The sequence below is a fragment of the Sediminibacterium roseum genome, assembly GCF_009939005.1.
GTDB classification, from domain to species: domain Bacteria; phylum Bacteroidota; class Bacteroidia; order Chitinophagales; family Chitinophagaceae; genus Sediminibacterium; species Sediminibacterium roseum.
On record NZ_JAACJS010000002.1, the window covers coordinates 607,361 to 665,031 of the forward strand.

Sequence of the window (57,671 nt, forward strand, 5' to 3'; positions counted from 1 at the left end):
AAGAATACAATTCTGCAAACTGTGAAGTGGCATCATAATCGTTCATCGAAAAAACAGGTGAACCATTCGATGCATTGTCGTCGTAATTGCGGTGCTGCTTTGTGTACTGGTAATTTCCGTTGATGGAAACACTGTTGCCTTTATATACAAAACCGAAACCGGAAGTATGGTTTTTGTTGTGTATGTCGTAGGCATTCTTGTCGGTAAAGCCACTCGCATCAACGGCCGCGGTGTACTGGCTGTATTGCGTAAAGGCTTTCAGCATTAAGTTACGGGTGGCCTGGTATTGTACCGCGGCATTGCCGCTATTGCCCAGGTAGCCATCGTTGTCGAAGTTCCTGTTGCCAACATTATCGTACGCTGCGGAAAAACCGTTGGTCTGCAGGCGCGCATACCGCGTGGTATACGTGAACTTGCCCGCTTTGCCATAAAACTGCAGGTTGGTTTTGTAGGTGCCGTAGTTGCCTGCTGTAAGGGTTGCCTTTGCATTAACGGGTTTGGTGATGTTGGCTTTTGTTGTGATGATGTTGATCACACCCGCAATGGCATCGCTTCCATAAAGGGTGGATTGGGCGCCTTTGCAAACCTCGATCCTTTCCACATCGTTAAGCGAAAAAAAGTTCAGGTCAAAATCGTTGCTGATCTGTGATGGGTCGTTCACCGGTATGCCATCCATCATTATCAGCGTGCGGCCCGCGCCGGCGCCTCTCATGAAAACAGTCTGCACACTGCCCGCATTGCTGAGTGCGCCGTTGATCACGATACCGGCCTGCTCGTTCAGGATCTGTGCAACGGTTTTGCCGGTACTTTTTTCAATCTGTTCTTTCGAGATAACGGTAATTACCTTACCCGTGGTGCTTTGTTTCTGCTCGGTTTTGTTGGCAGTAACAATTACTTCGTCCAGTACCGAGGTCCTGACCGTGTCTTTTTGTGCGAAGGCAACCGAACCTGAAAGCAGGGTTGCGAGGAGCGTTAATGTTTTGCTCATTGTTGGTTTGTTTTGATTGTTGAACAATGAGCTTCCAGGAAAATAAAAAAACGGAGAAAGATAAACTGCCGCTGCAGCAGGCATTTTATGTTCCATGCTTTTCACCCGAAAGCCGTGAATGACCAGTTTGTACGTGGCAGGTCTTCTGGCTCGCTCTCTGCAGGATACCTTCCCATTCCGCAGGCGGAACAGTGGTTTTGAAGATCCTTATCGTGAATATTGACTCACGAAGAGCTTACAGCTACGGGGATAGCGCCGGAATTACACCGGACTTCCCTTTTAATCCCGCAGGTGCGGGAACCAAATACGAAACGAAAGTAACGAATAATTAAGAATTAGGAATTAGGAATTAAGAATTTGGAATTGTTACCCAATATCTTTCACGCCCCACTCCCAATTCTTAATTCCTAATTCCTAATTCTCATGTCATTCTGTTTCCTATTATTCATTACATTTAGTCCATGCACGGAAAACAAAAATTAAATCTCTTCAGTTTTACCATGATCGTTGTTGGGCTCGTGATCGGGATGGGTATTTTCCGGTCGGCCGCAACCAGTGCGAAGGATGCGATCGACCCTTCGGTTTATTTTACGGCATGGCTGCTGGGTGGTTTTATCGCATTGTGCGGGGCACTGACCTACGCAGAGATCGGGAGCCGTTATCCTGTTACAGGCGGGTACTATAAAATATTTTCTTACGCCTATCACCCCAGCATCGCTTTCGCCATCAACAGCATCATACTGATCAGTAACGCGGCGAGCCTCAGCGCGGTTGCGCTGATTGGCAGCGGTTATGTTACGCGGTTGTTGCCGGGTACCTGGACAGACATCGACAAGGCACTGATCAGTTGCGCGGCCATCCTGATTTTTTACCTGATCAATCTCCGTGGACTGCGCATGAGTTCGCGTGCACAGAACATCCTGATGTTGCTGAAGATCGGTTTGATCGTTGTGCTCATAGGCGCATTGTTTTTCCCGCACGATGCGGCGGAGGCAACAACTGCCGCCGTTACAACAACAGCCACGCCTTCGATGAGCTGGATACAGAGCCTCGGCATCAGCCTCATCGCTGTTTCTTTTACGTATGGCGGGTACCAGCAAACCATCAATTTTGGAAACGAAGTAGACCGGCCCGCTAAAAACATACCGCGCGGGATCTTTATAGGGATCGCCATCATCATCGTACTGTACCTGCTGGTCAACCTAAGTTATTATACCATCGTTGGGTTCGACAACATGAAAGGCGAGCGCGAGATCGCTTATGTGGTCATCAACAAAACATTCGGAAAGAATGCGGCCGACCTGCTTTCGTTCTTTCTTTTCTTTGGCGTACTCGCCTATGTGAATGCATTGCTGATGAGTAACCCGCGCGTGATGTATGCCATGAGCACAGAGGGCGTTTTGCCAAAGGCATTTTCCAGGCAAAACCCAAAGAACGAAGTGCTCACGGTTTCCTTAACCGTTTTTGCCGCGCTTTGCATCGTGATACTGTTCTTCGCACAAACCTTTGAAAAGATCCTCAACTTTACCATCTTCCTCGATTGCTTTGGCATGGTTGCCTCCAGCGCCACCATTTTTGTATTGCGCAAACGAACCAAACACCTCGATGGAACGGGTATCTATAAAATGAAATTCTACCCCGTACTGCCCTTGATATTTATGGCGGCGTATATGTTTGTAGGCATCAGCATCACCATCCAGACACCCATGATCGCGGTAATCGGTTTGTCTGTGCTTGCTGGGTTCATGATCCTTTATTTTATGGTAAGGGGAAGAAATGCGGGCCCTGTTAATACAGATACGCTTTCGGGCGCAGAATAGCGGCCAGGGCGTTGAGTTTGCCGGTTTCTTGTTTTGCTTTCTGCTTTTAAGCGCTAATTTTAAAAAATGGATCTTTCTTACATCTTAAACGAATTCGCGGAGGACCGCGACCAGTACTACCGCGCCGTTGCACCGCCCATTGTGCAGGCGAGCAATTTTGCCTTTGCCAAAGTAGACGACCTGCGCAAGGCGTTTGAGAACGAATATTCAACCTGGTTGTACAGCCGGGGACTGAACCCTACGGTTGAGATACTGAGAAAAAAATTAGGTGCGCTCGACGGTGCCGAAGACTGTCTTGTTTTCAACAGCGGGGCCGCGGCCATTTTTGCGGCGGTGCTGGCAAATGTGAAAAGCGGCGATCACATCGTAAGCGTTAAGGAACCCTACAGCTGGGCGCAGCGGATGTTTGAAGTAATACTGCCACGGTTCAATGTTACCGTTACTTATGTTGATGGAACGGTTGTTGAAAATTTTGAGCAGGCCATCCGCCCCAATACAACAGTGATCTACCTCGAATCGCCCAACAGCTGGTTCTTCCAGCTGCAGGACCTGGAGGCCATCGCGGCCATCGCGAAGCGCAAAAATATTGTGACCATCTGCGACAACAGTTACTGTTCGCCTATTTACCAGAAACCGGTACAGATGGGCATTGATCTCGTGCTGCAATCGGCCACCAAGTACATCGGCGGGCACAGCGATACCGTAGCAGGCGTGCTGAGCGGGAGCAGGGCGATGATCGAAAGGATTTTCAACAGCGAGTACATGAACATCGGTTCGGGCATACAACCCTTCAACGCCTGGCTCCTGATACGCGGGCTGCGTACCCTGCCTGCCCGGCTTGAAAAGATCACAAAAACGACAGGGGAGGTGATCCGTTTCCTGCAGCAGCACCCGCGCGTAGAGAAGGTGATCTTTCCCCTCGACCCCTCTTTCCCGCAATATGAACTGGCAAAAAAACAAATGACGGGCGGCTGTGGCCTGGTAACATTCATGATCAGGGCAGCTGAAAGCGCCACCATCGAAACCTTTTGCGAATCGCTCAAACACATATTGATGGCAGTGAGCTGGGGCGGCCACGAATCGCTGATCCTCCCCAAATGCGCAGGCATGCGCCCCGATGCATTCGACCCGGCTAATGAGGGCCACCGTTCTCTAAGGCTATATATAGGATTGGAAGAGCCGGCTTATATCATCGGCGACCTGGAAGCAGGCTTTGCGGCCATTGAAGCACTCAGTTAACAGCTGGGGCCACATAAGAACGGATCAAGCGGGTTAAATGAATAAGGGTATGGACCGGTTCGGTTTTTCATTCTTTACCGGTTTAACTATTTAACCCGGTTTAACTTCCCAACTCCCCGGAAACCTTTATTTTTGTTAGTATGAGAAAGTTTTTAACCTTCCTGTGCTGTGCCCTTGTTTCGCAGGCATTTGCACAAAGGTCGTCTGATAACTGGGACCTGCGCCATTGCATCGAACATGCGATCGAGTTCAACATTACTGTGAAGCAGGCAGATATTCAGGCAAGGATCGCTGCATTGCAGGCCAAACAGGCCAAGTACAATGTATATCCTTACGCAGAAGGAAGCTCCTCAACAGGTGTGCGTTTCGGCCGTTCCATCGATCCTACCACCAATACATTCGCCACATCGCAGTTCCTGTACCAGAATTTTGGTGTGAACGCGGGTTTCCAGGTATACAATTACGGAAGGCTCAAAAATGCGCAACAGGTTGCCCAGTTCAATGCACAGGCCGCTTTGGCTGATGCGGCAAGGGCGGCCAACGATGTTTCTTTCAATGTGGCCACCTATTACCTGCAGGTGCTTGCGGCAAAGGAGCAGACCAAGATCGCAGAAGTACAGATCGCGCAAACACAGAACCAATACAACATTACACGCAAAAGAGTGGATGCGGGCGCATTGCCGGAACTGAACATCGCAGAAATGGAAGCGCAGCTCGCGGCAGACAGCAGCAACTACTATACCGCCAAAGGAAACTACGAACAGACCCTGCTCGCCCTGCGCGCTTTGCTGAACCTGGATGTAGACGTACTGTTTGGCATAGAAACACCAAAGATCGATTCTATACCCATAGAGCCGTTATCGGAACTTGAGCCGGCGCTTGTATACGACCTCGCTTTGCAGTTCCAGCCCTTGCAGAAAGCAAACGCATTCCGCATCAAGGCGGCAGAGAAAAACATCCTGGTTACAAAGGCGCAGATGTATCCAACCATTACATTGGGTGGCAACCTGTCGACCAACTTTTCCAATTCATTCAAGAAAGCAAGCGGTATACCTACCATCGTGGGTTACAGCCCCATTACGGGTTACGAACCCATTGTTGTAATGAACAACGTGAATTATTACATCCAGGACCCGGTTTATAAAATTTCACAACGCTCCAGAACTTTTGGTGAATTGTGGGAAGGGTATACCAACCAGCTCAGCAATAATTTCGGTCAGAACATCGGTATCAACATCAGCGTTCCTATTTTCAATGCATTTTCTGCAAAAACAAATTACGCGGTATCAAAACTGCAGCTCAAACTGGCCCAATTAACAAAAGACCAGGGTGATCTTACGCTTCGCCAGGACATCTACACCGCGTACAGCAATGCCGTTACCGCGCTGCAGAAATTCAACGCAGGTAAGAAAACCGTGGAGAGTGCAGAGAAAGCATACATGTACGCAACAAAAAGATTTGAAGTGGGGCTGTTGAGCTCGCTCGATCTCATCACCAACCAGAACAACCTGCTCAGGGCCAAGATCACACAACTGAATGCGCAATACGATTACGTATTCAAAATGAAATTGCTTGAGTTTTACAAAGGCCAGGGCCTGAAATATTAAAAGACAAAAATTAGTTTAGCATCCAAACTCCGCTTATATGAAGAAAAAACTGCTGTGGGTCATTATTATCCTGGTTGTGTTGATCATTGTTATGATCTTTTTGAAAAAAGGCGGCGTGATCGGCAAGGATGAAGGCACAAAAGTGACCTCTGAAAAAGTGGTTGCCAGAACGATCATCGAAACCGTAAACGCAAGCGGTAAAGTATACCCCGAGATAGAAGTGAAAGTGAGCCCGGATGTAAGCGGTGAGATCGTAGAACTCAATGTGGCAGAGGGCGACAGCGTAAGAAAAGGGCAGATCCTGGCACGCATCTATGCAGACATCTACCTCTCGCAACGCGACCAGGTGGTAGCGGGTGTGAACCAGAGCAAATCGCAGTTGTCGAATTCAACCGAAAGCCTGGCAGGATTGAAAGCGTTGCTCGACAATGCAAAAAGCACATTCGACCGCCAGAAAAAATTGCTCGACGACAAAGTGATCTCGCGTGCAGAATTTGAAGGCGCACAGCAGGCCTATTTAACGGCACAGGCAAATTACAACGCAGCAAAAGAGGGCATCAAGGGAAGCGAGGCCTCGATCGCAAGCGCACAGGCACAGTTACAGCGCGCCAACAAAGACCTTTCGCGTACAGTGATCACCTCGCCGATGGATGGCATGATCAGCCTGATGAACGTGAAAAAAGGAGAGCGCGTTGCAGGCAACAGCTTCAATGTGGGCACCGAGATGATGCGTGTGGCAGACATGCGCAGCATTGAAGTAAGGGTGGATGTGGGTGAGAACGATATTCCGAAAGTGAAGATCGGCGATACCACGATCGTAGAGGTAGATGCTTATACCAACAGGAAATTCAAAGGGCTCGTTTATAAGATCGCCAATCCCAATACAGGCGGGCTTACTACAGGAACGGCCAGTGCAGAAGTAACCAATTACAAAGTGCACATCCGCCTCCTGCCCGAAAGTTACCGGGACCTCGTGGGAACAGGCAAAGGATTTCCTTTCCGCCCGGGAATGAGCGCCAATGCAGACATACAGACCCGCACCAAGCAAAATGTGCTCTCCGTTGCATTGAACGCGGTAACCACGCGCGATAAGAACAGCGATAAATCGCCCAACGATAAAAGCGGCGATAAAAAACCCGAAACATCCGATGCGCCAAAATCAACCGGCTCAGACGACAGCATCGAGGAAGTGGTGTTTGTGTTGCAGGCAGACAAGAAAGTGAAAAAAGTAAAAGTAAAAACCGGTATACAGGACCTGAACAACATCGAGATCGTAGAGGGGCTGAAAGCCGGCGACGAAGTGATCACCGGCCCATACACAACGGTAAGCAAGGATCTGAAAGACGGAACGCTCGTGAATGTGGTTCCAAAGGATAAATTGTTTGACGACAAGAAAAAGGATTAAAAATAAACCAGGTTAAAAAAGCCGCAGGAAAAGACGCCTGCGGCTTTTTTTATTCATCCCGTTCCTGCAAACCGTTCCGGCGCCTAACTCCAAACTCTCCCCCTATCTTTGCAGATCATTAAAATCTGGCGAATGCAGTTTGGAATCATAGGGAGCGGGAGCTGGGCTACCGCGCTGGCGAAAATTCTTACAGACAACGGCAATACGATCTATTGGTGGGTGCGCAATGCAGAAACCATCACGCATATAGAAAAGAGAAGACACAACCCGCACTACCTAAGCAGCGCTTATTTTGACCCGGCGCAACTGCGGCTGAGCAGCGACATCAAAGAAGTGGTTTCCAAATCAGACGCATTGGTGATCGCGGTGCCTTCTGCATATGTAGAAAATGCATTTGCACAGATCCCGGCCGAAATGCTGAAAGGGAAGAAGATCATTTCTGCTGTTAAAGGCATCCTCCCTTCCGAAAACCAGTTGCTCAACCATTACCTCACCACACATTTTGAATTCCCGGTAACGGATTATTTTGCGGTGCTTGGCCCCTGCCATGCAGAGGAAGTGGCTTCCGAAAAATTATCGTACCTCACATTTTCCGGTATCGACGATGCGATGGTTTCCAACATAGCCTCCTATTTCAAAACAGAATACCTCAACACCGTTGTAAACAACGACGTCACCGGCGTACAATACGCCGCCGTTCTGAAAAACATTTATGCATTGGGAGCAGGTATTGCGCACGGACTGGAGTACGGCGACAATTTCCTGAGCGTATACATTGCCAACAGCGCCAACGAAATGGTTCATTTCCTGCGCATGCTGAACGACAATACCGAGCCGCACAATTATGCCGCCTCGGTTTACCTTGGCGACCTGCTGGTAACCTGTTACTCGCTTTACAGCCGCAACCGTACGTTTGGCAACATGATCGGTAAAGGTTATTCTGTAAAAGTGGCCCAGCTCGAGCTCAATATGGTGGCCGAGGGCTACAATGCCAGTAAATGTATTCACCTGATGAACGAAACCGTTAAGGCAGGCATCCCGATCGCTTCGGCCATCTATGAGATCCTCTGGGAGCACGTGCCGGCAGTACAGGGTTTTAAGAAAATTGAAACATTCCTTGTATAGAAAAAGGTGTAGCTTTAGGTATGCCTTTCTCTTTCACCATATTCGGTTCAGGAACCATTCTTCTTTTGCTGGGAGGGATTGTGGTGGTTAATGTCTTGAGGAAAGTGTTTGGTCACCATTCTCACTAGCTCCGTATTACTCTGGTTCACTACATATTCATCTATCGGTGGTTGGTATAATTTCTTCGCAGGAGCGAAGGATGCAGGTTTGGCAACACGATCATGTTTCTACAAACAGGTCGGCTGCGATCCCGTCTGCCAAAAATTTCCCTTCTTCTGTGAGCGTGAGCCGGTCGCCGGTAAGTACAAGATGCCCGCGTTGCATGTGTTTTGCTGCTGCGGCCATTACTTTTTCAACAAGGTTGCTTCCCGATTTTTCTGCCAGGGCGCTTACTGAAATGCCTTCCGAGGTTCGCAGGCCGATCATGATGTATTCGTTGAGGTGCTGCGTGTTTGTCAAGACCTCCTCCTCAAACGGAACGATTCCTTTTTCAATGGATGCCAGGTACAAACTATTGTTCGCAATGTTCCATTGCCTGTTTTTGCCGTTGAACGAATGGGCCGAAGGGCCGAGGCCCATATACGGCCTGCCCAGCCAGTAACTGCTGTTGTGCCGGCTGCGCATTCCGGGTTTTGCAAAATTCGAGATCTCGTAATGCTCAAAACCGGCCGACCGCAAACGTTCCGTGAGCAGGGAAAAATGACGGGCCTGTTTGTCTGCATCCACATCTTCCGCCTGGTGCGTGCTGATCATTTTCGCAAGTGCTGTTTTCGGTTCAACCGTCAACGCGTAGCAGGAGAGATGGGGAACGCCTAGCGCGAGCGCTGTCTCGATATTCTGCAACCACATGGCATCGGTAAGATAAGGGGTGCCGTAAATGAGGTCGATGGTGATGTTCCGGAAACCCAGCTGCTGCGCGGTGCGCACCGCGTTCAGGGCCTGTTGGGCATTGTGGGCCCGGTTCATCCAGCGGAGATCGTCTTCAAAAAAAGATTGTATGCCGATGCTGAGGCGGTTCACTCCCGCAGCCTTCCATGCCGCCGCGGTGGTTTCGGTAATATCGTCGGGATTGGCCTCGAGCGTGATCTCTGCATCGGCCGCTACCTCAAAAAGCATTTTTAACTGGCCGATGATCTGCCTGATGTCTTCTTCTTTCAACAACGAAGGCGTGCCACCGCCAAAGTAAATGGTAGCGATCTCTTCCGCCAGGTAGTTCCTGTTCAGCGCCGCTTCCTTTTTGATCGCCTCCACCATGGCAGGCATTTTTTCCTGAGAGGTGGAGAAATGAAAATTGCAATAGTGACAGGCTTTTTTGCAGAAAGGAATATGAATGTAGATGCCGGCCATTGGTACAAAAGTATTCAATATCGGGATTGATCAGGCTAGCGTAATTGCGGCGCGGTACGGATCAGCGGGTTTTGATCCGTTAAAACCAGTCGATCCTGCGTTCTTGTTTCACGCCCATATACCTTAATCTATTATTTTTGTAAGATGTGTGGCCCGAAGAAGTTTTTACTGAGTCTGATCCTGTCGGTATTCGCCTGCACCGCTTTTGCGCAAACAGACTCAACCCTTCAGCCGCGCCCGCAGCAAAACGATCCACAACCTGTACGGCGCCGTTCTGTTGATTCTTCGCAATACGCATATGCAGATTCCATCCTGGAGAAAGAAAAAGCGGCTGCGGCAAAGCTGGTGCACGACAGCCTTTATGCCGACTCGGTAAGAAAAGCGGCTAAGCCTGCAGCGCCGGTGGTGTTGATCGATACCTGTACTTACCGGAAATATGAACCGTCCGTTTTTGTGGCGCTTTCCAAAACGCCGGTGTACATGCTGCTCGATTACCGGGAGCAACCCTCTAAAGACGATCTTTTTTACCTGTTGGCGGGAATTGTTTTTGTGCTGGCCTTTATCCGCGCAGCGTTTTCAAAATATTTCAGGAACCTGTTCTTGCTGTTCCTTCAAACTTCGTTGCGCCAGAAACAAACGCGCGACCAGTTGCTGCAGGATAACCTGGCCTCATTGCTTACCAATTTCCTGTTCGTGATCAGCGCCGGCCTGTACATCACCCTTTTCATAAGGTACAAAGGCTGGAGCGACCTGCCCTTCTGGTGGCTGGCGGGGGGATCGGCGGCGGCTTTGTTGCTGATCTATCTTGTTAAATACCTCTTCCTTTTGTTCACGGGTTGGGTCTTTAATACAAAAGAGGCGGCGGGCTCATATGTGTTCGTGGTGTTTTTGGTGAACAAGGTATTGGGGGTGATACTGGTGCCTTTTCTCCTCATTTTCGCCTTTGCCGGTCCGGAGCTGGTGCAGATCGGGCTCACTTTATCGGCCGGCGTGGTGCTCCTGCTTCTCGGATACCGGTATTGGGTAAGCTTTATGGCCATCAGGGGCAAACTGAAAGTGAATGCCTTTCATTTTTTACTGTACCTTTGCGCCGTTGAATTGCTTCCGTTGGCTTTGATTTTTAAGGTTTTGATGAATTATTTTAACGGAAGTCTATAATTTCGCACCAACTCTTAGATAAGAAGCAGCATGGTAAAGAACGGGTCAAAAAACGCGACGGCCACAGCAACAAAGAAAAGGGTATTGATTTCCCAGCCGCGACCAGAGAGCGATAAATCTCCCTATTTCGATCTCGAAAGAAAGTACAATGTGGAATTGGTTTTCCAGCCCTTTATCCAGTTGGAAGGCATACCTGCCCGCGAGTTCCGTAAACAAAAGATCGACATCAGCTACTATACAGCCGTGATGTTTACCAGCCGCAATGCCATCGATCATTTCTTCCGCATGTGCGAGGAAATGAAGATCACCATCGGGCAGGATACCAAGTATTTCTGCATTACCGAAGCCGTGGCGCTTTACCTCCAGAAATTCATCCTCTACCGCAAACGAAAAGTTTTTTACGGCGCCGACGGTACCAACAAAAGCATGTTCGATGTGATCAACAAACACAAAGAGAACGAGAAATTCCTCTATGTGTGCAGCGAGAACCAGCAAGACAACGAGATCGTAAACTGGCTCAAAACCAATAAATGCGAGTACCAGCTCGGTTTCATGTACCGCACCATCAGCAGCGATATCAAGGAAGTGCTGAAAAATGAATACGACGTGATCTGCTTTTTTACCCCAAGCGGTGTAAAAAGCCTCTACGATAACTGCCCCAACTTCAAACAAAACGGCACCGTGATCGGCGCATTCGGCAACAATACCTCTAAAGCGGTAGAAGACGCCGGGCTCAATCTCGAGATCAAGGTTCCATCACCACAAAGGCCAAGCATGGTTTCGGCGCTCGACCAGTTTCTTTGCGCAAAAGAAGCAAAACCGGCGAAGAAGTAACCAATACCGGGCCTGTGCAACGGGTTTCACTTTTTTCCGCGATGCGGAAATGAGGCGGTCTCTATAATATTGATCCGTCACCCTTTCTCCTGCAACATTTCAAACTTTGGTGCGATATTCGTACTCCATTCATCATTGGGATCCGATCCGATACCTTATCCAATTACCCGCATCCATCACTCATTATTGTATAAATGCCAAACGCCCTCATCCACGAAACATCGCCTTACCTGCTTCAGCACGCCCATAACCCCGTAAACTGGTACCCCTGGGGCGAAGAGGCGCTGGCTAAGGCAAAGGCAGAAGACAAACCCATACTGGTGAGCATCGGCTATGCCGCCTGCCACTGGTGCCATGTGATGGAACGCGAGAGCTTTGAAGACGAAAGCACGGCGGCACTGATGAACGAATATTTCATCAACATAAAAATAGACCGCGAGGAGCGGCCCGACCTGGATCATATTTATATGGACGCCGTTCAGGCCATGAGCGGAAGCGGCGGATGGCCGCTGAATGTTTTTCTCACGCCCGATACCAAACCTTTTTTCGGCGGCACCTATTTCCCCCCGGTGCGCGCTTACAACCGCGCGAGCTGGAAGGAAGTGCTGGAAGGCATCCATAAAAGTTATGTTGAAAAGAAAAACGAGATCATCGCCCAGGCCGAAAACCTGACCGCTCACCTGCTTTCTTCCAACGGGTTCGGCATCGGCAAAGCCGGGGCAGATGTGCCGTTCTCCGAAGAAAACCTGCAGGTGATCGCCGAAGGCATTCTCCTGAATGCAGATACGGAATGGGGCGGTTTTGGCAAGGCGCCGAAATTTCCACAGAGTTTTTCCATACAATATTTATTGCGCCATTATCATTTTACAAAACAGGACGCCGCGTTGAAACAGGCGCTGCTCAGCCTTGATAAAATGGTCGACGGTGGCATTTACGACCAGCTTGGCGGCGGTTTTGCCAGGTACAGCACCGACAACGAATGGCTGGCCCCGCATTTTGAAAAAATGTTGTACGACAACGCACTGCTGGTTGGTGTTTTGGCAGAAGCGTACCAGGTTACAAAGAACCCGAAATACGCAGACACCATCCGCCAGACCCTCGCATTTACCGAACGCGAAATGCTGAGCGAAGAAGGGGGCTTTTATAGCGCGCTCGATGCCGACAGCGAAGGCGTAGAAGGAAAATTCTATGTGTGGGGCAAAGCGGAGATCGATGATCTATTGGGTGCGGACGCGCCGCTGTTCGAAAGTTTTTACGATGTTTCTGAACAGGGTAACTGGGAACACGTCAATATCCTGCGCATCCTCAAACCGATGGATGTTTTTGCGGCAGAACAGGGGCTGGAAACAGCGGCCGTTGCGCAGAAACTCGCCGCTGCGCGTGAGATCCTGTTTCAGCAACGCAGCAGGCGCATACGCCCGCAGCTGGATGATAAGATCCTCCTGGGCTGGAACGCACTCATGAACACGGCCTATGCAAAAGCCTGCGCCGCACTGGGCGATGAGGCATATAGAGAGATGGCGGTCCGCAACATGCAGTTCCTCGAATCGAAGTTTACATTGCCCAACGGCAGCTGGCACCATACCTATAAGAACGGAACGGCGCGCATTCCCGCTTTTCTGGATGATTATGCCTATCTCATACAATCTTATATAAACCTCCAGGAGATCACCGGCTCCGGCGAATACCTCACCAAGGCAGAAAAACTGGCCGCATGGGTGATTGAACATTTTGAAGAGGAAGAAACCGGTTTCTTTTTCTATACCAACAAGCACCAGCAGGATGTGATCGTTCGTAAAAAAGAAGTGTACGATGGGGCGGTGCCCAGCGGCAACGCGGTGATGTGCCATAACCTGCTTTACCTGTCCATCGTATTCGATCAACCATCCTGGGGCGAACACGCGCACAGGCTGCTCAATTTGCTCAACAACGCAGTAACCCGTTACCCCGGCTCATTTGGGGTATGGGCAATGGCCCGGCAACTGGTTACAAAAGGCATGGTGGAAATAGCCATCGCGGGCACGCACGCAAAAGATGCATTGCCTGCTTTGCTGGCCAAGTTCGTGCCCAACAAAATTGTTCAAACACAAGAAACTAATTCTGCGTTTTTCCCGTTATTAGCTGGGAAAACAGGTGTAGGTGAGAAGACAGCCTTTTACCTCTGTAAAAATTATGCCTGCCAGGCGCCTTTTTTAGAGTTGGAAACGCTTTTAGCAAATGTGTAACAATTGTTTGCCTTAATTTGCTCTATGACAGTGGTTCCGAGACGCCTTCCATATGATCGAAACCTTATTTGTAGTGCTCTGACTTTAATTTTGTAGTATCTGAACGAATTTTACTTAGCGAAGTAAATTTTATTGGAACAAATTCGCAAAATCGGCTTAACTGCCGATTGAAAACTTATATTTGTCACTGTCATAAAATCTGTTTCACAAGATGAGAGGGTATTTAAGTCTAACTGTATTAGTTGCGCTCTGTGTAAGTGTAGCATCATGCGGCAAAAAAGGGAAATCCTCCAGGTTACCCGACGATGGTCAGTTACATGGCGTGGCTCCAACCGCTAACAAAAGCATGAACCCGCCGCGCAACATGGTATATGTACCACCCGGAACCTTTCACATGGGGCCGAGCGATGAGGACATCAGCTACAATTATACCACCCGTAACCGCCAGGTCTCTATTCCCGGGTTCTGGATGGATGCAACCGAAATTACCAACAACGATTACCGCCAGTTCATCAACTGGACAAGAGACTCGCTTGCTTTCAAGATCCTTTACGGGCAGGGTATTACCAATTTCGACGATACTTCGGCGGTAGACTGGAAGAAAGTGGCGCAGATCAAATGGGACAGGAACACGGTTGAGAAACTGAATGAGCTGAACCTGGCGCCCGACAACCGTTTGTATGGCAAGCCGGATATCGATCCCGACAAGATCCAGTTCAAAGTAGAATATTTCGACCTTGCCGCTGCGGCGCGCAGGGACAATGCGGGGTTGCCAAGAAGCAACTTCATCCGCAAATACCCACAGAAAATTTACCCGGATACATTGGTTTGGATAAGAGATTTCTCTTATTCTTACAACGAGCCGATGACCAAACGCTATTTCTCGCACCCTTCTTTCGGAAACTACCCGGTGGTTGGGGTAAGCTGGAGGCAGGCGGTTGCTTTCTGCTACTGGAGAACGCATTACCAGAATTCATTTCTTGCGAAACATAAATTTGCGATCGATGGCGACTACCGTTTGCCAAGCGAGGCAGAATGGGAGTACGCCGCACGGGGAGGTCTCACCAACTCGATGTTCCCCTGGGGTAACCCTTACCTGAGAAACAAGAAAGGATGTTTGCTCGCCAACTTCAAACCGGGCCGTGGCAACTACGCCGAAGACGGAGGTTTCTATACGGTACCTGTGAATGCGTACTGGCCAAATCAATACGGGCTGTTTAACATGTCGGGTAATGTGGCAGAGTGGACAGGTTCTTATTTCTACGAAGGCGCCTATAATTTCATGGCGGATATGAGTCCTGATATCAGGTACGAAGCAAAAGACTCAGACCGCCCGAGAGAGAAAAGGAAAGTGGTGCGTGGCGGAAGCTGGAAGGATGTATCCTACTTCCTCCAGGTAGGAACGCGTAGCTACGAGTACCAGGACACAGCGAAATCGTATATCGGTTTCCGTTGTGTGATCGATCTCGCTCCTAAAATGAAAAAATAAATTATAGGCAAACAATCAATCAACTTTTATTGCTAAACTGATTCAAACCCTCCCCGCGAAGTAGCAGGGAGGGTTTTGGATAACCAATTCTATAAAAACTAAAAAACACACAAAAAAATGGCAGCTGCAATTCCACCTAAAGTCTCCAAAATGTTCGACATTTTCGTATCCATCGCGGCCGCAGTGGTTATCTACGGTGCCTTGCAGAAGATCCTGCATACGCCGATGGCCGATATTATGCTGAAAATTGGCTTGACTACCGAGGCTGTGATCTTCCTGGGATATGGTGTATTATATGTGATCTACCCCGCCATCGATGACCATGAGGTTCATCTTCCCGGCAAAACAGCGGCGCCTGCAGGAAACCCCGCACTGGCAAGCCTGGATAAAATGCTGGATGAGGCAAACATCAACCAGGACTCGCTTGCAAAACTGAGCGCCGGTTTCCAGAAACTCAATACAACAGTTACCCAGATCGCCGATATCAGCAACGTGGTAAAATCTACCAGCGATTTTTCTACCAAAGCAAGTGAAGCTTCTGCTGCGCTTGCAGGCATCAAAGATGCTGCTGCCCACGCAACACAATCCCTTTCCGGTTTTTCAGGCGTATCTGAAAGTGCAAAACAATTCCATGAGCAGATGCAGTCTATGAACAAAAACCTTTCTTCTCTCAATACAATTTATGAGCTGGAGATACAGGAAGGAAACAAGAACCTGAAATCATTTAACGAGTTCTACGGAAAATTATCACAGGCCTCAGCAGCCATGGCAAGCAGCGCAGACGATGCGGTGAAAGCAAAGGAACAAATGGGCGCACTTGCCACCAACCTGGGCAAGCTGAACAATTTGTACGGTAACATGATTACCGCAATGCAGGGAAGATAAGTGATGTTGAAAGTTGAATCCAATCATTTTATAAAAACGGATGTTTAAAAATATAAGCTAGAATGTCACTACCCAAGGAACCGCGGCAAAAGATGATCAACATCATGTACTTGGTGCTTACTGCGATATTAGCACTGAATATATCTGCTGAGATCTTGAACGCCTTTAAAACAGTAGACCGGAGCCTGATGACGGCAAGCGGAATTGCTGAACAAAAGAACCAGGAAATATTCAAATCACTCGAAGACAAGGTCAACGATCCAAAAACAAGGGAAAAAGCTTTGATCTGGCAGGCAAAGGCCCAACAGGTTAAAACATTGTCCGACGATATTTACAAATACATTGATGATCTGAAAACCGAATTGAAAAAAGAATCACAGTTCAAGATCGTTGATGGAAAAGAAACCTATAAAGAAGACGACCAGGAATCTACCACACGTTTGTTTGTAGAAGAGGCGCCGCATGGCAAGGGAAGGGGTAAAGAACTGTTCGACAGGCTCACCAAATACAAGGCAGCGCTGTTGGCGATCGACCCTGATATGGCAAAAGAGATCGGTGCAACATTGCCGCTCGACCTCACGCCCATGAAAAGCAACAACCAGGCTACCAACAACAGCGGATGGGCCTATGGATATTTTCATATGGCTCCGGCGGTTGCAGGTATTACCATCCTGAGTAAGTTTCAGAACGATGTTAAGAATTCAGAGGCGCAGGCCGTTGAATACTGCCACAAACAGGTAGGTGCGGTTAAGATCATTTACGATGAGTTCCAGGCTTTCGCCGGAACCAACTCGCAATACCTGATGCCTGGTGAAGAACTCGTGATCACAGCAGGTGTGGGCGCGTTCAGTAAAGCGGCGAAACCAACCATTTCGGTTGACGGCGTTAACGTAGCGCTGAAACCCGATGGAACCGCCGAGTACAAAGCAACGGTGGGTAACTCAGGCGCGGCCTCGAAAAGAGTGCATATCTCCTTTTACAAACCGGATGGCACCATCGCAACAAAAGATGTGGATGTAAAATATACAGTGGGTGTTCCTTCGGGATTGGTGGTATCAACCGATAAAACACGCGTATTCTACCAGAACCTCGAAAACGAACTGCGTGTAACCGGTGGAAGCGGTGATGAAAAAGTTACCGTTACCGTTGAAGGTGCGGGCGCTACGCTTACCAAAAAAGGTGCGGGTATCTACATCGTAAACTGCCCTAACCTGGGTTCAACAACGGTAACCGCTTCCGACGGAAAAGGAACACAGAAGATCACTATCCCTGTCAAACCCGTTCCATTGCCATTGGCGAAAGTGGGCGGTAAGGCAGGTGGTCCTTTTCTCGCCAACGCATTCCGTGTTCAGAAAGGGGTAGCGGCGGATCTGCAGGACTTTATTTTCGAAGGCGTTAAATACGATGTGGTTGCTTATACTTTGTACTGTACAGGTAAAGGTTTTGAAGACAACCCGGGTATTGCAGAAGTTACCGGCGCTTATTTTAATGCGGATGCACAGGCGATCATCAGGAAATGCCAGCCGGGAACAACGGTGGTGATCGATGAGATCAAAGTAAGAGGGCCGGGTGGATCATCAAGAACATTGGATCAGAACATTTCGTTTATCCTTCAATAATTGTGTGTATGAAAAAGATTTTTGCAGTTGGTGGTTTGTTGGCCGTTACAGTTTTGGCTGCAACGCAGGTTAACGCGCAATCGAGATTACGCCCTCAGACAAACAAGCCGGATACAACCAAACCGGCGGGCACTGCGCCTGCTACCAATACGCCGAACAACAACGGCCGTGGATTGGTTCCCAACCCTGCGGTAACACCAACCACAACACAAAACCCGAACGCAAGTGGCGCGGCAACGATCAGGTACGATACAAGCTCCAATAACGGGTTTGGCGGTAAACCGGAAGTTTCGCTGCGCAACAACTACGCAATCGACAGGAGCCAGGTACGCGACCGCAAACCACTGGAGTACGATAACATGCGCGACGACGATGTTGTTTGGAGCGAATTCATCTGGAGAGAGATCGACGCGCGCGAAAAAGCAAACCAGTCGTTCCTCTATGCAGGTAAAGACGATAACGGCGATCTGCGTTTCTTCAGCGTATTGCTGAATGCGATCAAGAACGACAGCGTTACCGCTTTCTCGGCAGAGAACGACCGTTTTACTACACCGCTTTCTATGGAGAAGATCATGAACCAGTCGGAAGGTGTGGTTGATACCGTAACTGTTGTAGACCCCATTTCGGGAACGGAAGAAAAAGTGATCACCAAAAGGCCAAAGTTCAGTCCCGATTCGGTTTATACGTTCCGTTTGAAAGAGCAGATCATGTTCGACAAAGAATCGAGCCGCCTGGTAACCCGCATCATCGGTATTGCGCCGGTTGCAAAACAGCAGATCGGGAATACGGGTAAAACCATGTCGGTTCTCCTGTTCTGGCTCTACTATCCGGACCTGCGCAGAACGTTTGCAAAAACAGATGTTTACAATCCAAAGAACTTCTCAAGCCGTATGACATGGGAAGAATTGTTTGAGAGCAGGTTCTTTACCAGCTATATCATCAAATCAAGCGCGAACAACCCGGGTGATAAATACCTGAACGCAATGATCAAGGACCCGCTCTTCCGTTTACTGGAGGGTGAAAACATCAAAACGAGGATCTTTAACTACGAGCAGGACCTGTGGCAATATTAAAATCACCTTTATATAAAATTAAAAAAGAGGCTTTTATGCCTCTTTTTTAGTTTTTATACTACAAACGTGTAAAATACCTGTAGTAAAAATTGGAGATATCATTACAATCTCTATCTTTGTTCTGGTTTTTCATAGGATATTGGATTTTAAACCGGGGCTGGATTTTTATCCTGGCCCCTTTTTTTTGCCTGGAGGCGTTGCTTCACCGACTAAAATCCTTGAATAACCGTTTTCGTAGAAAATTTTCCCAATTGAGAAAAAGGAAAACTTCCACCTACTGTTCGGTGGCCTTTGACTCAAAGTAAGCCTGTAATATTTTCGCCTTCGCATTTCCAATTACGGCCGCCAGTTCTTCCTGTGTTTTTTCTTTGATCCGCTTTACCGATTTGAATTCTTTCAGCAACTGGTTGATGGTTGTTTCGCCAATACCCTGCACATTTTCCAATTCATTTTTAAACGTTCCTTTCGATCTTTTGTTGCGGTGAAAAGTGATGCCGAAACGGTGCACCTCATCACGTATGCGGCGAACAAGTTTGAGGCTGTCGCTGTCCCATGGAAGTTTGAACGACTCCGTATCACCCGGGAAAAAAAGTTCTTCTTCGTTTTTGGCCAGTCCCACAACGGTGGTCTTGCCAACCAAACCAAGCTCACGAATGCTTTCCATTGCAGCGCTCAGTTGCCCCTTGCCTCCATCGATGATGATGAGCTTTGCCAGGGGAAGGTCTTCTGCCAGCACACGTTTGTAGCGGCGGTACACCACTTCTTTCATGGTTGCAAAATCGTTGATGCCCTGAACGGTTTTCACATTGTAATGGCGGTAATCGGCTTTGCTCGGCAACCCGTCTTTGAAACAAACCATTGCCGATACCGGGAAACTGCCCTGGAAATTCGAGTTGTCGAAACATTCGATGTGATCGGGCACTTCGGGTAATTTCAGGTATTGCTGCAGCTCGTACAATACTTTCTTCTTTTCCTTGTCTGTTTTTCCTTCCAGGTGAAGGGTTCTTTTTTTGTAAAGCTCTTCGCGGAAATAGGTAACGTTCTTCACAGAAAGATCGAGCAGTTTTTTCTTATCACCCGCTTTCGGTAGGGTGATCACAACGTTCTTGTCGGGATAATCGATTTCAAAAGGAACGATCACTTCATTGGCCAGGCTGTTGAACGAGCTGCGCAGCGTTCCTATCGCAAAGCGCAATACCTCTTCTTCCGTTTCTTCAAGCTTTGTTTCCAGCGGAACCGTATGCGTTTGAACGATGGTGCCGTTCTGAACCATGAGGTAATTCACGTACGCCCAATTGTCTTCTTTGAGGATGGAGAACACATCAATGTTTGATAAATGACTGCTCACGATCACAGAGCGCGAACGGTATCCTTCCAGGTGCTCGATCTTTTTGCGCGTGAGTTCGGCTTTTTCAAAATTGAGGTTGGCCGCATGCTCCTGCATCTCTGCCTTGAAATGATTGATCACAGAACCCAGGTTCCCTTTCAGGATGTTCTTTACCTGCGACAGGCCGTCTTTGTAATCTTCGGCCGATTGCAGTCCTTCGCATGGGCCCTTGCAGTTGCCGAGGTGGTACTCGAGACAAACCTTGAATTTTGCCTTTTGAATATTCTGTTCCGTAAGGTTGAGCTTACAGGTGCGCAGCGGAACAAATTGTTTGATGAAACTGATCAGGTCGCGCACTTTCCCCGCGGAAGTAAACGGGCCAAGGTATTCAGACCCGTCGTTTATTTTTTTCCTTGTTAAGAAGATCCGCGGAAAGTTCTCTTTCTTGATAACGATGTAGGGGTAACTTTTATCGTCTTTTAAATTGATGTTGTACCGCGGCTGGTATTCTTTGATGAGCGAATTCTCGAGCAAAAACGCATCCTGTTCCGAATCCACGATCGTAAACTCGATGCGGTGAATGCGCTGCACCAGCTCATGCGTTTTGTAGTTGGTAAATGTTTTTGAAAAATAGGATCCCACCCGCTTGCGCAACTCTTTTGCCTTGCCCACATACAACAGCGTTCCGCCCGCATCGTAATATTTATAGATGCCGGGTTGTACGGGAATGGTGTGTGCGATCTTTTGAAATTGCTCTGATGTCATGCGCGTTAGGGCCTATCGTTCCAGTTGATAAAATTAAGTTCGGTAGACGAATAATTTTTTGCTTCCAGCGAACGGTTCACCTGCAAGCTTTTGTTTGTTTTCCAGCTGTATTGTTCGGTAATGGTGGTATCGCCTTTCTGCTGTACGGCACGGATGAACACACGTTTCACGGCGCGCCCTTCCTGGTCCATTAATATGTCGATGTTTTGAACGATGGCGCTCTTATCTACCGGTTTGTAATTCAGGGTAAGGCTCGCCGTGCTCAGGTCCTCGAATGAGGTTTCGCGGTACAATGCTTTCACATCGGGCGCGGAGATGTCGTACCTGTGAAGGGTTTGCGCGATGGCGATAAACGCGTCGGTTGAAATGGCTGCTGAATCTTTCTTTCCATCTTTCACCATGATCCTGTATATGGGGAATCCATGCAGCGCCACGTAATCGGTCTGCTCCTTGAAATAGGCATCAAGCGGGTAAAAATGCGCGGTGTCCGAAGCCTGTGTGTCGCCTGTTTTTGGCTTCTCCGGGTTGCTGCCGCCGCAGGAAACAAGAACCAGGCAGGCAATCGAAAAAAACACAGGCAACAGGAACGGGATACGGAACACCTTCATTTCACAAAATTACGATCTCTGGCGGATATGTTTTTTTTATGATGGCGATGATGCGGCCAGGGTTGTATATTTTAACAACAGGTAAAGTATATAGCGGCGGTCATACTTCCATCACCCCTAAAAAATTGATGTGTGATGGGGGCGCTACCAGATCTGGCGCGTGTAACCGATCCTTACCCCGTAATCGAGCAGGTATTCCTTGATGGGGTAGAGATTTGAGTATGTAGGCAGGTGCTGGTAGCGAACCTGCGGTCCGAGCTGCCAGGAGCCTTTGCCCGATTGGTAGGTAAGGTTCACACCAACACTCGTATTGATGTTCCATTTGCGGATGAAATCGTTGCCGTTGGTGTAGTGTTTATAATCGGTAGAAAGAAGGTATGTGTTCTTGTTAAGCGTTAAGGTTGGCTGCACGGAAGCCTCCGTGTTGATGCCAAAATGCCTGCCCTGGATCAGCTCCCACTGGATGCCCAGCGGAACAGAGATCTGGTAGATCTTGTTATCAAGCTGTGTTTTTTTATAGCCTGCATTGTTGTTGTAAGGAGAATAAAAACTGATGGTTTCAACACCGCGCGTGTTGATAACGGCCAGGGAAGTGAGGTCGTTGGTTGACTGGAATGTTTCAATATAGTATTGCCTTACGTTCAACTGAACGCCTGTTTTGAATTTGAGTTTGCCGGTCATGTTATACAATACCGCGAAGCCTGCTTCAAAGCCGATGGCGGGTTTGTGCCTTACCACGTTGTTTACGTTGGCAGAAGTACTTGTACTCAGCGGTATGTTCTGAACCGCAGAAGTGCTGATGCCTGTTGCGGGCTGTATCACTTCTTTTACTTTTTCGTCAGACAATCTCCTGAAACTTGTAGAAGGCGTTATGTAAAACTGGATGCCGAATTTTGAATTGCGTGGTTTGGGTTTGTTGGTCACGTAATTAAAATCTTTCAGGAAATCATCGGCCGTGAGGTGAGCGTCTGCTTTTTTAGGATCCGCGTTCTCTGTTGCGGCATTTGTTTCTTTTTCTTTTGCGTTGGCAGGTGAAGCTGTTGTTGTATTGTTTTCTTCAACCATCATTTCTGCCGAAGGCAATGCCGGTGCGTTTACCGCAGGTAAAAATTCAGGCTCGTAGCTATTGAGCCTGCGGTTGATGGTTTTTGAGGAAGCGGTAAGGCGGTCGTTGCTGATCTTAACAGGAACGGCGGCATCGTCTATACGGGTGTTGCGTGCAACAAGGGGTTCTTCCTGCGGTGCAGCATCAGCAAGGGTATTGGCAAATGTTTCTGCGGTAACCTGTGCCGGTGCGATGCGCTGGAAATAATCCAGTTCAGTGGTAGCGGCACTGCTTTGAGCGGGCCGTCTTGTAACGGAAGCGGCCGGCGCCGGTGCGCTGGCGGCGAGTATTTTAGAAGCGGGCTGGTAAATTACCGGTACAGCGGGATGGTTGTTGAGTAAAGTAGAGATCGTTAATGCGGTAAGGATAAAAAGTGAGATGAAAGTAAGTGCGGGCCAGGCTTTGTATCCGTGTAACTCCGTGCGTATATTCTTCCAGATATGGTCGGAAGGATACATGCGGTGCTGTTTTACCTCATCCTGTAAAAACTGCTCTAAGTTATCGTCCTGGTAAAATTTGTTATCCATATAAAACGCAATCAAACACTACTTACTTGTTTTTCAGTGCTGCCAGCCAATTGAAATCTTCTTTTGGTTTTTCGATGATCTTCTTCCTGATGAGGATCATTTCCAGCATGGCTTTCGACCTGGTATACTGGCTGCGGCTCGTACTCTCTTCGATGTCGAGCATTTCACCAATTTCCTTATGGCTGTATCCTTCCAATGCATACAGGTTAAGAACCGTGCGGTAGCCGATCGGCAGCAACCTGATGCATTCAACGATCTGCCTGGCCTGCATGATGGAAGGAATGGTCTCTTCTTTTACATGCAGCGAGTTGGCATACGCGAGATCAACACTTTCATTGAACTTTTTGTGTTTCTTTAAAAAGTTGATGCAGGTATGAACAATGATCCTCCGGATCCACCCTTCGAAAGCCCCTTTGTTTTGAAACGTATGTATCTGGGTAAACACTTTGATAAAACCTTCCTGCAACATGTCTTCCGCATCTTCACGGCTCTGCCCGAAGCGGTAACACACACTCAGCATTTTGGGGCTGTAGCGGTTATACAGTTCGCGTTGCGCCGACGGATCGTTATGCAAACAGCCTGTAATGATGGCTTGTTCTGTCATGAAGGGGATGTTTACCCTAAATATATGACATTAATCCCTTTACAAAGCTGCATTTCCCCATCAAATTCTTTACCGGCGGGTGTTTCCACAGTTTTGAGGGGCGAAACGGTACGGGCATCCGGTATCGCCAATGCTTCGGCAGGAGATTAAATTTTTTTAATCCGTGGGCGCAAAACCAAACAAATGATTTGTTTTGTTACCGGGCAACACATTGTTCCTCAACTGTATCTCCTTAACACCTTAGTAACAGTTTATGGACAGAAGAGCCTTTTTTAGATCCGGCATCGCTTCTTCGCCCGTACCGCTCGCTGCTCCGGTTGTGCAGGCGCCGCCTCCCAATGGCGGGCTCGCGGCCTTCAGCGGTGCATGGACGGAAGCCGAAGTGATTCACCTGCTGAAGAGAACCCTGTTTGGCGCAACCAGGCAGGATGTCAATTATTTTTTAGCAAGAACATTCCAGCAGTCTGTCGACGAGATCCTCGCCGTGCCCCCGGCCCCTCCCGCACCGCCTGTAAAAGAGTACCCCATCACCGCGGCCGATACCAATATTGCCCAGGGCGCCACATGGGTGGACGATCCGAATACAGACGGCAGCGTGAACAGCCTGCGCATCGCTTCCTTTAAAAAATGGTGGATGGGGCTGATGATCAACCAGGAAAGAAGCGTACGCGAAAAAATGACGCTGTTCTGGCACAACCATTTCGCCACCGAAACCAATGTGATCGGCAACGCCCGGTTCATTTACAAACACCATGCGTTGCTTCGCGCCAATGCGCTGGGAAATTTCAAATCATTGGTGAAAGCCGTTACGCTGGACCCCGCCATGCTCGTTTACCTCAACGGCGAACGGAACACAAAGAATGCACCGGATGAGAACTATGGCCGTGAACTGCAGGAACTGTTTTGCTGCGGCAAAGGGCCCGACTCGCTCTATACCGAAGACGATGTACGCGCAGCGGCACAGGTTTTAACGGGCTGGAGAAACGATCCGGTCACACTTACTTCTTTTTTCGACATCAAACGACACGATACCGGCAACAAGAAATTCTCATCGTTCTACAACAATACGATTATTCAAGGGCGAAACTCACCCACCGCAGGCGATGAAGAGATCGACGACATGCTCACCATGATCTTTGCCACGCAGGAAGTGGCCAAATACATTTGCCGCAGGCTCTACCGGTGGTTTGTTTATTATGACATCGATGATACGGTTGAGGCCAATATCATCGTTCCGCTTGCCAACTTACTGCGCACAAACAATTACGAGATCCTTCCCGTACTGAACACCTTGCTGAAGAGCGAACATTTTTTTGATGCGCTTGCAAAAGGTTGCCTGATCAAAAGTCCCGTAGAGCTGATCGTTGGCGCATGCAGGGAATTCAATGTTGCCTTTCAGCCGGCCACTGATTATGTTTCGAATTATGGATTTTACAATTACCTCGCCAACTGGTCGGCCAACATGCAGCAGAGCATCGGCGACCCGCCCGATGTGAGCGGGTGGAAAGCGTATTACCAGGCGCCACAGTTTTACGAGACCTGGATCAATACCGATACGCTTCCCAAACGCAACCAGTTTACCGATGCGATGGTGAGCAATGGTTATACATTCAACGGGAAAAAGATCTCGATCGACGCAGCTGAATTTGCGAAAACACTTCCCAATCCCGGGGATCCCAACGCATTGATCAACGACATCACGAAGATCATTTACCGGCTGGATATTTCTGCAGCGTCAAAGGCACAATTGAAAACGGATATTTTGCTGGGCGGACAGGCCAGCGACTATTACTGGACGGATGCGTGGAACCTGTTCATCAGCAATCCCACCAACCTGTCTAATGCCACAACAGTAAAAAATCGCCTGCGCGACCTGTTGAAGTACCTCATGGATCTTTCCGAATACCAACTTGCTTAAACTGTTGACCGATGAAAAGAAGAGATTTTTTACGCAATACTTCTACCGGTGTTTTGTTGCCATCGCTGTTGAGTGGTTTTTCATTCAGGGCATACAGTGCGCAGACAGACATCATGAAATCGCTGGCATTGCCGGTAACGGAAACAGACCATGTGTTTGTGATCATTCAACTCAATGGAGGAAACGATGGATTGAACATGGTGGTGCCGATAGACAATTACAGCGGTTACGTAAATGCACGCGCCAACATTGCCATACCTGAAAAATCGTTGCTGGCGCTGAACGGGAAATCGGGATTGCACCCGGCCATGACGGGATTGAAATCGATGTACGACCAGGGATACCTGAAAGTGATACAGGCAGTGGGTTACCCGAAGCCCAGCTATTCGCATTTCCGCGCAACAGATATCTGGATGAGTGCGAGCGATGCGGATAAGGTGGTGAACACGGGATGGGCGGGGCGCTACCTTAACTATGAATACCCGAATTTCCCCAATGGTTATCCCAATGCAACTATGACGGACCCGCTGGCCATCCAGATCGGTTCGGCAACTTCGTTAACCCTGCAGGGCCCGGCGGTGGGCATGGGAATGAGTATTTCGAACACAACCAATTTTTACAACCTTATAGATGGCATTGAAGATCCCGCACCCAATACCCCGGCGGGAAAAGAATTGAAATACATACGCATGATCGCAGAGCAGACAACACAATATGCAACAGTGATCAAGCAAGCTGCAACAAAAACAGTGCAGCAGGTTGCGTACCCCGTTAAAAATTCATTGGGCGATCAATTGAAGATTGTGGCGAGGCTGATCAAAGGCGGGTTGAAGACAAGGATCTACATGGTTAGCTACGGCGGTTTTGATACGCATTCTGCGCAGGTAGATACGGCCGATAAAACAAAAGGTTACCACGCCACATTGCTCGGGCAGGTAAGCGATGCGATCAGGGCGTTCCAGGATGATTGCAAATTTTTAGAGATACAGGACCGTGTTGTAGGAATGACGTTCTCCGAATTTGGCCGCCGTATCAAAAGCAATGGCAGCGAAGGAACCGACCACGGCTCGGCCGCGCCTTTGTTTGTATTCGGGAAAAACGTGATCGGTGGCGTGTTGGGCGATTCACCCACCTTGCCCGCGAATGCTTCGGTTAACGACAACATTCCTTTTCAATACGATTTCAGGAGCATCTACTCAACCATACTTTCAAACTGGTTGTGTGTGAACGACCTTGACCTTGAACAGATCATGCTCAAAAATTTCCAGGTGCTGCCTATTGTAAATGGCGGAGGCTGTAAGAAGGCCGTTAACCTTTCGGGAGAGCAACTGATCAGCAATTATCCAAACCCGTTTGTAACATCAACCGTTATCACCTTTACAACAGCGGGTGGCCATACACTGATACAGATCATGGATACCACGGGAAGGGTGATCGCAAACCTTACAGACAAAGAATATACGGCAGGAACTTATACTGTTGTGTTCAACGGCGAATCTTTGCCTACGGGTGTTTATTATGCACGTTTGCAAAACCTTGCCACGCAGCAGGTGAGGGCCATGATCAAGGCGAGGTAGGTAAAACGGTAATGGAAACAGGAACGGAGGATGCGGTGTGTCCTTGTTTTTTCTTGTGTTCACCGCCTGCCAGCCGCCCTTCACCCAAAAATTCCCCAAAAATTCCGGAATCATTTTGCCGTTTGGCAAAACCTCCTACATTTGCAACAACGTAACAAAATATCGTTGGCAAAATCATTGATCATACGAAAACTACTGGCTGGCTTTTTCATGGCTGTATTTGCGTTTGGTATTACGCCGAAGATCACGTTGCACAACCTTGTTGCCACACACATCGACGGCAGGGTAAAAACTTCCGTTCCCGAACAGCAGGCGCCCACGCAATTGAGCACTGCTTCTTTCAACTGTCAATGCGATAACCTGATCAGCGAGTCGCCGTTCGTGGCTTCTTCAGAAGCCGCTTATACCACGGTTGAAACCTCTTTTGCGGCTTACAAACGGGTGTATGTTGAGGCCGTTTATTCTACCCAGCAGTTCTGCTCCTCCCTCCGCGGCCCGCCTGCGTGTTAATGAAATTTTATTGGTAAAACGGACCAGCCCGGTCCCATTCATTAACCTGCTTTATGCCCTGTGCATATGCGTTATCTGTTATTTATGAAATCTTTGTTTACACGCACACTTATTATGTTCTCTTTTCTTTTGGTGATCGCCCATCCGTCTTTTGCTTCGGGCGATCCTGCCAATGCGGTTTTGAGCGGAACGGTTACGGATGCCAAAACAGGCAAACCCCTTGCCGGCGCCGTGATCTATCTCCACGAAGCCAAAACAGGCACGGTTGCAGATGCAAACGGCGCCTACAAAACACCACCCGTTCCCGAAGGAAAATACCTGGTCGAGGTTTCTTTTGAAGGGTATGCTTCTGTTCTTGAAACGGTTACCCTTGCCGGGAACACCGTGAAGAATTATTCGCTCAAAGAAACATTCATAGAGAATGAAGCGGTTACCGTAACCGGTGTTGCCTCTGCAACCAAGGTGCGCCAGTCTGCACAGCCCGTTTCGATCGTTAAAAAAAGCGACCTGATGCAGACAAGCGCCACCAATGTGATCGATGCCATCAGTAAAATTGTGCCCGGTGTTTCGGGCTTATCAACGGGCCCTGCCATTTCCAAACCCGTGATCCGCGGCCTCGGCTACAACCGCGTGGTTACCGTTCACGATGGCGTTCGCCAGGAAGGGCAGCAATGGGGCGACGAACATGGAATCGAGATCGATGAATACAGCGTTCAGAAAATAGAAGTGCTCAAGGGCCCCGCATCGTTGTTCTATGGCAGCGATGCAATGGCGGGTGTTGTGCATCTTATTACCAATGTACCGGTTGAACAAGGCACCATCAAAGGAAATGTGATGGGCACATTCAACGGGAACAATGCAATGTATGGTGCAAGTGCAAACCTTGCGGGGCATCTCAACAACGGTTTCAACTGGAACATTTACGGAACATCAAAATCTGCGGGCGATTACCAGAACAAATACGATGGCAAAGTTCTCAACAGCCGTTTTTATGAAAAGAATTTTGGCGGTTATATCGGTATCAACAAATCATGGGGATACAGTCATTTGCTCGTAAGCAATTTTAACCAGCACATCGGTGTGGTGGAGGGAACAAGGGATTCGGTAAGCGGAAAGTTCATCACCTATCCTGAAACATCTTTTGCACACGAAGCCACACAGGCGGAGCTCGACAGCAGGGGTATGATGACGCCGTACCAGCACGTGCAGCATTTCAAGATCGCAAGCGATAATAATTTTTCGTTTGGAAGAGACAGGCTGGCGGTCAACATCGGCTACCAGCGCAACCAGCGAAGGGAATTCGGCGATCCTTCGGCGCCCAATACACCGGACCTGCATTTTGACCTGCAAACCGTGAACTACAATCTTCAATATTCATTTGCAGAAAAAGCGGGCTGGAAAACATCGATCGGCGTAACGGGTATGTACCAGCAAAACCGCAACCTCGCCGAAGAAGTATTGATACCGGAATACAACCAGTTCGACATCGGTGCATTTGTATACACAAAAAAATCGATCAACGATAACCTTACGTTGAGCGGCGGCCTGCGCGCCGATACAAGATCTGTAAACGGCAAAAGTTTTTCGGATGCGGGCATTGTAAAATTCACCGGCTTTGATAAATCGTTCGGCAACATCAGCGGAAGCATCGGGCTCGGCTACACGGTAAGCGATGCGGTAACGCTGAAACTCAACCTGGCCCGCGGTTTCAGGGCACCAAGCGTAAGCGAACTGGCAAGCAATGGCGCACACGAAGGAACCAACCGGTATGAGTTTGGCGACAACAACCTGAAAACCGAAACCTCTTTCCAGGCAGATGCAGGTTTGGAAGTGAATACACAACATTTCGGTTTGATGGTGAACGCGTTTTACAACAACATCCGCAACTATATTTTTTACGGCAAACTCGAGAGTGTAAATGGTGGTGACTCGCTGGTGAATGTAAATGGAGAAGACCTCAGCGCGTTTAAGTTCAGGCAGGCTGCTGCAACGCTGGTTGGGTTTGAAGTGAAGTTTGACCTGCACCCGCATCCCCTGGACTGGCTTCATTTTGAAAATACATTCTCAATGGTTGCCGGTCATTTCAACCAAAGCTTTGACGGATCAAACAAACTGCCTTTCGTTCCATCACCCAAACTCGAGACGGAACTGCGCGCCGATTTTAAAAAAGCCGGGAAGGACCTGCGCAATCTTTATTTCAAATTTGAAATGGACAATGTTGCCACGCAAAACCGCATCTTCACCGCATATGGTACCGAAACGCCAACAGAAGGGTACACCATTTTTAATTTCGGCGCAGGAACGGAAGTAATGAGTAAGGGCAAAGCATTGTTCGGTATCAATCTTTCATTGAACAATATTTTCGATGCGGCCTACCAGAATCACCTGAGTCGTTTGAAGTATACAGACGTAACTGTGATCACCGGGAGGATCGGCGTTTTCAATATGGGCAGGAACTTCAGCGTGAAGGTCAACGTGCCGCTTTCATGGAAGATCAAATAATTAAACTGCGAGCCACAGGTTCATTGTAGTATGCTTGTGGCTCGCAGCTTTGGCTTCACCGCTAAAAATAAGTGGAGATGCCGAAACTGAATCCTGCCGTTGTTGCCGGGGGATTGCTCAAAATATCCACCTGTTTCTGGAACCTGTAGTTCAGCCTGAAAACGGTTTGCGCCGTTGGGCGGAAACTGATTGCGGGCATGATGCTCCACAAATGATCGCCGATATTTTCGTTTGTCTGTTTAAAGGTGCCAACGTTCCAGTCAACATATTCCAAACGGCAGGCAAGGTTGAGCACAGCATCATCCCAGCCGAGCATTCTTTTTTTCACAAGGGGTTGAACGATGTCGGCAAAACCGCCTTTCTGTTTGCTGCCGAATTGTTGTGTAAATGTTCCGGGCACATCAACAAAGATCCAGGCCCATTCCCCGGTGATGAATGTGTTTGTTTTTTTGATCGTGGTGTTGAAGTCAATGGCAAACACATCCAGCCTGCGTTTCTGATCGATGATGATGCCATCGTCTTTGAATTTGTTGTAGGCGCCACCCATGTACGAAAGCCCGATCTCGCCGAGCTTTGTATTCTTTAAAGCAATCTTCGCGGTAACCAGTGGTTCGCCCGATGCACTTTCTTCAAAACGTTCGGTATTGTCTTTGGAAGCGGGCAGGTAGGTTTTATTCAGGTTGTTTTCGATGATGGAATTGTCAAAACCACTGGAGAGATAAAATTCGTAACCAAACATCCAGTCGTTTTTGTAATTTTTTCCATACACGCCAAAACCGGTATTGCTCCAGGTGGCCGGCAGTAGTTGGGTTGCAGAGATGGGCCTGTCGGTAAACTCCCATTTGGGCCCGTCGTGGTTCTGGTTAAAGGCGCCGATCGGGTTCACGATCATTCCGGCGCGGAGGTTGAACATCGGGTGGAACTCAACATCAACCGCTGCAAATTCAACGGCCACTTCCTTTTCGGCCGGTTCGAATTCGATTTCGGATAAAAATTTTATCCTTTTTGAAATGGTTGAAGAAACAAACAGGGTAACCCTTCTGAACTGGAATTGGTGTCCTTCCGAAATACCATCTGTTGCCATGTGCTGCCAGTTGCTCTCTACATAACCGCCTAACGATACCGGCAGTTTATCAAACTTAAGTGCGGGCCTGTTGTAGATCGCATCCATGTTCAACAAACGGGTGCTGGTGTCTTTGGGAACACGTTTTAAAAGCGTTGGATCGATCTGCGCTCCTGCGGAGACAGACAAAAAAATAAACAGTATGTACCAAAATCTTATCATGCGCGCAGGGAAATTTTTAATTCGTTGTTTTGGATGGTAACAGGCAGGCTCCTCAAAGGATTTGCCGCCGGGCCACCCGCTACGGTTCCATTGTTGTTGAATTCGCTGCCGTGCGCCGGGCATTGCAGTTTATCGCCAAACACCTGGAGCTCCGCGCCTTGGTGTGTGCATTTCATCAGCAGCGCGTGGTACGTGTTTTCATTGATGCGGTAGATGCAGATCGGGTATTGCAGTTTTTCGTTCTGAACAACCAGGTAGTTTTTGTAGCCGTTCTCTTTCCTGTTTGCAAAATGTTTCAAAGGAACGATCATGTCTGCATCAACAATGGATGCATTGATCATTTTGGATGTGCCGCAGCTTTCCAGCACCGATAACAACAAGCCGCCGCTCAAACAGCTGATACAGCCCGTTGATATGAATTTCCTCCTGTTCATTATAAACTTTTTAGAAAACGAATGAGTTTTTGTTTGTCTGCATCAGAAAGCGCATTGAAATTGTTCCTGGAACGTGTTGCTTCTCCTCCATGCAGTTGAATGGCTTCTTCAATGGATCTCGCGCGCCCATCGTGCATTAAAAAATATTGACCGCCCTGCGAGTTCGGCGAAAGGCCCAGTCCCCACAACGCGGGTGTTCGCCATTCGCTTGTTTTGGCCGTGCCCTCGGTGTAACCATCATCGAGCCCGGGCCCCATATCATGCAACAGGAGGTCGGTATAGGGAGAGAATATTTTGTTGGATAAGGCTGCGATCGGTGAGGTACCCGTTTTTAGTTCCGGCGTGTGGCAACCGGAACAATTGGCGCTGATGAAAAGTTGTTTGCCTGCGATCACGTCCGCATCGTTCGCATTGCGCTGGATGGGTACTTTTAATGTTCGAAGGTAAAAAACAACATCCTGTACCTTGTTCAGCGAGATCTCCGGTTCAATGTCAACACCCGAGTAAACATCCCTTGGTTCAAATGAAGAAGTAATACCCATGTCCTGGTTGTATGCATTCACCGTCTGTTGCAGCAGGTCGTACACGCTTCCTTTTTTTCCAAAGCGGCAGATGTATTTGCCATTGCGCGTGATGGCATTGGGCCGGATGTTGACGTACGCCGGAACATGGTTCCAATTCGGTACGCCTTTTATGCCGTCGCCGTTTGCATCATTCGGATCGCTCAGGGCAATGATGTCTGCATCTGACACCAGCTCTATAAAACCCAGGCCGGAATTAGCCGGCGGCAAAAACCTGGATGAGGTTGCGCCCGCAGGAATCTGCTCAGGTGTAAAGCCGGGTAATGCCCTGTCCTGCAGTTGTGGCCCACCCAGATGCATGAACTTGTTCCCCGTACTGTCTGTCTGGCCAAACCTGGTAAGTGTGGTAAATGGATGCCCTTTTCCTTCGCCCGCATGACAACTTCCGCAGCTTGTGGCAACGAATATGGGGCCGAGACCGGTTGTTCTGGTAAAAACCTCATCCGTAAAGGCAACATCGCCGCGCAGGTGTTGTGCGTTTTCTGCGTGGGTAAGTCCTTCTACGGGGCCATCCAATGTTTCATCGTCTGGCGGGAGCGCAGGCTGGAACTTACTGCACGATACCGCGAAACCGATCGCTGCAAGTAACACACCCAGTACCAAGATTTTCTTCATTGGTTTAAATAAAAATTTAGACAAATCTAAAATATTATTTTGATCGGCAAAATAAAAATTTTGATGATTTTTCCAAAATGCAGGTTTTCCGTGGTTCTTTAGTAAATTGGGGATATGGACATATCGATCAACACGCCTGCATTGTTGTTTCCCGCCATCAGCCTCATTATGCTGGCGTATACAAACCGTTTTCTTGCTTTGTCTAACAGGGTGAGGAGCCTGCACGACAAATACCAGAACCACGAACAGAAACACATCATCCATGGACAGATCAAAAACCTGCGTTACCGGCTCAAGCTGATCAAGAATATGCAGGCATTGGGCGTGGTTACTTTTTTGAGTTGTATTCTTTGCATGTATCTCATCTACATCGGATCCATGACGGCCGCGAACATTGTATTTGCCTTCAGCCTCATCAGTTTTTCGGGATCGCTTGGTTTGTCGTTACTTGAGATACAGCTCAGCACAAGGGCGCTTGAACTGGAGCTGAGTGATATGGAAGGATTGGAGGATCCTTCGGTGATCGATTATATCAAGCGGAAGTTTGAATAGCAGAACGGCGAACACATTCCTGCATTCGCCGTTCGTTATCCTTTATTCAATGTTGTGTTACATCTTTCTTTCACCAATCTGCTGCCTCCACATTGCATAGTACAGTCCTTTTTCTTCGAGCAGCTGTGCGTGGCTGCCGGTTTCCACGATCTGTCCTTTTTCAAGCACATGGATCCTGTCTGCATGCATGATGGTACTGAGGCGGTGCGCGATCATCACGGTGATCTGCTCTTTCTCGGCAGAGATGCGCTGGATCGTGTTGGTGATCTCTTCTTCTGTAATGCTGTCGAGCGATGAGGTTGCTTCGTCAAAGATCAGGAGGTGCGGGTGGCGCAGCAATGCGCGCGCGATGGAAAGGCGTTGTTTTTCTCCGCCGCTCAGTTTCAATCCCCCTTCGCCGATCATTGTGTCGAGACCTTTTTCGGCTTTGGCAAGCAGGTTGTCGCAACTCGCTTTGTGCAGGGCTTCCACCAGTTCTTCATCTGATGAATCCGGCGCCACGAACAATAAATTTTCGCGTATCGTTCCGGCAAACAGTTGCGTGTCCTGCGTTACAAAACCGATCTGTCCGCGCAGCTCATCAAACATGATGTCTTTGCTGTCGATGCCATTGTATAAAATGGTTCCCTGCTGTGTATGATACAATCCAACCAGCAATTTCATCAGCGTACTTTTTCCTGCGCCGCTTGGGCCAACAAAGGCGATGCTTTCGCCTTGTTTTACTTCGAAACTGATGTTATCCAGCGCCTTGAACTGCGCGGTCTGGTGTTTGAATGAAATGTTCTGGAAAGATAATTTTTCAATTGCCCCGATGTGGGCCGGGTGCACGGGTGTTGGCTCCGATGGCTTCTGCATAAGGTTGTGAAAATTATTGAGGGATGCCTCCGCCTCGCGGTAGGAGAGAATGATGTTGCCGATCTCCTGCAACGGCCCGAAAATAAAGAACGAATAAAAGGTCAGCGTCATCACCTCACCGGCAGTGATCTTTCCGCCCCATACGAGCCAAAGCAGCATGAACATGATCACCTGGCGCAGGAAGTTCACAAATGTGCCCTGGATAAAACTCAGGGTTCGGATGCTTTTTACTTTTCTCAATTCGAGCCCCAATATTTTATAGGTGTTTTTATTGAGCCGGTCGATCTCCTGCCCCGTTAACCCCAGGCTTTTTACCAGTTCTATGTTGCGGAGGCTCTCGGTGGTTGTACCGGCCAGCATGGTGGTTTCTTTCACAATGCTTTTCTGTATCACTTTGATCTTCTTACTGAGGAAACTGGTGAGCAGCGACAACAAAACAATGCCCACTACGTAGATTGGCATGATGGACCAATGCAGGTTGAACGAATAGATCGAAATAAAAACGATACCAACGATGATGCTGAACAATACATTGATGAACGAGATGATGAATTTCTCCGTATCTGTTCTCACTTTGGTGAGAATGGACAGTGTTTCGCCGCTTCGCTGGTCCTCAAACTCCTGGTAAGGCAGTTTCATCGAATGGCGCAGGCCATCGGTAAAAATTTTGGCGCCAAATTTTTGAACCACCACGTTGCTGAAATAATCCTGGAACGCCTTCGCGATCCTGGAAACCATGGCAACGCTGATGAGGATACCCAGGAAACCCAGTACGCCCCAGATAAATTCCGATTGCGTTCTGACGGCATCGGCCACGAATTTTTTATTAGCGTCAAAATGTCCTTTTTCAAAGGGGTGCATGGCATACTGATCCAGCAACCTTCCAAAGAAGAGCGGATCCAGCATGGAGAACGATTGGTTGATGGCCGCGAGCAGGAGCGCCAGCAACACGAGCCATTTATAGGGAGCGAGGTACCGTAACAATAATTTCATGAAGAGTAGTTTGTGAGGTCTAAGAGGAACAATTTCCGTACTATTTATCAAAAAGTGCCAAAGTTTCTGCTGTACCGCCGGCAAGATTGCTGAATCCGTTGCGGGAGGCTTACTTTTACCCCAAAATGGCCACATGCGTCACGTCCTGATTGATATGCACCGCTTGAAAAGCAACCCGTACAACGGTTTGTACAGTTTTTCCAAAAACCTTGGAAAAGCGCTCACCCGGGTGCCCCACGAAGGAATGCAGTGGAATTTTTACCTGCCCGAAAAAGACTTTGGTGTTTTTGGCGACCAGGAGAAGTATGTGGCGCATAAGTCGGTCGACAAGTTTTTCAAACCCAGCACCTCGCGTTTTGATCTCTGGCACATCACCACCCAGCTATCCTGGTACCGGCCGTTCAACCAGCGAACAAAAGTGGTGTATACGCTGCACGATTTCAGCTACCTCATCGAAGACGCGCAAAATGTGAAACGCAACCAACGCCTGCTCAAAGAAACACAGGCGCGGGTTAACCGCGCCGATCATGTAACGGCGATCTCGGCCTTTGTGCTGGATGAAGCAAAAAAATACCTGGATCTTTCCCGCGTATCTTCTTCGGTTGTTTACAACGGATGCAATGTGATCGAATACCCCGGTTTTGATTCGCCAAAATACAAACCAATGCGGCCTTTTTTGTTTTCCATAGGACTGATTCAGCCGCGGAAAAATTTTCATGTGCTCCCTGCACTGCTCGAAGGAAACGACCTGGAGCTGGTGATCGCAGGGATCGATGATTACGGTTACGGCGACGAGATCCGCGCAGCGGCAAAAAAAGCAGGTGTGGGCGATCGTTTAAAAATGACAGGCCCTGTTTCGGAACAGGAAAAATATTGGTACTACAGGAATTGTGAGGCCTTTGTTTTTCCTTCGTATGCGGAAGGATTTGGCCTGCCGGTGATCGAAGCCATGTATCATGGCAAACCCGTTTTTATCTCAGACAAAACAAGTCTGCCCGAAGTGGGCGGCGATGCAGCTTATTACTTCCGCAATTTTGAACCTTCGCATATGCAGGAGGTTTTTGCAAACGGCATGACGGATTTCGCAAACGATAACGGGCCCGGGAAAGTAAAACAACAGGCGGCACTGTTCAGTTGGGATAAAGCAGCCGGCGAATACATTGATGTTTATAAAAAATTACTGTGACCCAGGAATCACTTATATCCATAGTACTCTGCACCTACAACGGTGAGGCTTTTTTGCAGGAGCAGATCGGTTCGTTGCTGCAGCAAAGCTGGAAAAACATCGAGATCGTTGTTTCAGACGACCATTCAACCGATGGCACGCGGTCCATTCTGTCGAAGTATGAAAACGATCCAAGGTTCAGGATCACTTACCAGCAAAAAAACCTCGGCGCCGTTGCCAATTTCGAGTACGCTGCCGGCCAGGCGAACGGGGACTGTATTGCATTCAGCGACCAGGATGATGTCTGGCTCCCCGGGAAAATCGAGAAATTATACGGCGCCATTGGAGATTCTTTGCTGGTGTACAGCGACAGCGAACTGGTAAATGAGCAAGGCGCGAGCCTCCATAAAAAAATATCCGGCCTGCGCAAGCTGGGAAATACAAACGATACGCGTGGTTTTGTGTTCAGCAATGTTGTATGGGGTCATGCGATGCTGGTGAAAAGAGAATTGTTGCAGCATGTATTGCCCATCCCGCAACAAATACCGCACGATATATGGTTTGCAGCAAAAGCCACTGCGTTGTCGGGGATCGTTTATCTGGACGAAGTGCTCACACGCTATCGCCAGCATTCAAAAACAGTAACCACAACCATCGCCCAAAAAACAACCACAAGGCCTCACGAAAAAAGGTTCATCGATTTTGAAGAGAAATTAAACTGGATCAATATTCTCAAGCACAATTGCGGAGATGCGGAAAGGCCTTTTTACGAAAAACTATATGATCTTTTTTCATTAAAGGCAAATGGAAAATTTGTAATGCCCCTGTTTTTGTTTTTGTTGAAACACCAGGCGGCACTTTTTCAATTCACCAACAAAAGCCTGTTGAGCCGCGTGGTTGAGATCAGGAAACTGAGCCGTGGAGAACAACGATAAAATTATCAGGCGGGTTTGCGCAGGCAGATCACGGCGGTGTCGCCATTTCCTTTTTCATTTTCTGTCTTCATCAGTTCGCGGAAACGGTGGATGTCTTCTTTTGAAAACATACTGCTGTTGTCTTTGTTGAACATATGGCTTTTGGGATCATGCAGCGGCATGCCTTTCATGTATTGCTCACTGCTCCAGATAAGGTAGTCGCTGCTGTCGTAATAAAATTTTTCTATTGCAAAACCGGCATCCGTTGCAAGTTTGCGCAATTGATGGGCAGACGGGATGAAGATGTGCCTGGGCGCATCAATGCCGCACCAGAACACGCCATATTTCTGCCAGCCATAATTTCCCATCACCGGTATGCGGATCATCACACTGCCGCCGGGTTTGGTGATGTTCATGGCCTGTGCCAGTACTTTTTTGGGTTCGAACATGTGTTCGAGCGAGTGGTGCATCATTACCACATCGTATTGTTCGGATACTTCGTAAATGTCTTTTTTCAGAATCCTGATCGAGCCATAAGTATGGCTCTCATCGATAAAAGGATCGATGCCTGTTAAATTGGTGAAGCCGAATTGAAACAGGCGCAGCAGCAGGCTCCCGTTGCCTGTTCCGATATCAAGAATGGCATCGCCGAATTTTGCGCCAACGTCTTTCATCCATTGCAGTTGCTCGGGGAGTTTGTAGCCGATCGACAACCATCCACCCACCAGTTTGTTTTTGCCAAACAGCAGGTATTCTGTTTTGATCTTTCGCAACGCATCGGGTTTGCTGCGGTGCTGCATATCGAGTTTGAAAGAATAATAATCTTCGTTCGGATAGTATTTGCCCAGGTTGCCCGGTACATCCTGCAACTGCATACTGCCACACGCGCCGCAAAGCTGGTATTCGAAATATTCATCGAGCCCGAGCTGCAGCTCTTTTACCTGGAACAACTCATTGCCGTTGGTGTTGCCGCAAAGTATGCAGGGTGTGGTCATAGTAGATGCTTGAGCGTTAAAGATAGGGTTCAGCGCAGCAAAATGTAATTTTTGTAATCGAACGGCCTGATGCCCGTCCATTTTTCCATGATGTTTTTGAAATGATCTTTTAGTGTCAGGTTGTTGTAAGAAAGATCATAGTCGAATGTCCAGTTCATTTTCGCGATCCTTTCGCGCATCACCGCCGGGTGCGATTCCCTGAATTTTTCAAGCGCATCTATCTTTGAATAATCGAATGCTCCCGAGTTGGCGCGTGTGAATTCTTCGGTGATGTTGTCGCCACCCCAGTAATGGCCGAAGTTGCGGGTCTTGTCCATCATGGTAAGCGGCGGCCTCACCCAGCCATAATGATAGATGTAAGCATCGATGGCCCTTACTTTTAGTTTTTTGTCGTCTTCTTTCCTGAACCCCTGTGCATCGCGGTACGAATAGATCGATCGGTTCCTGCGCACGATCCGGATCTCGTTGCGGTACCATCTCGAAGAAGTGGCCACATAATCGTACGACCCATAAAAATGTTTGTATTTGAAAAGGAGCCCGTCTACTTCGGCATCGTCTTTCCAGCGCAGCATCGCTTCGCTGATGGTGTTGTAATATTTCTCGTGCAGTACCTCATCGCCCTGTATGTAAAAGCACCAATCGGCGTCGGTTGCCGTGCCCTGCAGCGCTTTGTTGGTCTCGTCGGCCAGTACGGCCCCGCCATGGCGCAGGTTTTTATCCCAAACGGTATCGATGATCTTTATTTTGGAAGAAGGAATGTTGCTGATGAGCTCACGCGTGCCATCGGTAGAATCGCCTACAGCCACCACCATTTCATCGCACAAAGGCAGTACCGACAGGATCGATTCCACTACGGGATAGCCAAATTCAACTGCGTTCTTGATAAAAGTAAAACCCGACACCTTCATCGTGCGAAGATAGGGAAGGCGGGTATAAGCTGCAAGCTGTGCGCAGGCGATCAGCCGGTTGGCACTAAGTTTTATGCCTGCGTTCGCAGTGGCTTTTCCACTTGTGTTAATAATAACATCACGCTAAAACCCTTGCTGGTGCTGTATTTCTCAGTAAATTAGGAAAACCTTAATCTATGCGCTGGAGAAAATTTAACGGCGAGCACATTCAGTTACCCATCAAGGATGCCGTTCGGGAGGCCATTGAAAGAGAGGCCGCCAATGGTGTAAAACTAAAAGTCTGCGTGGGCACCGATAGCCAGGTAAAAGGCGAAGACACCGAATTTGCGACGGTGATCGTTTTTTTGCGTGAGCACAACGGTGGCTTTATGTACATCCACAATGAAAAGACAAAGCAGAAATTCCACATCAAGGAAAGGATGCTGGTAGAAGTGGCCAAAAGCATTGAAATTGCTTACGAGCTCTGCGATCTTTTTATCGAACACCATGTTGATATGGAAGTGCATGCCGATATCAACACCAATCCCCAGTTCAAAAGCAACGATGCGCTGCGCGAAGCAATGGGTTATATTCTCGGGATGGGGTTTGCCTTCAAGGCAAAACCGGAGGCCTTTGCAAGCAGTTGCTGCGCAGATAAAGCAGTGAATTAAGGCGGCCCGCAGGTTGATGGTTTCTTTGGCGATGGCGCTCCCGTTGCCAACGGGCGCTTGTCCTTTCTAAATTCCTTCCTGTTCCTGGATGTTGGTTTTTACCCTGGTATTTCCTTGTTGCAGTTTTCGATGAATTGTAACAACTCGTCCCTGCCCAGCTTCTTTTCCGCGCTTGTTACAAAATGCCTTGGCAGGAATTGCCAGGTCTCTTTTAGTTTATCAAGAAACGCCTGGATGTTCCTGGCAACAACAGCGGGTTTTTCTTTATCGGTTTTGGTGAATACAAGGCTGAAGTTTACTTTCCAGTGATCGAGCTGGCTCACAAATTCAAGATCGTTTTTCTGGGGGGTGTGGCGACTGTCGATGAGCACAAATACCTGTACGAGGTTTTCTCTTTTGCGCAGGTACCCGTTGATCATCTCTTCCCAACGGGCACGTTCCGATTGGGAGCGTTTGGCATAACCGTATCCCGGCAGATCCACGAGGAACCACCTGCTTTTCGGGCCTTTTTCTGCAGACGAACTTTCTATTTCAAAATGATTGATGAGCTGCGTTTTGCCTGGTGTTGCCGATGTTTTCGCCAGCGCCTTCTGCCCGGTGATCATGTTGATGAGCGATGATTTCCCCACGTTGCTCCTCCCGATAAATGCATACTCCGGCCTGTCGGGCTTCGGGCATTGTTTGATCTGTGCGGAAGAAATAAGGTATTTGGCTGAATTGATCTTCATGATGGGGTGGCGTTAAACCGGCCAGGCCGGTTGATAAATGTTGAACCTGAACCGTTTTTACTTTCTCCTGGTTACGAGGCTATCCGGCGGATTGTTTTCCCTGATCGTTTCTCTTAACAGGTCGCACCATTTATACAGCGATTCTTTTTCTGCTGCCGTCAGCACCGCATCTTTGTGTGTAATGGTATAAGAGGGCAAGGGCATGCTTCCTTTCTTTACTTCTTCGATGCATTCTTCCAGTTTATGGTATTGGCGAGCGATGGTGTAGCCATCAAACTCATCAAAATTCAAATGGCGCTTTCCGTCTTTTACATGGTCTGCGAGCCACCAGCCTACGGGCTGGATCTCGGAATACCAGGGATAGCGTGTGCTGTTGCTGTGGCAATCGTTACAGGCTTTGGCAAGGATGGCCTGCACATCAAGCGGTACCACGTATGTTTTTGAAATGTTCTTCGATCTGTTGTTCGAAATGTTCTTTGCAGGGCGGAATGCCTGCAACACCAGGAACACGATAAACAGGGCAAGCAGTATTTTTTTTATTGGTTTCATGGTTCGGTCAGATTAAAACTTCACCCGTCATTTCCGGCGGGATCGGAAGGCCCATCATGGTTAAAATGGTTGGTGCGATATCGCCAAGTTTACCGTGTTTCAGTTCGCCTTTCCATTCTTTATCGATCACGAACAATGGCACAGGATTGAGTGTGTGCGCGGTATTGGGCGATCCGTCTTCGTTGATCATAAAATCAGAATTGCCATGGTCTGCTGTCAGGAAAACGGTATAGCCGTGTTCAAGCGCCGCAGTAACCACGCGCTTCACACAGGCATCCACCGTTTCTGCCGCTTTCACCGCTGCGCTGAAAACACCGGTGTGGCCCACCATGTCTGTGTTTGCGTAGTTCAGGCAAATAAAATCCGCTGTTTCTTTTTCAATTTCCGGAATGAGTTTATCGGTAATACCGTAAGCACTCATTTCGGGTTGAAGGTCGTAAGTGGCCACCTTTGGCGATGGAACCATGATGCGGCTCTCCCCTTCAAAGGGTTCTTCCCTTCCGCCGCTGAAGAAGAAGGTAACATGGGGGTATTTTTCTGTTTCCGCAATACGGATCTGTTTCTTGCCATTGTTGGCGAGGATTTCGCCCAGCGTATTGTTGAGGTTGTCTTTCTCAAATATCACGTGCACATTCTGAAAACTGTGGTCGTACATCGTCATGGTTGTATAATCGATGTTGAGCCTGTGCATACCGAAGTCTGGATGGTCTGCCTGCGTAAGCACCTCCGAAATTTCGCGGCAGCGGTCTGTTCTGAAATTGAAGCAAAGCGCCACGTCGCCATCTTTGATGGTTGCCAGCGGTTGCTGCGCCTCGTTCACAATAACGGTGGGTTTGATGAACTCGTCTGTGATGTTCTCCCTGTATGCGTTTTCAACGGCAGCTACTGCATCGGTTGCTTTTTGTCCCTCGCCCTTTACCAGGCAATCGTATGCCAGTTTCACGCGCTCCCAGCGTTTGTCGCGGTCCATTGCATAATACCTCCCGCTCACTGATGCGATCTTTCCTACGGAACCATTCATGTGTTCCTGCAGTTCTTTGATGAAACCGAGCCCGCTTTTCGGGTCGGTGTCCCTTCCATCTGTAAATGCGTGGATGTATACCTCGGTCAGCCCTTCCTGTTTACAATCGTCACAGATCGCCTTGATGTGGTTGATGTGTGAATGCACCCCGCCATTGCTCACCAGCCCGAGCAGGTGCAACGGTTTTTGCGACGATTTGGCAAGCCGGATGGCTGCCAGCAAATGTTCATTTTTTGTTAAGTCTCCCTTGCGTATCGACACATTGATGCGCTCCAGCTCCTGGTAAACGATGCGCCCGGCGCCCAGGTTGAGGTGCCCCACTTCGCTGTTGCCCATCTGCCCGGCGGGCAAACCAACCTCTTCACCACAGGTGGTCAGCGTGGTATTCGGGTATTTCTGATACAAAGAACTTACAAACGGCACATTTGCGTTCTGGATCGCGTCTGCCGATCTTATTTTTCCGAGTCCCCAGCCATCCATAATGACCAGTATTGCTTTCTTGCTCATGGCATAAAATTACTGCATTTACAATTGATGAGAAGATGTTAACTTTATGCTAATACCCGCCGCTGCACAATCTGGCATGTTTTTGGCATTTACGGGGGTAATTACAGTATATGAAAAAATTATTCTTATTAATTGGATTGATGATCGGGCTGGTGTCTTTCGGACAGAGCGGCGACGCGGATGCCATCGTTAACGCGCTCAAGTCGGGCGATGCCACGAGGCTGACGGAACACCTTGATGATTTTGTAGACGTTAAATTACTCGATAAACCAGAGGTAAAGAACATGAGCCGTAACCAGGCCGCCATCACTTTAAAGGGCTTTTTTACGGAGACCGGTATCAACGGTTTCGAAAAAACCTCGCAGCGCGATGCAACTGGTATTTCTTATCTCACCGGCAAGCTTCAGAACAGCAACAAGGGTTACAACATCACCCTTATGATGAAAATGAAGAACGGCAAGTGGCAGATCATTACGGTTCGGGTAAGTTAGCAATTGGCGCGCCCATCCCTAAATCATTTTCAAGATCCCGCGGAAGCGGGATCTTTTCTTTTCGGGAAGCTGTGGGCATGTTGCGGCCCACAACAACGGCCACCTACGATTCCCTACCTTTGTTTCATGAAATCTTTCGACGAACAACTTACGCACCTGATCAACGAAGCTTTACAGGAAGACGTTGGCGATGGCGATCATTCCACGCTTTCCAGTATTCCCGTGGGGAAGAAAGGGAAGGCCGTGCTCAAGATCAAGCAAGACGGCATACTGGCGGGCGAGGCGGTGGCGGAAAAAATATTCAGGATGAAAGAAGAAGGCATCGTTTTCACCCCTTATAAAAAAGACGGGGAGGCGATGTTTATTGGCGAAAAGGCATTCGAGGTGGAGGCGTCTGTGCATACGATCCTTACCTGCGAGCGCCTTGTACTGAACTGTATGCAGCGCATGAGCGGCATTGCAACCTTAACGCGTGCCTATACGGAGAAACTGGAAGGCTATCATACCCGGCTGCTCGATACACGAAAAACCACGCCTAATTTCAGGCTGCTGGAGAAAGAAGCGGTCAGGATCGGCGGCGGTGTGAACCACCGGTTTGGTTTGTATGATATGATCATGCTGAAGGACAATCATATCGATTACTGCGGCGGCATTGTACCCGCCATAGAGGCAGCCTATGCCTATGTGCAGAAAATGAAGGATCCGCTTAAGATAGAAGTGGAAACAAGAAACATTGAAGATGTGATAAGGGTTTGTGAAGCGGGCAAAGGAAAAGTGTTCCGCATCATGCTCGACAATTTTTCGCCGGGGCTGATCGTTGAAGCAATGAAGATCATCGACGGGGCATTTGAAACAGAGGCCAGCGGCGGCATCAACCTCGAAACCATTGAATCGTATGCGGCCACGGGTGTTGATTATGTGAGTGTGGGCGGACTGATACACCAGGCAAAAAGTCTTGATCTCAGCCTGAAAGCTGTGATCATCTAACCTTAACTTTTGGAAAGTTTATAACTTTCCAAAAGTTACCAAACAGGAAATCATGAGTAAAAAAAATAAACCGGACGCCCGCGGATTTGTTTTCAGTACAGATCCCTCTTTCCGGTTTGAACCGGAGGAAACGGGATCGCTGGATACGCTTCCCGCAAGCCAGCAAAAGCTGCGTGTACGCCTTGATACAAAGCAACGCGCGGGCAAAGCCGTAACGCTGGTAACCGGTTTTGCCGGCAAAGAAGAAGATCTTGAGGATCTTGGCAAAAAACTAAAAAATTTCTGCGGTACCGGCGGCAGTGTGAAAGACAATGAAGCCATTGTGCAGGGCGACCAGCGGGATAAAGTATTGCAGTGGCTCTTGAAGAACGGCTATACGCAATCGAAAAAAGTATGATCCTTTCCTGGTCATTGGCGGGTGTTATCCCTGGAAACCAATCGCATTGTGCGTTCCATCACAGTATGGTTTTTTTGCGGAGGCCCCGCAGCGGCAAAGCGCCGTTGTGCCTTTTTTTATTTCTTCTGTTCCGTCGCTGTGTGTAATGCGGCAGTCTGTATTTACCAGGATCGGTCCGTTGGGTGTGATCTTGATATTAAGGATCTCCGCGGCTTCTTTTACCACGTTGTTCCCGGTTGAGCCTTCCCCGCCTTCTTCTTCGTTCCTGAAATAACTCAGCGCGCCGCTCGGGCATTTGCGCACCTGTTCAATGATCTTTTCGGTGTCCGTTCCTTCCATGGTGATCCATGGCCTTTTTGTGGGATCAAAAACCTGGCGGAGCTGTGTCCAGCAAATACGGCTGTGGATGCAGGTATCAGGCTTCCATACAACGGTGATCTCACCGTTTGAATATTTTTTTGTGGTGATGGGCATGCCGTAAAATTACAATGAATTTGTGAATGGCGCTTCTCCGGGCAGGCAACAGCCGGCAAGGCCAAATAGCAACTCACACGATCAATAATCGATCTCCAGCTTCAGCCGGTCCTTCAGCTCCTTAACAAGCGGGTATTGCGATGCGATGTGTTCGAATTTGTCTTTGCTGTTGAGGCGCATGTGCAGGGGAATGTCTTCTCTTTCGCCTGCTTCCACAAGCACATTGAAAACAATGGCCCTGTTGTTGAAGTTGGTGTGGATATGGTCCATCAGCATCATTTTTTCCTGCTCCACAAATTTTTGTGAAGTAAGTGCCGACACTGTTACCGTAAAACGTATTTCATTTTCAATCTCCAGCCTCGCCGCCCTGAATGTTCCGGCCGATGAGTGCTTGAGCTGCTTTTCCAATAGCTCCGTATAGCTGTCCCAGCAGGCACGCAGTTTCTCCATAGACAATACCTCCGCTTCCTTGATCTCTTCAACCGCGTACCTGTCGCCCGCTTTCTCGCGCAGCACATCCAGCAGCGATTTTTTTACACCATTGGATGCAGGCGCCTGTCTTGGCGCAGTGCGCACCGGTGGCGGCGCCATTGCCGCTGCGGCTTGATGCGTTGGTGTTGGAGGGGCAGGCTTTGCTGCAGCCGGTGCTGCCACTGGTTTCTGGTCGATGTATAGTTTTGCCTCCGGCGTTTTTGCAGCCGCCTGCTGGTATTGTATAGGGGTTACTGCTCTTGTTTTAAAGGCGACGGGCCCGTCAACTCGTTTTTTTTTTACAACGGTGCCATTGTCCATTGCCAAGTCGATGGCCTGCTGGAGAAAATTGAGTTTGATCAGCGTAAGTTCAACGTGCAGCCTTTTGTTGCGCGCCATCTTGTAATTGATCTCTGCCTCATTGAGTATATTCAGTGCGCTTACCAGGTAGGAGAGCCCTGTTTTTGAAGCGGTGGAAACGTATTTGTCCTGCATGCCTTCTACTACTTCGAGCAACGCTGCGGATTTTGCGTCTTTTGATACGAGCAGGTTCCTGATGAATTCTGCAAATCCATTCAATACGAGATCGCCTTCAAAACCTTTGCGGTTGATCTGGTCGTACAACATCATCGCACCGGCCATATCCTGTTGCTGCATACAGTCCAGCAGCTTGAAGTAGTAATCTTCGTCGAGAATATTGAGGTGTTCCAGTGTATTCTGGTAGGTAACGGTTCCATTGGTAAAACTCACGATCTTATCGAGGATGCTCAATGAGTCGCGCATGCATCCCTCGCTTTTTTGTGCGATCACCTGGAGCGCGGCTTTCTCTGCATTGATCTCTTCTTTGTCAACGATCTCCTGCAGGTGCGTCACCGTATCATTATTGGTAATGCGTTTGAAGTCGAATATCTGGCAGCGGCTCAGGATGGTAGGGAGGATCTTGTGTTTTTCTGTAGTGGCCAGGATGAAGATCGCGTACGATGGCGGTTCTTCCAGTGTTTTCAGGAACGCGTTGAAGGCACTTGCGCTGAGCATGTGTACCTCATCCACGATGTATACTTTGTATTTCCCCGCCTGCGGCGCAAAACGTACCTGTTCTACGAGAGAACGGATATCGTCTACCGAGTTGTTGCTGGCCGCATCGAGTTCATGGATGTTAAGGGAGGTTCCTGCATCGAAAGAAACGCAGCTGTTACAGGTATTGCAGGCCTCGCCATCGGCGGTTGGGCTGGTGCAATTGATTGTTTTGGCAAGGATCCGCGCACAGGTTGTTTTACCAACACCCCTTGGCCCGCAAAACAAAAACGCATGTGCAAGCTGGTTGTTCCGGATCGCATTTTTTAGTGTGGTAGTGATATGCGACTGCCCCACCACCGTATTAAAATTCTGGGGCCTGTATTTGCGTGCTGAAACGATGAATTTATTGTCCATAGCCGGGGTGCAATATAAGATTTTAGCCGCGAGCTCTATGCTGCGGGTCGCGGCCTTTTCTGTTAATGTGAACAAGTTTTAACGTCAATCCAAGGGGTAAGGGAAGCTGATTTTTCTACCGGGTTGAACAGGTGTGCCCTCGCACAGTGAACCACCGGCCCGAACAGCCATCCTATCCTACAATGAAAAACAGGGGAGGCCGCAAGAGCGGCCCGAGGCTCATTTGTACTCCATTTCAGGATGCTTCTCAAATGGCTTGTTCCTGTCGAACAGGTAACGGAAAGTGATCATGCGGCGGCTTTGTTTGCCGTTGAGACTTTTGTAGATGTTGATCATTTTCGGGTTCCATTCGCCGGCCCAGCCCATTTCGTACTGGTGGTACCAGCCTTTGTTCTGAACAAGCAACCCGCATTCGTAGATCATAAAACTATCGATACCCAGCGCCTGGTATTTTGGCACCACGCCAAAAGCCAGGCCCGTGAGCCTTTTGTTGTAGCCCATCTTTTTCATCCACAACAAGCGCAGTTTCTGCCAAAGGCCAAACTTGCCGTTGAAATGTTTGAAATACTGGTTGAGGTCGGGGATGTTGATGAACATCGCGATCGGTTCGTCCTTGTAATAGGCAAACCAGATCAACCTGGGGTCCATCACCGGTTTCATCTTGTTGAATAGTTTGATCACCTGCTCATTCGTGATCTCTTTTGCCTCTCCATGCTGTGCCCAGGCCGCATTGTAAACTGTAGCGAAATCAACCGCGTATTTTTCAATTTTGTCGAGGGTGAGGTGCCGCGCCTCGTATCCCGGTTTCGCTTTGAATTTTGCGTGCCGCTCGGGAAAGCGGGGTGGCAGCGGATCATCCACCTGCATGTTGTAATAAAACTGGTTGTAATAATTTTCAAACCCGTAATTGTTGAACAACGCTTCGTAGTAGGGTGGGTTGAACGACATGCCATACATCGGCTCATCATCAAAACCCTCTACCATCAATCCCCACCATTTGTCGCGGTCGCCGAAATTGATCGGCCCATCCATCGCTTCCATGCCTTTGCCCTGCAGCCAGCTCTTTGCTGTATCGAACAATACATTGGCAACGGGCTGGTCGTCTATGCAATCAAAAAAACCAATCCCGCCGGTGGGAAAATCCGTGCCTTTGTTGATGTATTTCGAATTGGTAAAGGCAGCAATACGGCCGATCAGTTGACCGTCGTCGCTCCTGGCGATCCACCTTTTGGCCTCACCGTATTTGAAATTTTTATTTTTCGACGGATCGAACACCTCGTTCACCTCGTTATCGAGCGACCTGATGTAACATGGGTTGCCCTGGTTCATCAACGCATTTACTTCAAGAAAATCTTTTGCGGTCTGTTTATCGGTTACTTCGATCAGTTGCATCGTAGGTCTGTTTTTACAAATATAGGCCAGTAAAATGCCAAAATAAAGCCATCAGTTTGCAAACAATTTTTCACTCATCTTCTCATCGTGCCCGTAGATGTCTTTCCTGAAATTGAGCAACCCGTCCTTATCCACCCATGCGGTAAAGTACACGATGAAAACCGGAACGGGTTTTTGAACCGACACCCATTTCTCTTTCGCAAGATGCATGGCTTTGTCGATCGCCTCGCTTGTCCAGGCAGAATCATTGCGGAGCATGTACTCCGCGAATTTTTTTGGCTCGCCTATGCGGATGCAGCCATGACTGAAATTGCGGTTTGTTTGCGTAAACAGTTCGCGGTTGGGCGTATCGTGAAAATAAATACTGTAATTGTTCGGGAAAAGAAACTTCACCAGGCCCAATGAATTCGAGGGACCGGGTTTCTGCCGCACATTAGGAACGCCACCGCTGTAACCGGTTATTTCCATATTGTTCCTGGCAATGTAGCCCGGGTTCCGTTTGATCGATGGCATGATCTCTTTGCGTACAATACTTTCAGGTACGTTCCAGTACGGGCTGAACACAACGTATTTAAGATTGCCGTTGAAAATAACGGTGTTGTTGGCGTTCGATCCAACGATCACGTTCATGTCGAAAACAAGGCGGCCACTGTCGTACACATGCATTTTGTATTCGGGAATATTTACCAGGATGTAATTCGTGTCTTTCTCTGCCGGCATCCATCGCACGCGTTCCATGTTAACGAGCACCTGGCGGATGCGCCGGGAAACGGGAACATTGAGTTCGCCGATCATCTTATTGCCGATAACGCCATCCACCGTTAAGCCCATGCGGCGCTGGAAGTTTTTAACGCCATCCACCAGCAGCGAATCGTACACGTCGCTTGAGTCCGCTGAAGCAATGTCTCCGAATAGTTGCAAGCGGTTTTTGATCTGAACAATACGTGCGTCAACGGCACCTGGTTTTAAAGATTTTGGAACATTGGCGATCGTATCGTTTGTTTCCTGTTTTTCCAGTGCGAGGTATTTTGAAAGGTATTCCTGCAATTTTTTGTATTGCGTATTCTGCGGCGCAAACTGGTCGGTTTCTTTTGCTTTTGTTTTGAGCGAAGAATCGAGCAGGGCGGTCAGGTCAATTTTTTTCCTGGGAATGAACCAGCCGAGTTGCGCTGCATCAATATCGCTTCCCTTGTACACTTTGGCAGCGTATTGAAAGAATTGCCCGGTGAGCAGCAACTCTGTTTGCATTACCCGGGCATCGTTCAGCACATGGTTTGGCCTTTGGCCGGTCAATGTGTCCACAAGGCCCTGCAAAGCGGGGTTGTACAGCGAGCTGTCGCCAAGATCGTTGATGTAGTTGTTCTGGAGGTTGATGAAATTATTTGCCTGTTCTGCCAAACCAGAAGTATCGAACCATGCGTACTGGTAATTCCTGTGGCTGTAAAAATCTTTGAACTGATCGGTAAACGCAGCATACTGCGGGTTTTCTGCAATGAATGCATCGATCCGGGCGCTGTCGAAAAACAGGTTGTTGAAAGAGGTTTTTTGGGTGATGGTGGTATCGCGCTGAACCATTTTTTTACTGCTGAAATACTTGCAGGAAAAAAGGAAGAACAAACAACAAACGGGTAAGAGTTTTTTCATAGCTTATTGAATGTACACCAGGAAGTTTCTTCCTGTGCGTAGCTGTCGTATTATTTTTTAAAAGTTCAGCGCTGAACAACCAGAGTGGCGGCAACAACGCCGGCGGTTTCGGCGCGCAGGCGGGTATTGCCCAGGCTAACCGGTATGAAGCCGGCATCCAGGGCCAGCCGGATCTCTTCGTGCGAAAAATCGCCCTCCGGGCCGATAAGCACCTGTACGTCGTTTGAAGCGGGAAGATCCCGTATAAAATTTTTCTGCTCATCCTCGCAATGGGCAATGAGTTTTTGTTGATGGGTTGCGTTTTTCACACAAACGTTGAATGCGATGGGCTCGTGTAAAACCGGGAGCCAGGCCTGCTGGCTCTGGAGCATTGCAGCGATCAGAATTCCATTCATTCTGTCGTGCCGGAACCGTGTATGCTCTGTGTGATCGGTGAGCAGAGGTTGTATTTCCGTAACACCGATTTCAGTTGCTTTCTCTAGGAACCATTCAAACCTGCTGTTGTTTTTAAGCAGTGCAATCGCGATGTTTGTTTTTTTTGCCGGCGCGGGAAGGGATGTTTGTTCTTCGATCAGGACCACCGTTTTTCTTTTGTCTTCGCTGATGATGCTTGCTTTAAAAAGATTGCCCCGCCCATCGGTCAACTGCAATGCCGCACCGGTTCTCATCCGGAGTACCTGCGTGCAATGTTTGCTGGTTTCTTCGCTTAAGGTAAAATGGGTGCTTGCAGCCGAAACAGTGTTTTCGTAGAAGAAAGGAAGGGCCATGGTGCGTGGTAAGTTGAGCGTGATCGGTTTTAAGGGTGTATGATCTTTTTTTGTAACAACCTTCGCATAAAAATAGTCAAGAAGCCTGAACAGTACATAAGATCCGAAAACAAAGGCCGGTCCGAGAACCAGCCTTTCATTGTATGATTTTAAAATTATTTTTCGTTCATGCTAAAAAGGTGCGTCCGCATCAAAACCCTCATCAAAATCGCCGCCATTCATTTTGCTTCCTTTTTCGATGTAAAGTTTGGCATCGCTTCCGCCGGCTGGTGGCATGGGTGTGCCAACGGGTTTCCAGCTGCTGCCCAGGCCGGGCAATCCGCCGCCGCCATCTTCCCATTCTTCAAATTTCTGGATCTCCAGTTTGGCGCGCAGCTTAATGGTTTCGAGTGATCCGTTCCTGTGTTTGGCAATACGCACATGCGTTTCGCCGTGTGTGCTTTCGCCGTTCTCGTTGTTCATCACCTCGTAGTATTCCGGGCGGTAGATGAACATTACCATATCTGCATCCTGCTCGATGGCGCCCGATTCGCGGAGATCGCTCAGCTGCGGCATCTTGCTTTCTTTTCTTGTTTCCACCGCACGGCTCAACTGGCTCAGTGCAATGATGGGGATGTTCAATTCTTTTGCGAGCGCCTTCAGGTTTCGCGAGATGGTGCTGATCTCCTGTTCGCGGTTCCCTTTCGCATCGGCGCTTCCGCTCATCAGCTGCAGGTAATCGATGATGATAAAACCAACCTTGTGTTTGTTCACCAGCCTTCTTGCCTTTGCACGGAACTCGAAGATGTTCAATGCCGCCGTATCATCAATGAAGATCGGCGCCACTTCCAGTTTTTTTATTCCCTTGCTCAGGAGTTGCTGGTACTCGTAGTCTTCCAGTTTACCACGCGTGATCTTTTCCATTTTGATCTCGCTCTCCGCACTCAATATACGTGTTACCAGCTGCGATGCGCCCATCTCAAGCGAGAAGAACGCCACCGGCACCGGGTTGGTGGGGTGCATGGCCGCGTTGCGCGCCAGGTTTAGGGCGAAGGCTGTTTTACCCACGGCCGGGCGGGCCGCAAGAATGATCAGGTCGGTTGGCTGCCACCCGTAGGTAACACGGTCAAGCGTAGGAAACCCGCTCGGTACACCCGAAATATCATCGGTTTTGGTGCGGAGCTCATCAATACGGTTGATGGTTTTTGCCAGAACGTTCTGTATGTCCTCGAAATTCTTCTTGAGGTAGTTGTTCGTGATGTTGAACATTTTTGTTTCGCTGTCGTCGAGCAGGTCAAAAACATCTGTGCTGTCTTCGTATGCATCGCCAATGATCTCCCCGCTGATGCGGATCAGTTCCCTCTGGATGAATTTCTGCAGCACGATCCTCGCATGCGCCTCGATATTGGCAGTGGAAACAACGGAATTGGTGAGTTTGGTTACATAGTAGGGGCCGCCCACCGCATCCAGTTTTTCGCGCATCTTCAGTTCTTCCACCACGGTGAGGATATCAATGGGCATGCTTTTCTGCTGCAGGCTCTGCATCGCTTTAAAGATCTCCTGGTGCGATTCTACATAAAAACACTCGGGTTTGATGATCTCCGTAACGCTGTCGAATGCACTTTTTTCAAGCATGATGGCGCCCAGTACCGCTTCCTCCAGTTCTTTCGCCTGGGGCGGCACCTTGCCATATACCATGGTGCCCATGTCTATCGAAGTCTTTCTTCTTTTACTGCGGTCTTTATTCAGGCTGGTCAGGTCCATATCGGGTGTTCGTCAGTTTTGGTTGGGGTTAGTAAAAACGATGTATCAATGCTTCTCCTTCGATTTCTTTTCCGTGTTACGGAATTGTTACCAGCCGGTAAGAGGGCGAATATAAACGGAAGAAGCTGGCAAGCGAAAACTTTTCAAACTAAATTTTCATCCACAGGATATTACACCCAGGCTAACACGCAAACCTGCTTCATTCACATATTTTACACGCTTATCCACCAAAAGTAAAAGTTTTCCTACGTTTCGCCCTGTTAATTCACATTGCTTGTGCAGAAAGAATTTTTGAGGAAAAACGGCGGGATGGGGGTTTTTTGTGTAACTGTTTTTGGCAGGCCCGTGCCCTAAACCACGCGTAACAGGCCATTCCCCGGGGCAGGTAAAGCGGCCGCCGCCCAGGCCCGCAAGCCAATAGCTTGCCGCTTGCGGCTTATAGCGTATTTTCGCCCCCGTAAAGAACAAGCAACTATGACGATCAGTTACAATTGGTTATGCGATTACCTGCCGGAAGCGATCGATCCGGAGAAATTGTCTAAAATTCTCACCTCCATCGGGCTCGAAGTGGAGAGCCTGGAGCGATACGAAAGCATCAGGGGCGGATTGGCCGGGCTGGTGGTAGGAGAAGTGCTGGAATGCGGGCAACATCCGAACGCCGATAAATTAAAAGTTACCAAAGTAAATGTGGGTGCAGGCGAGCCTTTGCAGATCGTTTGCGGCGCCAGTAATGTTGCGGCGGGTCAGAAAGTGATCGTTGCAACCGTTGGTACAACCATTTACCCGGTGAACGGCGACCCGCTAACCATGCGCGTTGCCAAAATCCGCGGTGTTGAGAGCCATGGGATGATCTGCGCCGAAGACGAGATCGGTTTGGGCGCCGACCACGCCGGTATTATTGTAATGCCCGAAAATGCAGTACCGGGATCGGCCGCGGCAGATTATTTCAAGCCTTATGCAGACTGGATTTACGAGATCGGCCTCACACCCAACCGGATGGATGCGATGAGTCATTATGGTGTGGCCAGGGACGTATGCGCCTATCTCACCCATCATTCAAAAGAAACAAAAGTAAAATCGCCCCTCACCGGGCCGTTTTCTGCCGATAACAATTCGAAGCCGGTAAAAGTAACGGTTCAGAACAAAATAGATTGCGAGCGTTATGCAGGCGTAAGCATCGCCGGTGTTACAGTGGGCGAATCGCCGAAATGGCTGAAGGACCGGCTCGTTTCCATTGGGCTCAGGTCGATCAACAACATCGTTGACATCACCAATTTCATCCTTCACGAAACGGGGCAACCGCTGCATGCATTTGATGCAGACATGATCGCTGGCAACGAGATCATCGTAAAAAACCTGCCGGAAGGCACCCTGTTTGTTTCACTGGATGAAAAAGAAAGAAAACTCAGCAGCGAGGACCTGATGATCTGCAACGGCAAGGAAGAAGGCATGTGTATTGCAGGTGTTTTTGGCGGTTTGAAAAGTGGCGTAACGGCCGCTACAAAAAATATATTTCTCGAGAGCGCCTGGTTTCACCCGGTCAGCATCCGCAAAACTTCTGTGCGCCATGAACTGCGTACAGATGCCGCCACGCGTTTTGAAAAAGGCGTAGATATTTCAAACACGGTGAATGTGCTGAAACGTGCGGCGCTGCTGATCAGGGAGATCGCAGGTGGCGAGATCGCGAGCGAGGTGGTAGACGTGTATCCCGACCCAAAACCAAAGACAGAAGTAACGCTGAAAAACCATTACCTCAAAAAACTGAGCGGCAAAAATTACCATTCAGACGCGGTGAAGAAGATATTGACCAGTCTTGGTTTCGACATCGTTCGCGAAGGGATAGATGAGATCCGCGTAGGGGTTCCTTACAGCAAGCCAGACATCAGCATACCCGCAGACATCGTGGAAGAGATCCTGCGGATCGACGGATTGGACAACATAGAAATTCCTGCCACAATAACCATCAGCCCTTCGGTTGAAAACCTGCGTGTGAAAGAAGCGCTGCGCGATAAGATTGCGGGGTACCTGGTAGGACAGGGTTTCGTGGAGATCCTCACCAACTCCATCACCAACAGCAGGTATTTTGACGAAGCGGTACTGGAAACAACCGTGAAAATGATCAATAACCTGAGCGAGGAATTGAATGTACTGCGCCCTTCAATGGTGGAAACCGGCCTGGAAGCCATATCCTACAACCTCAACCGCAGGAACAACAACCTGCAGTTCTTTGAATTCGGTAAAACCTATACCAGCAAAGCAGTGGGGGCATACCAGGAAGACGAGCACCTGTGTTTGTACATTACCGGCTCCAACCACGAAGATGGCTGGCGCGAAAAAAGCAAGCCCCAGGATTTTTATAAACTCAAGGGCCTCACCACCGCGGTTTGCGAACTCTGCGGCCTCAATAACCTGCGTTTTGAAAGCGCAGGCGAACAAGGCACGGTATTGGATGTGTACCACGAAAAAACATGGCTCGGCAAATTAAGAGCGGTTGATGCAGGCAAACTGCAGCAGTTTGATATCAGGCAGCCCGTATATATCCTTGACATCAGCTTTGCATCGCTTGAAAATGCGGTGAGCAGCAACAGGATCACGTACAGGGAAGTGAACAGGTTCCCGGTAATGCAGCGCGACCTTGCCATGGTTGTAAACCGTTCCACTACTTACGAATCGATAGAGCAAACGGTAAAAAAAGTAAAACTGCCCAAGCTCAAAGACATGCGCCTGTTCGATGTTTTTGAAAGCGAAAAACTGGGCGCAGGTAAAAAATCGATGGCCATCAGTTTTCTTTTTTCCGATGATGAGAAAACATTAACAGACAAAGAAGTGGATGGTATGATCGCCAGGCTGGTGCAGGGATTTGAGACCGACCTGGCCGCGGAGATCCGTAAATAAAAGAAGCAGGTACGAAGTTGGCGGTAAGGAATCCATACTGCCGACTTCGTATTTCCTATTTTCCGTTTGCACTTCTGCTTCAACTTTTTTATAACTTAGTTTGATGGTTGACCTTGACTTACAGATAAAAAGCATCCAGGACAAACTTCAGCAGTTGCTGAAGCAACAGGCAATGCTGCAAAAGGAAAACCAACGGCTGAAAAAAGAGCTGGAGAAAGCGGTTGCCGATAACGAGGCCAAGGAACGGTCGCTCCAGGCGATCAACCACCAGGTAGATGCGCTCAAACTCGGATCCGGCAATCTCCTGAACGAAACAGAAAAAAATGCACTCAGCAAGCGCATCGACGGTTACCTCAGGGAAATTGATAAATGTCTCGCATTGTTGAATACCTGAGCAGCCGGCATTTTTTGGGCCGCGGTGTAAATCATTCACCCCGGCTACAGACTTCAAACCCCAAACCTGCAACCTATGCCCGAACTCATTCCCGTAAATATCCTGATCGCCGACCGCAGCTACCGTCTTAAGATAGATGTTGCAGATGAAGAGGTGTTGCGGAAAACCGCAGCGCTCATCAACGACAAGATCACGGAATTCAAAACCAATTTCGCGGGCAAGGATATGCAGGATTATGTGTCGATGGTGTTGCTCTGGTTCGCTACCGAGCAGAAACAATCCGGCAACGATATGGTAAAATGGAACGAGGCCGCCGCTAAGCTGGCCTCATTGGAGAAGATCCTGGATAAGGGAATCGAAGAGTCTTTATAAAGTAAAAATTGAAGACAGGGTGCTGCCATCTTCCGTTCCCAGTCGCCCTGACTGGTCTTCTTCTTGGACCTTTTCCCTAATATTGCCTCCTGCATGAAAAATTATTTCCTCATATCGGTCAAGAACAGCATCCGCAGTTTTGCGTTCCGGTTGTACAGTTATTATGAGCGGCATTTCAAACACAAGATCTCTGTATACGATCTGCAGGCCATCTCCCTGATCCGCCGTTTGCCCACTGATGCAGTGTGTGTAGACATTGGCGTTAACGAAGGACAGCTGTTCAATTCTATGTACAGGCATTGCAAAAACGGGATGTTGTATGGCTTTGAGCCGATACCCGATCTGTACAATTACCTCACCCGTAAATACAATTCGCCCCGTGTTCATTTAAAGAAAATGGTTTTGTCGGATACGGAAGAGGCCGTCAGCTTTTTTTATTTCCCCAAACGCACCGGTGTGAGCGGGCTGGCGCGCCGTTCGTTCAATCAACTGGAGGCAAAAGAGCTGAACTATACGGCAGCGCTGCTGGATGATGTTTTGAAAGATGTGCCGCGCATCGACCTGGTTAAAATAGATGTGGAAGGCGCAGAGCTGAAGGTTTTCCGCGGCGCCAGGCAAACGATCGCACGTTGCCGCCCCACGATCATTTTCGAATGCGGGTACGGCGGCCTCGAATATTTTAAAGGAACCCCCGAAGAGGTCTACGATTTTTTCGAGGGTATCGGGTATGCGCTGTCCATCCAGAAAGCCTACCTCGAAAATCACCCGCCGCTCGACAGGCATACCTTTCTCCATGTTTTCAAGAACGGCTACGAATCGCAATACATCGCTGGTCCGCGGGCTTGAGAAATGAAAAAAGAATCCTGGATCCGGATGACATAATCCCTGCCCAGGCCGTTTTTTGTGCCGACCAAACCGGCTCAGCTTACCCTTGTAAATAGGCAATATTCAAGTTCGCGGTTCGCTGTTCGGCGTTCGATGTTCATTTTCCGTATCTTCGTCCGGTATCACTACTTATGACAGGAAAATGAGATGTGAACAACGTTTCTATTTGATTGCGAACTATTTAAAAACATTCCAAAACCATGGACCAGAATGTCATGTATATTATAATTGGTGTAGGTGCACTGATTGTGGGGCTTGTAGCGGGTAGGCTTATTTTCGCCAGGAACACGAAAAAGCAGGTAGAAGAGGCTGAGCAGCA

The 57,671-nt window shown here is 48.7% G+C and carries 49 protein-coding genes and 1 riboswitch (2 of these 50 running past the window's edge); of the genes, 28 read left to right on the forward strand and 21 right to left on the reverse strand.

What is annotated here, in order from left to right:
- On the reverse strand, nt 1-988 hold the 5' portion of the coding sequence (locus GWC95_RS02630; protein WP_161817110.1) for a TonB-dependent receptor plug domain-containing protein. The gene continues 974 nt to the left of window position 1, outside the view; the window shows 988 of its 1,962 coding nt (coding positions 1-988); its start codon is at nt 986-988; its stop codon lies off the left edge, out of view.
- Nucleotides 989-1,106: 118 nt separating this feature from the next.
- A riboswitch (cobalamin riboswitch) is annotated at nt 1,107-1,308 on the reverse strand.
- A gap of 141 nt (nt 1,309-1,449) precedes the next feature.
- On the opposite strand from GWC95_RS02630, the gene GWC95_RS02635 reads away from it, so the two are divergent.
- The 5 genes from GWC95_RS02635 (at nt 1,450) to GWC95_RS02655 (ending at nt 8,184) form a co-directional block, all read left to right on the forward strand.
- On the forward strand, nt 1,450-2,808 hold the full coding sequence (locus GWC95_RS02635) for an APC family permease (protein ID WP_161817111.1): 1,359 nt from the start codon (nt 1,450-1,452) through the stop codon (nt 2,806-2,808).
- A 66-nt stretch (nt 2,809-2,874) separates the two neighbouring features.
- On the forward strand, nt 2,875-4,047 hold the full coding sequence (locus tag GWC95_RS02640) for a trans-sulfuration enzyme family protein (RefSeq protein ID WP_161817112.1): 1,173 nt from the start codon (nt 2,875-2,877) through the stop codon (nt 4,045-4,047).
- Nucleotides 4,048-4,187: 140 nt separating this feature from the next.
- Complete coding sequence (locus GWC95_RS02645) at nt 4,188-5,654, forward strand: TolC family protein (protein WP_161817113.1); 1,467 nt, start codon at nt 4,188-4,190, stop codon at nt 5,652-5,654.
- 37 nt (nt 5,655-5,691) lie between these two features.
- A complete protein-coding gene (locus tag GWC95_RS02650) occupies nt 5,692-7,059 on the forward strand; it encodes an efflux RND transporter periplasmic adaptor subunit (RefSeq protein ID WP_161817114.1) in 1,368 nt (455 codons plus the stop codon).
- A 132-nt stretch (nt 7,060-7,191) separates the two neighbouring features.
- A complete protein-coding gene (locus tag GWC95_RS02655) occupies nt 7,192-8,184 on the forward strand; it encodes an NAD(P)H-dependent glycerol-3-phosphate dehydrogenase (protein ID WP_161817115.1) in 993 nt (330 codons plus the stop codon).
- A gap of 219 nt (nt 8,185-8,403) precedes the next feature.
- Here the strand turns inward: GWC95_RS02655 and hemW are convergent, their stop codons facing one another.
- The gene (gene hemW, locus GWC95_RS02660) at nt 8,404-9,531 is read right to left on the reverse strand and encodes a radical SAM family heme chaperone HemW (RefSeq protein ID WP_161817116.1); all 1,128 of its coding nucleotides are present in this window, start codon (nt 9,529-9,531) and stop codon (nt 8,404-8,406) included.
- A gap of 144 nt (nt 9,532-9,675) precedes the next feature.
- On the opposite strand from hemW, the gene GWC95_RS02665 reads away from it, so the two are divergent.
- The 7 genes from GWC95_RS02665 (at nt 9,676) to porN (ending at nt 18,814) form a co-directional block, all read left to right on the forward strand.
- On the forward strand, nt 9,676-10,689 hold the full coding sequence (locus GWC95_RS02665) for a DUF4271 domain-containing protein (protein ID WP_161817117.1): 1,014 nt from the start codon (nt 9,676-9,678) through the stop codon (nt 10,687-10,689).
- A gap of 30 nt (nt 10,690-10,719) precedes the next feature.
- Complete coding sequence (locus GWC95_RS02670; RefSeq protein WP_161817118.1) at nt 10,720-11,523, forward strand: uroporphyrinogen-III synthase; 804 nt, start codon at nt 10,720-10,722, stop codon at nt 11,521-11,523.
- A gap of 194 nt (nt 11,524-11,717) precedes the next feature.
- Nucleotides 11,718-13,748, forward strand: coding sequence for a thioredoxin domain-containing protein (locus GWC95_RS02675; protein ID WP_161817119.1), 2,031 nt, complete (start codon nt 11,718-11,720; stop codon nt 13,746-13,748).
- Between the two features lie 211 nt (nt 13,749-13,959).
- Nucleotides 13,960-15,237 (forward strand): T9SS ring complex lipoprotein PorK/GldK, encoded by a 1,278-nt coding sequence (gene porK, locus GWC95_RS02680; RefSeq protein ID WP_161817120.1) that lies wholly within the window; start codon nt 13,960-13,962, stop codon nt 15,235-15,237.
- Nucleotides 15,238-15,387: 150 nt separating this feature from the next.
- On the forward strand, nt 15,388-16,122 hold the full coding sequence (gene porL / locus GWC95_RS02685; protein ID WP_237722043.1) for a type IX secretion system motor protein PorL/GldL: 735 nt from the start codon (nt 15,388-15,390) through the stop codon (nt 16,120-16,122).
- Between the two features lie 62 nt (nt 16,123-16,184).
- A complete protein-coding gene (gene porM, locus GWC95_RS02690; RefSeq protein WP_161817122.1) occupies nt 16,185-17,741 on the forward strand; it encodes a type IX secretion system motor protein PorM/GldM in 1,557 nt (518 codons plus the stop codon).
- 8 nt (nt 17,742-17,749) lie between these two features.
- Entirely contained in the window at nt 17,750-18,814 is a 1,065-nt protein-coding gene (gene porN, locus GWC95_RS02695; RefSeq protein ID WP_161817123.1) for a type IX secretion system ring subunit PorN/GldN, read from the forward strand.
- A gap of 274 nt (nt 18,815-19,088) precedes the next feature.
- Here porN and uvrC read toward each other — a convergent pair whose 3' ends face one another.
- The 4 genes from uvrC to GWC95_RS02715 all read right to left on the reverse strand — a co-directional run bounded on the left by uvrC (nt 19,089) and on the right by GWC95_RS02715 (nt 23,750).
- Nucleotides 19,089-20,906, reverse strand: coding sequence for an excinuclease ABC subunit UvrC (gene uvrC, locus GWC95_RS02700; protein ID WP_161817124.1), 1,818 nt, complete (start codon nt 20,904-20,906; stop codon nt 19,089-19,091).
- Nucleotides 20,907-20,911: 5 nt separating this feature from the next.
- A complete protein-coding gene (locus tag GWC95_RS02705) occupies nt 20,912-21,514 on the reverse strand; it encodes a hypothetical protein (protein ID WP_161817125.1) in 603 nt (200 codons plus the stop codon).
- 144 nt (nt 21,515-21,658) lie between these two features.
- Complete coding sequence (locus GWC95_RS02710) at nt 21,659-23,146, reverse strand: outer membrane beta-barrel protein (RefSeq protein ID WP_161817126.1); 1,488 nt, start codon at nt 23,144-23,146, stop codon at nt 21,659-21,661.
- Nucleotides 23,147-23,168: 22 nt separating this feature from the next.
- Entirely contained in the window at nt 23,169-23,750 is a 582-nt protein-coding gene (locus tag GWC95_RS02715; protein WP_161817127.1) for an RNA polymerase sigma factor, read from the reverse strand.
- Between the two features lie 253 nt (nt 23,751-24,003).
- Between GWC95_RS02715 and GWC95_RS02720 the strand changes: the two genes are divergently transcribed.
- The 4 genes from GWC95_RS02720 to GWC95_RS02735 all read left to right on the forward strand — a co-directional run bounded on the left by GWC95_RS02720 (nt 24,004) and on the right by GWC95_RS02735 (nt 30,257).
- Nucleotides 24,004-25,668, forward strand: coding sequence for a DUF1800 domain-containing protein (locus GWC95_RS02720; RefSeq protein WP_161817128.1), 1,665 nt, complete (start codon nt 24,004-24,006; stop codon nt 25,666-25,668).
- A gap of 11 nt (nt 25,669-25,679) precedes the next feature.
- A complete protein-coding gene (locus GWC95_RS02725; protein WP_161817129.1) occupies nt 25,680-27,245 on the forward strand; it encodes a DUF1501 domain-containing protein in 1,566 nt (521 codons plus the stop codon).
- Nucleotides 27,246-27,386: 141 nt separating this feature from the next.
- Nucleotides 27,387-27,755 (forward strand): hypothetical protein, encoded by a 369-nt coding sequence (locus tag GWC95_RS02730; protein ID WP_161817130.1) that lies wholly within the window; start codon nt 27,387-27,389, stop codon nt 27,753-27,755.
- Nucleotides 27,756-27,839: 84 nt separating this feature from the next.
- The gene (locus GWC95_RS02735; RefSeq protein ID WP_237722044.1) at nt 27,840-30,257 is read left to right on the forward strand and encodes a TonB-dependent receptor; all 2,418 of its coding nucleotides are present in this window, start codon (nt 27,840-27,842) and stop codon (nt 30,255-30,257) included.
- A 61-nt stretch (nt 30,258-30,318) separates the two neighbouring features.
- Here the strand turns inward: GWC95_RS02735 and GWC95_RS02740 are convergent, their stop codons facing one another.
- The 3 genes from GWC95_RS02740 to GWC95_RS02750 are packed head-to-tail and all read right to left on the reverse strand — an operon-like array spanning nt 30,319 to nt 33,172.
- Nucleotides 30,319-31,542, reverse strand: a complete 1,224-nt coding sequence (locus GWC95_RS02740) for a hypothetical protein (RefSeq protein WP_161817131.1) — start codon at nt 31,540-31,542, stop codon at nt 30,319-30,321.
- Entirely contained in the window at nt 31,539-31,976 is a 438-nt protein-coding gene (locus GWC95_RS02745; protein ID WP_161817132.1) for a Rieske (2Fe-2S) protein, read from the reverse strand. Before GWC95_RS02745 ends, GWC95_RS02740 begins: the two co-directional genes overlap by 4 nt.
- Nucleotides 31,976-33,172, reverse strand: a complete 1,197-nt coding sequence (locus GWC95_RS02750; protein WP_161817133.1) for a di-heme oxidoredictase family protein — start codon at nt 33,170-33,172, stop codon at nt 31,976-31,978. The genes GWC95_RS02745 and GWC95_RS02750 overlap by 1 nt, the downstream gene beginning before the upstream one ends.
- Before the next feature lie 114 nt (nt 33,173-33,286).
- Between GWC95_RS02750 and GWC95_RS02755 the strand changes: the two genes are divergently transcribed.
- Nucleotides 33,287-33,724: a DUF2721 domain-containing protein gene (locus tag GWC95_RS02755; protein ID WP_161817134.1), complete on the forward strand. Its 438-nt coding sequence runs from the start codon at nt 33,287-33,289 to the stop codon at nt 33,722-33,724.
- A gap of 57 nt (nt 33,725-33,781) precedes the next feature.
- Here the strand turns inward: GWC95_RS02755 and GWC95_RS02760 are convergent, their stop codons facing one another.
- The gene (locus GWC95_RS02760; protein WP_161817135.1) at nt 33,782-35,572 is read right to left on the reverse strand and encodes an ABC transporter ATP-binding protein; all 1,791 of its coding nucleotides are present in this window, start codon (nt 35,570-35,572) and stop codon (nt 33,782-33,784) included.
- Between the two features lie 133 nt (nt 35,573-35,705).
- On the opposite strand from GWC95_RS02760, the gene GWC95_RS02765 reads away from it, so the two are divergent.
- Together GWC95_RS02765 and GWC95_RS02770 are read left to right on the forward strand one after the other, a co-directional pair.
- Entirely contained in the window at nt 35,706-36,758 is a 1,053-nt protein-coding gene (locus tag GWC95_RS02765; RefSeq protein ID WP_161817136.1) for a glycosyltransferase family 4 protein, read from the forward strand.
- The gene (locus GWC95_RS02770; protein WP_161817137.1) at nt 36,755-37,672 is read left to right on the forward strand and encodes a glycosyltransferase family 2 protein; all 918 of its coding nucleotides are present in this window, start codon (nt 36,755-36,757) and stop codon (nt 37,670-37,672) included. Before GWC95_RS02765 ends, GWC95_RS02770 begins: the two co-directional genes overlap by 4 nt.
- A 5-nt stretch (nt 37,673-37,677) precedes the next feature.
- On the opposite strand, the gene GWC95_RS02775 is transcribed toward GWC95_RS02770, so the two are convergent.
- Entirely contained in the window at nt 37,678-38,646 is a 969-nt protein-coding gene (locus GWC95_RS02775) for a class I SAM-dependent methyltransferase (RefSeq protein WP_161817138.1), read from the reverse strand.
- Nucleotides 38,647-38,675: 29 nt separating this feature from the next.
- On the reverse strand, nt 38,676-39,554 hold the full coding sequence (locus tag GWC95_RS02780; RefSeq protein WP_161817139.1) for a glycosyltransferase family protein: 879 nt from the start codon (nt 39,552-39,554) through the stop codon (nt 38,676-38,678).
- 176 nt (nt 39,555-39,730) lie between these two features.
- Here GWC95_RS02780 and GWC95_RS02785 point away from each other — a divergent pair, with 176 nt between their 5' ends.
- Nucleotides 39,731-40,204 carry a ribonuclease H-like YkuK family protein gene (locus GWC95_RS02785; RefSeq protein WP_161817140.1) on the forward strand — a complete coding sequence of 158 codons (474 nt, stop codon included), beginning with the start codon at nt 39,731-39,733 and terminating at the stop codon, nt 40,202-40,204.
- A 98-nt stretch (nt 40,205-40,302) separates the two neighbouring features.
- Here GWC95_RS02785 and yihA read toward each other — a convergent pair whose 3' ends face one another.
- Genes yihA through gpmI form a run of 3 tightly spaced genes read right to left on the reverse strand, consistent with a single transcriptional unit; the run spans nt 40,303 to nt 43,009 of the window.
- The gene (gene yihA, locus GWC95_RS02790) at nt 40,303-40,932 is read right to left on the reverse strand and encodes a ribosome biogenesis GTP-binding protein YihA/YsxC (protein ID WP_161817141.1); all 630 of its coding nucleotides are present in this window, start codon (nt 40,930-40,932) and stop codon (nt 40,303-40,305) included.
- Nucleotides 40,933-40,989: 57 nt separating this feature from the next.
- On the reverse strand, nt 40,990-41,481 hold the full coding sequence (locus GWC95_RS02795; RefSeq protein ID WP_161817142.1) for a heme-binding domain-containing protein: 492 nt from the start codon (nt 41,479-41,481) through the stop codon (nt 40,990-40,992).
- A gap of 7 nt (nt 41,482-41,488) precedes the next feature.
- Nucleotides 41,489-43,009, reverse strand: coding sequence for a 2,3-bisphosphoglycerate-independent phosphoglycerate mutase (gene gpmI / locus GWC95_RS02800; RefSeq protein WP_161817143.1), 1,521 nt, complete (start codon nt 43,007-43,009; stop codon nt 41,489-41,491).
- A gap of 110 nt (nt 43,010-43,119) precedes the next feature.
- Here gpmI and GWC95_RS02805 point away from each other — a divergent pair, with 110 nt between their 5' ends.
- The 3 genes from GWC95_RS02805 (at nt 43,120) to GWC95_RS02815 (ending at nt 44,884) form a co-directional block, all read left to right on the forward strand.
- Nucleotides 43,120-43,500 carry a DUF4783 domain-containing protein gene (locus tag GWC95_RS02805; protein WP_161817144.1) on the forward strand — a complete coding sequence of 127 codons (381 nt, stop codon included), beginning with the start codon at nt 43,120-43,122 and terminating at the stop codon, nt 43,498-43,500.
- A gap of 126 nt (nt 43,501-43,626) precedes the next feature.
- Nucleotides 43,627-44,487, forward strand: a complete 861-nt coding sequence (gene nadC / locus GWC95_RS02810; RefSeq protein ID WP_161817145.1) for a carboxylating nicotinate-nucleotide diphosphorylase — start codon at nt 43,627-43,629, stop codon at nt 44,485-44,487.
- A gap of 52 nt (nt 44,488-44,539) precedes the next feature.
- Nucleotides 44,540-44,884, forward strand: coding sequence for a translation initiation factor (locus tag GWC95_RS02815; RefSeq protein WP_161817146.1), 345 nt, complete (start codon nt 44,540-44,542; stop codon nt 44,882-44,884).
- Nucleotides 44,885-44,908: 24 nt separating this feature from the next.
- Here the strand turns inward: GWC95_RS02815 and GWC95_RS02820 are convergent, their stop codons facing one another.
- The 6 genes from GWC95_RS02820 to dnaB form a co-directional block, all read right to left on the reverse strand.
- Nucleotides 44,909-45,358, reverse strand: a complete 450-nt coding sequence (locus GWC95_RS02820) for a (4Fe-4S)-binding protein (protein WP_161817147.1) — start codon at nt 45,356-45,358, stop codon at nt 44,909-44,911.
- Nucleotides 45,359-45,439: 81 nt separating this feature from the next.
- Nucleotides 45,440-47,260, reverse strand: a complete 1,821-nt coding sequence (locus tag GWC95_RS02825; RefSeq protein ID WP_161817148.1) for a DNA polymerase III subunit gamma/tau — start codon at nt 47,258-47,260, stop codon at nt 45,440-45,442.
- A 219-nt stretch (nt 47,261-47,479) separates the two neighbouring features.
- Nucleotides 47,480-48,652, reverse strand: a complete 1,173-nt coding sequence (locus GWC95_RS02830; RefSeq protein ID WP_161817149.1) for a hypothetical protein — start codon at nt 48,650-48,652, stop codon at nt 47,480-47,482.
- A 51-nt stretch (nt 48,653-48,703) separates the two neighbouring features.
- The gene (locus GWC95_RS02835) at nt 48,704-50,296 is read right to left on the reverse strand and encodes a L,D-transpeptidase family protein (protein WP_161817150.1); all 1,593 of its coding nucleotides are present in this window, start codon (nt 50,294-50,296) and stop codon (nt 48,704-48,706) included.
- A 65-nt stretch (nt 50,297-50,361) separates the two neighbouring features.
- Nucleotides 50,362-51,063 (reverse strand): RsmE family RNA methyltransferase, encoded by a 702-nt coding sequence (locus GWC95_RS02840; protein ID WP_161817151.1) that lies wholly within the window; start codon nt 51,061-51,063, stop codon nt 50,362-50,364.
- 171 nt (nt 51,064-51,234) lie between these two features.
- A complete protein-coding gene (gene dnaB, locus GWC95_RS02845; RefSeq protein ID WP_161817152.1) occupies nt 51,235-52,806 on the reverse strand; it encodes a replicative DNA helicase in 1,572 nt (523 codons plus the stop codon).
- A 474-nt stretch (nt 52,807-53,280) separates the two neighbouring features.
- On the opposite strand from dnaB, the gene pheT reads away from it, so the two are divergent.
- The 5 genes from pheT to rny form a co-directional block, all read left to right on the forward strand.
- Nucleotides 53,281-55,701, forward strand: coding sequence for a phenylalanine--tRNA ligase subunit beta (pheT, locus tag GWC95_RS02850; protein ID WP_161817153.1), 2,421 nt, complete (start codon nt 53,281-53,283; stop codon nt 55,699-55,701).
- Between the two features lie 103 nt (nt 55,702-55,804).
- Nucleotides 55,805-56,095 (forward strand): hypothetical protein, encoded by a 291-nt coding sequence (locus GWC95_RS02855; RefSeq protein WP_161817154.1) that lies wholly within the window; start codon nt 55,805-55,807, stop codon nt 56,093-56,095.
- Between the two features lie 75 nt (nt 56,096-56,170).
- Nucleotides 56,171-56,467 carry a cell division protein ZapA gene (locus GWC95_RS02860; RefSeq protein WP_161817155.1) on the forward strand — a complete coding sequence of 99 codons (297 nt, stop codon included), beginning with the start codon at nt 56,171-56,173 and terminating at the stop codon, nt 56,465-56,467.
- 93 nt (nt 56,468-56,560) lie between these two features.
- Nucleotides 56,561-57,313 carry an FkbM family methyltransferase gene (locus tag GWC95_RS02865; RefSeq protein WP_161817156.1) on the forward strand — a complete coding sequence of 251 codons (753 nt, stop codon included), beginning with the start codon at nt 56,561-56,563 and terminating at the stop codon, nt 57,311-57,313.
- 239 nt (nt 57,314-57,552) lie between these two features.
- Nucleotides 57,553-57,671, forward strand: the 5' end (the start) of a protein-coding gene (gene rny, locus GWC95_RS02870) for a ribonuclease Y (protein WP_161817157.1). The gene runs 1,447 nt beyond the window's last position; 119 of the gene's 1,566 nt are visible here — the first part of the coding sequence; the start codon lies at nt 57,553-57,555; the stop codon falls past the right edge of the window.

Excerpts from the sequence above, each read along its gene's own strand:
- GWC95_RS02745 (WP_161817132.1), bottom strand. The coding sequence starts at position 31,976 with ATGAACAGGAGGAAATTCATATCAACGGGCTGTATCAGCTGTTTGAGC.
- GWC95_RS02720 (WP_161817128.1), top strand. The coding sequence starts at position 24,004 with ATGGACAGAAGAGCCTTTTTTAGATCCGGCATCGCTTCTTCGCCCGTA.
- GWC95_RS02835 (WP_161817150.1), bottom strand. The coding sequence starts at position 50,296 with ATGAAAAAACTCTTACCCGTTTGTTGTTTGTTCTTCCTTTTTTCCTGC.
- GWC95_RS02735 (WP_237722044.1), top strand. The coding sequence starts at position 27,840 with ATGAAATCTTTGTTTACACGCACACTTATTATGTTCTCTTTTCTTTTG.
- GWC95_RS02815 (WP_161817146.1), top strand. The coding sequence starts at position 44,540 with ATGAGTAAAAAAAATAAACCGGACGCCCGCGGATTTGTTTTCAGTACA.
- porN (WP_161817123.1), top strand. The coding sequence starts at position 17,750 with ATGAAAAAGATTTTTGCAGTTGGTGGTTTGTTGGCCGTTACAGTTTTG.
- pheT (WP_161817153.1), top strand. The coding sequence starts at position 53,281 with ATGACGATCAGTTACAATTGGTTATGCGATTACCTGCCGGAAGCGATC.
- GWC95_RS02645 (WP_161817113.1), top strand. The coding sequence starts at position 4,188 with ATGAGAAAGTTTTTAACCTTCCTGTGCTGTGCCCTTGTTTCGCAGGCA.
- GWC95_RS02710 (WP_161817126.1), bottom strand. The coding sequence starts at position 23,146 with ATGGATAACAAATTTTACCAGGACGATAACTTAGAGCAGTTTTTACAG.
- nadC (WP_161817145.1), top strand. The coding sequence starts at position 43,627 with ATGAAATCTTTCGACGAACAACTTACGCACCTGATCAACGAAGCTTTA.
- GWC95_RS02670 (WP_161817118.1), top strand. The coding sequence starts at position 10,720 with ATGGTAAAGAACGGGTCAAAAAACGCGACGGCCACAGCAACAAAGAAA.
- GWC95_RS02765 (WP_161817136.1), top strand. The coding sequence starts at position 35,706 with ATGCGTCACGTCCTGATTGATATGCACCGCTTGAAAAGCAACCCGTAC.
- GWC95_RS02780 (WP_161817139.1), bottom strand. The coding sequence starts at position 39,554 with ATGAAGGTGTCGGGTTTTACTTTTATCAAGAACGCAGTTGAATTTGGC.
- GWC95_RS02855 (WP_161817154.1), top strand. The coding sequence starts at position 55,805 with ATGGTTGACCTTGACTTACAGATAAAAAGCATCCAGGACAAACTTCAG.
- GWC95_RS02705 (WP_161817125.1), bottom strand. The coding sequence starts at position 21,514 with ATGAAGGTGTTCCGTATCCCGTTCCTGTTGCCTGTGTTTTTTTCGATT.
- GWC95_RS02755 (WP_161817134.1), top strand. The coding sequence starts at position 33,287 with ATGGACATATCGATCAACACGCCTGCATTGTTGTTTCCCGCCATCAGC.
- dnaB (WP_161817152.1), bottom strand. The coding sequence starts at position 52,806 with ATGGACCTGACCAGCCTGAATAAAGACCGCAGTAAAAGAAGAAAGACT.
- GWC95_RS02675 (WP_161817119.1), top strand. The coding sequence starts at position 11,718 with ATGCCAAACGCCCTCATCCACGAAACATCGCCTTACCTGCTTCAGCAC.
- porK (WP_161817120.1), top strand. The coding sequence starts at position 13,960 with ATGAGAGGGTATTTAAGTCTAACTGTATTAGTTGCGCTCTGTGTAAGT.
- GWC95_RS02825 (WP_161817148.1), bottom strand. The coding sequence starts at position 47,260 with ATGGACAATAAATTCATCGTTTCAGCACGCAAATACAGGCCCCAGAAT.
- GWC95_RS02725 (WP_161817129.1), top strand. The coding sequence starts at position 25,680 with ATGAAAAGAAGAGATTTTTTACGCAATACTTCTACCGGTGTTTTGTTG.
- GWC95_RS02840 (WP_161817151.1), bottom strand. The coding sequence starts at position 51,063 with ATGGCCCTTCCTTTCTTCTACGAAAACACTGTTTCGGCTGCAAGCACC.
- GWC95_RS02830 (WP_161817149.1), bottom strand. The coding sequence starts at position 48,652 with ATGCAACTGATCGAAGTAACCGATAAACAGACCGCAAAAGATTTTCTT.
- yihA (WP_161817141.1), bottom strand. The coding sequence starts at position 40,932 with ATGAAGATCAATTCAGCCAAATACCTTATTTCTTCCGCACAGATCAAA.
- GWC95_RS02715 (WP_161817127.1), bottom strand. The coding sequence starts at position 23,750 with ATGACAGAACAAGCCATCATTACAGGCTGTTTGCATAACGATCCGTCG.
- GWC95_RS02655 (WP_161817115.1), top strand. The coding sequence starts at position 7,192 with ATGCAGTTTGGAATCATAGGGAGCGGGAGCTGGGCTACCGCGCTGGCG.
- hemW (WP_161817116.1), bottom strand. The coding sequence starts at position 9,531 with ATGGCCGGCATCTACATTCATATTCCTTTCTGCAAAAAAGCCTGTCAC.
- GWC95_RS02740 (WP_161817131.1), bottom strand. The coding sequence starts at position 31,542 with ATGATAAGATTTTGGTACATACTGTTTATTTTTTTGTCTGTCTCCGCA.
- GWC95_RS02820 (WP_161817147.1), bottom strand. The coding sequence starts at position 45,358 with ATGCCCATCACCACAAAAAAATATTCAAACGGTGAGATCACCGTTGTA.
- GWC95_RS02750 (WP_161817133.1), bottom strand. The coding sequence starts at position 33,172 with ATGAAGAAAATCTTGGTACTGGGTGTGTTACTTGCAGCGATCGGTTTC.
- GWC95_RS02650 (WP_161817114.1), top strand. The coding sequence starts at position 5,692 with ATGAAGAAAAAACTGCTGTGGGTCATTATTATCCTGGTTGTGTTGATC.
- porM (WP_161817122.1), top strand. The coding sequence starts at position 16,185 with ATGTCACTACCCAAGGAACCGCGGCAAAAGATGATCAACATCATGTAC.
- GWC95_RS02760 (WP_161817135.1), bottom strand. The coding sequence starts at position 35,572 with ATGAAATTATTGTTACGGTACCTCGCTCCCTATAAATGGCTCGTGTTG.
- gpmI (WP_161817143.1), bottom strand. The coding sequence starts at position 43,009 with ATGAGCAAGAAAGCAATACTGGTCATTATGGATGGCTGGGGACTCGGA.
- GWC95_RS02635 (WP_161817111.1), top strand. The coding sequence starts at position 1,450 with ATGCACGGAAAACAAAAATTAAATCTCTTCAGTTTTACCATGATCGTT.
- GWC95_RS02795 (WP_161817142.1), bottom strand. The coding sequence starts at position 41,481 with ATGAAACCAATAAAAAAAATACTGCTTGCCCTGTTTATCGTGTTCCTG.
- porL (WP_237722043.1), top strand. The coding sequence starts at position 15,388 with ATGTTCGACATTTTCGTATCCATCGCGGCCGCAGTGGTTATCTACGGT.
- GWC95_RS02775 (WP_161817138.1), bottom strand. The coding sequence starts at position 38,646 with ATGACCACACCCTGCATACTTTGCGGCAACACCAACGGCAATGAGTTG.
- GWC95_RS02865 (WP_161817156.1), top strand. The coding sequence starts at position 56,561 with ATGAAAAATTATTTCCTCATATCGGTCAAGAACAGCATCCGCAGTTTT.
- uvrC (WP_161817124.1), bottom strand. The coding sequence starts at position 20,906 with ATGACATCAGAGCAATTTCAAAAGATCGCACACACCATTCCCGTACAA.
- GWC95_RS02640 (WP_161817112.1), top strand. The coding sequence starts at position 2,875 with ATGGATCTTTCTTACATCTTAAACGAATTCGCGGAGGACCGCGACCAG.
- GWC95_RS02665 (WP_161817117.1), top strand. The coding sequence starts at position 9,676 with ATGTGTGGCCCGAAGAAGTTTTTACTGAGTCTGATCCTGTCGGTATTC.
- GWC95_RS02805 (WP_161817144.1), top strand. The coding sequence starts at position 43,120 with ATGAAAAAATTATTCTTATTAATTGGATTGATGATCGGGCTGGTGTCT.
- GWC95_RS02785 (WP_161817140.1), top strand. The coding sequence starts at position 39,731 with ATGCGCTGGAGAAAATTTAACGGCGAGCACATTCAGTTACCCATCAAG.
- GWC95_RS02860 (WP_161817155.1), top strand. The coding sequence starts at position 56,171 with ATGCCCGAACTCATTCCCGTAAATATCCTGATCGCCGACCGCAGCTAC.